Below are 57,671 nucleotides of genomic sequence, written 5' to 3'. Positions count from 1 at the left end.
CGAGCAGCGCGGCGAGCTGGCGATCGCTGAAGTTGCCCTCCTGCGTCGGGGCGACGATCGGCGTCGCCTGCGCCCAGAGCAGCTCGAAGAGCTGAACCAGCGCGTCGAGGAGGGTGGAAGGTCGGATGCAGACCGCAGCGTCGGCGCTCTGCGCACCGAGCGGCAGGATCGCCAGCCGGCGGTCGCCGATCGCCAGCTTCATCGGAAGGTCGCTGTGCACCCGGGACTGCTCACCCGCACCGGCTGCGTCCTGGACCTCCTCGAGCGCCCCCGGCAGCTCCAGCGCCTCCGGGGCGTAGATGCCGCGCACCCGCACCTTCGCCCGCAGGAGCCGGCGGACCGAGTTGTCCGACCGCCGGGGATCGGCGACGTACGGCGGGCGATCGAGCACCATGAGCTCGTGCCGGGTGGTGCTGAGCAGGTGCTCGAACCGGGCAGCGATCGCTGCGCCACCGACCAGCACCTCGACGATCTCCTCCGGGCGGAACCGCTCCTCGGCGGGCATCTCGGCGAGCAGGTTGCGCGCGGCGAGCTGCGTGCGTGCCAGCTCCTCGCGGCGTCGGTCGACCAGCGCGTCGACGGCGACGTCGGGTCGGGCCGCCCGCATCCTGGCGGGCTGGCCGGGCAGCCGGTGCACCAGGCCCAGCTCCTCGAGTCTGCTCAACGAGCTGCCCACCTCGGCCGCGTCACGGTCGAGTGCCACGGCGAGGTCGCGCTGGGACGCCTCGGGGCGGGACAGGAGTTCGCGGTAGACCGTCTCGTCCTCGGGGCGGACACCGAGCGGCTCGAGCATCCGCCCATTCTGCCCCCGTCGGCCGGGCGGCCACCCCGGCACCCGTCCGCCGGCAGTCACCGGTGTCGCCCCCCGCGACGGACGTTGCACATGCCAGCGGTGACCGGCCCGTGTCCCGACACCGGATGCGTCAGCCCCGTGCGGCGGCGATGCCGTGCGGGGCGATGAACACCTTGTCGGCCGTGCCGGTCCGCTGCGCTTCGAGGGCCTCCGGCAGCTGGTCCAGACCGTAGAAGGCCGGACGCAGCCGGTCCAGGCCCAGGGTCGGCAGCATCTGCACCGCGCGGTGGTGCGTGTACGGGTTGATCACCGCGCCGACCAGCGTCAGCTCCCGCGCGAAGATCTCGTTGGGGCGTACCCGGGCCTCGTCGTCGGGCCGGGCCACTCCGAAGACGAGGATCCGGCCGCCGCGTGAGGACACGGTGATCGCCGACTCCAGGATCCGACCGGAGCCGACCGCGTCGATCACGTGCGGGAAGCCCAGCCCCTCGGTCAGCGCGACGGCCTCGTCGAGCGACGCCGGGTCGAGGGCCGCGTCCGCGCCCATCCGCAGGGCGGCCTCGCGCCGGTCGGCGCGCGGGTCCAGCACCACGATCGGCGCGAGCCCCCGGGCCTTGGCGAGGGCGACCATCATCGCCCCGGCCGGTCCGGCGCCGAAGATGAGGATCGGCAGCCCCGAGCGCGGGTTCAGCTGGTCCATCCCGTGCAGGCAGCAGGCGAGCGGCTCGGTCAGCGCGCCGATCCACGGCGGCGTCGCGTCGGGTAGCCGGTACGCGATCCGCGCCGGCACCACCATCCGCTCGGTCATGCCGCCGTCGAGCTTCACGCCGTACCCCCGCTTGCCGTCGCAGAGGTGTTCCTGCCCGAGCCGGCAGTACGTGCACCGGGTGCAGTAGTCGTGCGGTTCGACGGTGACCAGGTCACCGACGGTGAGGCCGTCGACCGCCGCGCCCACCTCGGTGATCCGGCCGCACACCTCGTGGCCGAGCACGACCTGCGGCGCGGCGGCGAAGCTGCCGGCGACGATGTGGCTGTCGGTGCCGCAGACGCCGACCGCGAGGGGCGCGATCGCCACCTCCGCCGGGCCGAGCGGCGCCGGCTCGGACTTGAGCAGCCGTACGTCGCCAGCGCCGAAGAAACGGGCCTCAGTCAGCAGCACGGAGCAACTCCTTCAGTCGGCGGATGTGCGCGCGGGCGGCTTCCTCGGCGGCGTACGCGTCACCGGAGCCGATGGCCTCGAAGATGGCCTGGTGGTCGTGCACGGCCTGGACCATGCCGCCGGTCAGGCTGGTGGAGCGCATCGCCACCAGGACGCGGCTCTGGACGCCGTCGAGCATCCGGGCCAGCACGGGACTCTTCGCCGCCTGCCGGATCTCCCGGTGGAACGCCGCGTCCAGTTCGATGTGGCGGGCGAAGTCGCCCTGCTCGGCAACCACGCGGTGCTCGGTGAGCAGCGCGAGCAGGCTGCGTCGCAGCGCCGCGTCGTACTTCTCCGTGGCGAGCCGCGCCACGGCTCCTTCCAGGACCTCGCGGGCCTCGTAGAGGCTGACCAGCTCGGCGCGGGAGATGCGGGCGACCTCCGCGCCGCGGTTCATCGTCTCGGCGGCGAGGTTTTCCTGGACGAGGCGGATCACCGCGTCCCGGACCGGGCTGCGGCTGACCCGGAACTCCTCGGCGAGGGCCGGAACGCTCAGCCGCGTGCCCGGCCGCAGCTCACCGGAGATGATCCGGTCGCGCAGGGTCTTGTAGAGCACTTCGCCGACGCGCTGCGGGTCGGTCTGGAGAGAGCTGGTCACTGAAGGAACGTCCCTGCGAAGTGGCGGTAGTTGGCAGCGACCGCCGCGATCGCCTCGGGCCGGGTCAGATCGCCGGCCAGCAGCCCGCGCAGCGAGTCCCACCAGATGCTACGGCCGATGGCGAAGCCGGTGAACCCGTTCGCGGCGGCGTCGGTGAGCCAACCGTCGACTGTGGCTGCGGGCGCGTTCGCGCCCAGCAGGATGCATTCGCCGCCGGTCTGCGCGGCGAGCTCGGCGGCGGTCCGGTAGTGCTCCGGCGCGCCCAGGTGCTCCAGCTTCCAGACGTCGACGGGTACCTCCTCGACGATCTCCGCCATCGCCCGGTGGATGAGCCCGGGACGCACCTCGGTGTCGAACACCTCGCTCGGGATGTTCCGCTGCTCGGGCGTCGGCGGCACGAGCAGCTCGAAGAGGAACCGGCCGCCGGAGTCGCGAACGGCCTGCGAGACCTTGGCCAGCCGGGACCGCTGCTCGCGGTTGTCCGACGCCGACCCCTCGACGTTGTAACGGACCAGCACCTTGGGCAGCTCGGGGCGGTAGTGGGCGAGGAAGCCCGGCAGGTCGGCCGGTTCGGTCTCGTACACGTCACAGCCACCACGCTCGACCGGCATACTCAACGTGACGTGATGAGCCCGGGCCCGCTCGGGTACGCCCGCCCCGAGTTGCTCGTCGACCAGGATGCCGGCGTGCGCGGCCAGCCGCGGCTCGGCTTCGAGCGCGGCGAGCAGCCCTTCGAGGACCATGTGCTTGCCGTCGGTGATCGCCGCGCGCTCCGCGGGCAGGGCGGTGGCGGTGTGGCCGTACAGGGCCTGGATGAGCCAGGGGCGCTGGTCGACGGCGAGGATCAACAGACTCATCGGGTTGCCTCCGACACGAGATGGGCGTCCGCCGACACGATGCAGGGCTTGACGTAGTCGCCGGCCACGAAGCGGGCGAACGCCTCGGGCAGTTCGGGCAGGGTGAGGGGCTTGACGATGAGGTCGCGCAGCGACGCGCCCATGACGCGCAGCAGGTCCCAGTTCGCCTCGACCTCGTTGACGGGGAAGTAGAAGGACCGGACGGTGTAGCAGTCGCTCCGCCGCCAGCGCGGCGTCGCGGGCATCGTGTACGGCTCGTTCGACTCGCCGAGCGCGACGACCGTGCCGCCGGGCCGGACCACCCGCTGTGCCGTCTCCCGGGCCGCGTTCGCGCCGCTGACCTCGACGACCATGTCGTACTGGTTCTCGCCGGACAGGTCGCCGGCGGGCGTGGCGCCGAGTGCCGCCGCGGCCTCCAGGCGGGTGGGGTTGGGGTCGAAGGCGTCCACGGCGATCCCCATGGCCTGGGCGACCGCGACGACACCGAGGCCGAGTGGCCCGGCGCCGACGACCAGCGCGCGGTCCACCGAGTCCTGGGTCCGCAGCGCCAGCCGCAGGGCGTGCGCGGCAGTGCCGACCGTGTCGAGCCCGAGGACCGCGACCGACAGCGGGATGTCGTCCGGTACCGGCAGGACGCACCGCGCCGGCACGTCCACGTGCTCGGCGAAACCGCCGTCCCGCTGCCAGCCGATCAACTGGGACAGGTTCAGGCACTGGTTCGTCCGACCGGCGGCGCAGCGTACGCAGGTGCCGCAGAAGACCGGGATGTAGACGATGCCCCGCGTACCCTCGGGCAACGCTCCGCCGACGACCGTGCCCCCGATCTCGTGGCCGGGCACGACGGCCGCGCCGCTGTGCAGCAGCCGCTTGTCCGATCCGCAGAGCGCGCAGACGTCGACCCGCAGCCGCACGTCGCCCTCGGCGACGTCGCCGAGGGCGACCTTCTCGAACGTGATCTCGCCGTTGCCCTGGAAGCGGGCCCGCATGGACGTCACTTGACGGCTCCTCCGGTGATGCCGCGGACCAGCCAGCGCTGCGCGAAGACCGTCAGCAGCAGGGCGGGCGCGGAGATGAGCGTGCTCGCGGCCATCAGGCCGCCGAAGTCGTTGGATCCCTGGCCGATGAAGTTGAACGCGATGACGGTCAACGGCAGCGTCCGCTCGTTCGCCAGGGCCAGCGCGAAGAGGAAGTAGTTCCAGCTGAAGATGAAGCTCAGGGTCAGCGCGACCGACAGCCCGGGCAGGGCCAGCGGGAGCGCGATGCGACGGAACCGCTGCCAGGCGTTCGCCCCGTCGATCAGCGTCGACTCCTCGATGCTGATCGGGATCTCCTCGAAGAACGGCACCAGCAGCCAGATGCACAGCGGCAGCGTGATGATCAGGTGCGCGGCGATCAGCAGCGCGTAGTTGAGTGCCACGCTGTCCGGGCCCCCGAGGCGGATCGAGAGCACGAACAGCGGCAGCACGAACAGCACGCCGGGCGCCATGCGGGCCAGCAGCGTGACGAAGCCCAGCGCGGCCACCTTGCGGCGCACGATCACGTACGCGGCCGGCGCGCCCAGGACGAGGCCGAGGATCGTCGACCCGCCGGCCACGATGAAGCTGTTGGCGATGTAGCGGCCGAACTCGAAGCGCTCGAACAGGTTGGTGAAGTTCTCCAGCGTCAGCGGCGACCCGATGTTGAACAGCGAGCCGGTGATGTCAACGTTGTTGCGCAGCGACGACCAGAGCATGAAGAGCACCGGGCCGAAGAAGATGACCGCGAAGACGAGGTATGCGGCGTACACGCCGCCGAGCCGCTTGGTCATCGCGCGGCCCGCTGCCGGAACCAGGTGAACCCGCCCGCGATCACGATCACCAGGACGAGCAGGGCGATCTGCAGGGCGGCCGCGTAGCTCGGCTCGTGGTCGACGAAGCCGGCGTTGTAGCCGTACACGTTGAGGGTGTTCGTGGAGTTCACCGGACCCCCCTGGGTCATGATGTAGATCGTGTCGAAGAAGCGCACGAGGTCCACGGTGCGCAGCAGCATCGCCACGGTGAGCACCGGGCGCAGCAGCGGAAGGCCGACGTTCCACGCCGTACGCCAGCCGCTCGCCCCGTCCAACGCGGCGGCCTCGAACGGCTCCTCGGGCAACGACCGGATCCCGGCCGAGATGATCAGCGCCATGAACGGCGTCCACTGCCAGATGTCGACCAGGGCGATGGACCAGGGCGCGATGTCCGGGTCGCCGAGCCACACCACCGGGTCGACGCCGACCTTGGCGAGGATCTGGTTGGCCGCGCCGAGCGATGGGTCCATGATCAGCAGCCAGACCAGGCCGACCGCGACCGACGCGGTGATCGCCGGGACCAGCATCATGCCCTGGAAGATCCGGCGGCCCGGCACGTCGAGGCTCATCACGTAGCCCAGGGCCAGCCCGAGGACGGTCTCCACCAGCAGGCAGACCACGAAGAGGAACAGCGTGACCTTCAGCGAGTTCCAGAACTGTGGGTTGTCGAACATCTCGGCGTAGTTGGCGAACCCGAGGAACCCCGAGTTCGTCCCGTCGGACTGCCGGTCACTGACGGAGAGCCAGATCGTGTACGCGACCGGCACCAGCACGAGCACGGCCGTGACCAGCACGGCCGGCAGCGCGAACGGCCACACGCCGCGGGCCGTCGGGTCGACCCGGCGGCGGCGTGGGGGCGGCGCCCCCGCCCCCGGCCCCGCGCTGGCGGAACCGGAGGCGGCGGGCGACTTCGTCATCAGGTCGCTCATCGGACTTATCCAGCGTTCTTCGCCAGCAGCGGGGTCAGGCCGTCCTGGATCTCCTTGGCCGCGGCGTTGGCGTCCGCCTGGCCGAGGATCACCTTGCCGACCGCGTCCCCGACGACCTTGCGCATCTCGGGGGCGGCGACGCCGACCGGGCCGACCTCGGTGGAGCCGTTCGTCTGCACGTTGGCGAGCGCCTTGCTCCACTGCGTGAGCGTCTCGGTGTCCAGCGTGTCGGTGTACGCCTTGTCCTGGGCGACGGAGGTCCGCGGCGGCGCGATGCCGCCCTCGGTCAGCTTGAGCTGGGTCGCCTTGCCGGTCGCCCACTCGATGAACTTCCAGGCCGCGTCCTTGTGCTTCGAGTACGAGGACATCGCGATGCCCCAGTTCAGGACGGTCGACTTCGAGCCCGCCGAGCCGGCCGGGAAGTCCAGCACGCCGATCTTGCCGACCACCTTGGAGGTCTTCGGGTCGTTGATGCTGCTGATCTCGTTGCTGGACTCCAGTTCCATCGCCGCGTTCCCCGCCGCGAACAGGGCCGAGGACTGGGTGAAGGTGTTGTTGACGACGCCGGGCGGACCGTATTCCTTGGCGAGCGTCGCGTACCGGTTGATCGCGTCAGCGGCGCCGGGCGTGTCGAAGTTCGGGGTGCCGTCGGGCTTGGTCCACTCCAGGCCCTGGGAGTGCAGGAACGGGCCGAAGGTGAACGGCAGCGCGGCGGACTGGCCGCGCAGCGCGATCGGGATGACCTTGCCACCGGACTTCTGCTTGATCGCGGCGGCGACCGTGGGCAGCTCGTCGAGGGTCTTCGGCGGCGTGATGCCGTACTGCTTGAACAGGTCCGTCCGGTAGTAGAGGACGACACCCTCGACGTTCACCGGCGCGGCGATCATCTTGTCCTGGATCGTCATGCCGGTCTTGACCGCGGCCGGGAAATCGGCGGCGTCGTACGTGGCGGACTTGCTCATGTAGTCGTCGAGCGGAGCGTAGTAGCCGGCCTTGGCGAACTGCAGGCCCTCGCGCGACGGCAGCGTCATGAACACGTCCATGGAGGAGCTGCGCGACTGCAGGTTCAGCGAGATCTTGTCGCGCGCCTGCTGCTCGGCGAAGGTCTGCACCTTCACCTTGACACCCGAGGCCTTCTCGAACTCCGGGATCAGCGGCTCGATGGCCTTCTGCCACGGGTGGTTGGACATGACGACCGAGATCTCGTTGGCGCTGCCGCCCGAGTCGCCGCCGCCGCAGCCGGCGGCGAGCCCGCCGACGAGGGCCAGGGCGAATCCGGCGCTCAAGAACTTGTTTCGCATCTCGTATGCCTTTCAGTTCTGACCGAGGAGTGGGGAGAGCCAGTCGTGGAAGTCGCCGAGGTCGGCGGGGTTGGTACTGCGCCACTGCGGCGGTACGGGCCGGGTCCGGCCGGCCACCTCCACGAGCGGCACCGGGTCGTACACGGTCTCGCCGGCGCTGCGGTGCAGGCCGACCATCAGTCCGGTGGCGCGGTCGGCCAGCAGCTTCGCCGCGTGCCGCCCCGCCTCCGCCGCCTCCGCCCGGTCGACGTCGCTGGCGAGCGCGCCGCTGCTGCGCTGCACCATGCCGAGCACCTCGCCGCGGGCGGCGACGCCCAGCTCGGTGCTCACCAGCCCGGCCAGCGCCCGGGAGACGCCGCCGAGGATGATCCGGGTGTGGTTGACCGCCTCGAACGGATCGTCGGTCAACTCGCTCGCGGCGCCTTCGCTGACGACCACGAACGCCCGCCCGTGGGCGCCGAGGGCATCCTGCACGGCGGTGAGGAACGCCGTCCGGTCGAAGGTGAGCTCCGGGATCAGGACCAGGTGCGGCGCGTACGCCGGATCGTCGCGGTGCCAGGTCGCGGCGAGGGCCAGCCAGCCCACCGAGCGGCCGAGGGTCTCCACGATGCGGACCGGTTCGATGCCGGACATCGCCGCGTGGTCGCGGGCCAGGTCCGGGACGACGTTGGTGAGGTAGCGCGCGGCGGAGCCGTACCCGGGGCAGTGGTCGATGCCGACCAGGTCGTTGTCCACGGTCTTCGGGATACCGACGACGCTCAGCTCGCGCCCGGTCGCGGCGGCCCGCCCGGCGAGGGCGTGCAGCAGCGCCATCGTTCCGTTGCCGCCGATCAGCGCCACACCGTCCACACGGTGGGCGGCCAGGACGTCGAGCGCGGTGTCGAGGTCGGCTTCCGTGACCGCCCGCCGCCCGGCGCCGAGCCAGGATCCGCCGTGCCGGGTCGCGGCGGCGGGCACGTCGGCGATGGTGACCGGGGTGAGCCGGCCCTCGACGAGGCCGTCCGGGCCGCCCCGCAGCGCCAGCACGTCGTGATCCGCCGCTGCCTCGAGGAAACCGCGGAGGCTGGCGTTGACGACGCTGGTCGGCGCGCCGGTCTGTCCGATGAGCAGGCGCATGCTCACACCTGCGCCTTCGCGCCGACGGACAGGAAGGTCTGGAAGGCATCCAGGCCGGGGCGGCCGCCCTCGTACCCGAGGCCCGAGTCCCGCACGCCGCCGAACGGGATCCACGGCGTGTTCGGGGTGCCGGTGTTGATGCCGACGATCCCGGCGGAGAGCCGGTCGGCGACGGCGTGGGCGCGGTCGAGGTCCGCGCTGCAGACGTAGCCGGCCAGGCCGTAACCGGTGGCATGGTGCAGGGCCAGCGCGTCGTCGAGGTCGTCGTAGACGTGGATCGGCGCGATCGGCCCGAAGATCTCCTCGGTCATCACCCGGCTGTCGACGGGCGCGTCCAGCAGCACGGTCGCCGGGGCGAAGTGGCCCTTCTCCGGGACGGCGCCACTGGTGACCTTCCTCGCGCCCTTGCTGACCGCCTCCTCGACGAGCGAGGCCATCCGGGCCGGGTCCGAGGCCGGAGCGAGGGGACCGAGGTCGGTGGCCGGATCCGTGGGGCGGCCGACGACCATCTTCTGAGTCGCCGCGACGAACGCGTCGGTGAACTCGGCCGCCACCTCGCGGGCCACGAGGACCTGGTTCGCCGCGATACAGGACTGGCCGTTGTTGCGGTACTTCGCCACCAGCAGCGTCTGCGCGGCCGCCTCCGGATCCGCGTCCGGCAGCACGAGGAACGGTGCGCAGCCACCGAGCTCCATCACGGTACGCACGAAGCGCGGCGCCGTGGCGGCCGCGACCAGCCGCCCGACCCGGGTCGATCCGGTGAAGGACACGACGCCGACGCTCCGGTCGGCGAGCCACGGGTCGACGACGTCGGCGGGGGTGCCGAGCACGGTCGACAGGACCCCTGCGGGCACGTGCCGTTCGACGACCGCGGCCAGCACCATCGACGACAGCGGCGTCAGCTCGGAGGGCTTGAACAGCACCGGGCAGCCCGCCGCCAGCGCCGGCGCGATCTTGCGAGCCGGGATGGAGACCGGGAAGTTCCAGGGAGTCAGGACGGCGGCGACACCGGCGGGCCGCGTGGTCACCCGGTGCCGGATCCCGGGTACGACGGACAGCCGCTCGGCCTCCTGCCGGTCCAGCAGGTCGGCCATGATCCGGAAGTAGGCGACCGTCAGCCCTAGCTCGGCCACCGACTCGGCGAGCCGCTTGCCGCTCTCCCGGGTGATCAGGGCGGGCCACTCGGGCTGCCCGGCGAGCGCCTCGACGTCGGCGGCGATCGCCCGCAGCGCCGCCGACCGCGCGGCCGGCGACGTACCGGCCCAGACCGGCAGGGCCTGCCGGGCGAGACCGAGCGCCGCCGCCGCGTCCGCACCGTTACCCGTGCTGACCTCGGTGAACGGCTCGCCGCTGGCTGGGTCGAGCACCGCGAGCCGCGGTCCGCCCGCCGTCCGGCCGGTCACGCGTACGGCAGTGGCGGCCGAGAGAATGTCGTTGACGATGGGGTCGGTCACGGTAGCTGCTCCTCGTACGCGTCGAGCTGGTGCTGGTCGAGTTCGATGCCGAATCCGGGCCCGTCCGGTACGCGGACGGTGCCGTGGGCGGTGAGCAGGCCGTCGGCGGCCTGCCGCAGCGGGTTGGAGCGGATGTCCCACTCGATGAGCCGGGTAGCCGCCGAGACCGCGCCGGCCTGAACGGTCGTGGCGGTGGCGACCGCGCCGTTGTAGAGGTGCGGGTTGACCGTGCGCCCGGCTGCCGTCGCGGCGGCCAGCACCTCGAGGTATTCGGTGACGCCGCCGACCTTGCCGAGGTCCGGTTGCAGGATCTCGACCACGTCCAGGTACGGCGTGAACGCCGCGGCGCCGTAGAGGTTCTCGCCGGTCGCCAGCGGCATCCCGGTGCGCCGGCTCAGCTCGGCCAGCTCGGCGGGACGGTCGCCGGCCAGCGGCTCCTCGACCCACGCCACGCCGAGATCGGCCAGCGCGCGGACCATCTCCAGCGCGTCGGTCAGTCGCCACGCCTGGTTGGCGTCGGCGAAGATCTGCACCTGGTCGCCGAGGATCCGCCGGGCGGTCCCGACGTTGGCGAGGTCGGTGTCCGCGCCGAACCCGACCTTGACCTTCACGGCGTTGAGTCCGAGCGCGGCGCAGCGGTGGGCGACCTCGGCGACCCCGGTGGGTCCGAGGCTGGAGCCGTACACCGGCAGTTCGGTGCGGGGGTTCGCGCTGAGCAGCCGGGCCAGGCTGGTCCCGGCATGGCGGGCGGCGAGGTCCCACAGCGCCATGTCGACGCCGCTGATCGCCTGGTGGACCGGGCCGGGTGCACCCCACTGGCGGCCCAGCGGCGCCAGCCGCGCGAGCAGCGCGCGCTGGGCGGTTGCCGGGTCGGGGAAGCTGCGCCCCTTCATCAGCGGCGCGACGCCGTCGTGGATCGTGGCGATCCGCTCGCGCCACGCCCAGGACGGGTAGTTCGCCCAGCTCTCGCCGACGCCGACCGAACCGTCGGCCAGCTCGACCTCGATCAGGACCATCACGCGGTGGCTCAGCGGCGCGAAGGACATGGCGATCGGCTCGGTGGGGCGCGCCCGGAAGACCCGGCACCGCACGTCCACCACTGCGGCATCCGGCAACGTGACCACACGGGTCTCCGTGGCTGAGGGTGCGGCCTTGAGGTCCATGTGCCTTCTCTTACGTCGACGCTATCTGCATGCAGTGTTGAACGCATGTCATCGAGACGTCAAGAGCACGAAACAAAGAAAAGGCGGCGAGTTGGCATCGCGCGAAAGGTGCTTATGCCTCATCACGGGCGCGACGGAGCCTTGGCATCCCCCTTCTCGTGACGTCTCGGGGGAATTCGCCGCTACTGCGGACGATCTACACCGCGTTCAGGTGCTCAGCGGGGCGAGGCGGTCAGCACGCGGGTGCCGGTGCGGCGCGCGGCCGCGGCCACCGGTGCGGGCAGCGGACCGTCCACGACCAGGGTGTCGATGCGGTCGAAGCCGCACACCTGAACCGGAGCGGTGGCCGTCAGCTTGCTCGCGTCGGCGATCAGCACGACCTCGTCGGCGATGTCCATGAGGGCGTGCTTAGCGCTCAGCTCGACCTCCGAGCGCACGTACGCGCCCCGCTCGTCGACCGCGCTGGCGCCGAGGAACAGCAGGCGCACCCGCATGCGCCGGACGAGATCCAACGCGGCGAAACCCACCATCGCCTGGTTGTCGTGCAGCAGCTCGCCGCCGATCCCGATGACCCTTGACCTGGGCCGGGACAGCATGTGGGCAAGCACGGGGACGGAGTGGGTGATCACGCAGCCGTCGAAGTCCTCAGGCAGCGCGTGGGCCACCTCGGCCGCGGTCGTGCCGCTGTCGATGCCGATCGTGTCGCCGGGCTGGACCAGGCGGACCGCCGCGGCGCCGATCGCTCGCTTGGCGCCGGCATGGCTGAGGGCGCGGGACGCGTACCCGGGGGCCCCGACGCCGCCCGGTGGAAGACTGACCCCGCCGTGGACCAGCTGGACCTCGCCACTTTCGGCAAGACGCCGCAGGTCACGGCGGATCGTCATCTGAGAGACGCCGAGCTGGGCGCTGATGTCGGCGACCGAGAGGAAGCCGGCCCGGCGCAGCGCGGCCATGATGTGCGTCCGTCGCTGCGGGGCGCCGTCGTAGCGCATGGCTTCCACTGACACGTCGGTAGTCTAGCCTCTGTTCTTCCCACACCAACGGATGTTATTTTTCGAACATCCTTTGATCTCGGCGCTTGGACGTCGCCGACCTCGGCGGCGGACCAGCCGCTCCCGCGCTGGAGGAAACAGTGACCGTCGACCCCTCGATCCTCGCCCGCCCCTCGGGCGGCTACGCCATGCTCGCTGTCGACCAGCGCGAGGCGCTGCGCGCCATGTTCGCCGCCCGCCAGCCGGAGCCGGTGACCGACGCGCAGCTGACCGCCTTCAAGGTCGACGCGGCACGGGCGCTGAGCCCGTACGCGTCCGCGATCCTCATCGACAAGCAGTTCGGCTGGGACGCGGTGATCGCCGACAACGCCGTCGACCCGTCCTGCGCGCTGATCGCGGCGGCCGACGCGTTCACCCCGAGCGCCACCGAGTTCGTCGCGGACGTGGCGATCGACCCCGAGGTCGACCCCGCGACCGTACGGAAGGAGGGTGCGAAGGCCCTCAAGCTGCTCGTCCTCTACCGCCCGGATGAGGCGCCGGAGCCGCGAATCGCCATGGTCACCGACTTCGTCGCCCGCTGCCGCGAGGCCGGTCTGATCAGCATCATCGAACCGGTGTCCCGCGGCCCGCGCGACGGCAGCGCGTACGACCACGAAGCGGGAATCCACGCGGCGGCCCGCGAACTTGGCGCCCTCGGCGCCGACCTCTACAAGTCGGAGGTACCGACCCACGGCAAGGGCACCCCGGACGAGATCACCGCCGGGTGCGCTGCGCTGTCGTCAGTCATCAGCAGCCCGTGGGTGGTGCTGTCCTCCGGCGTACCCGCAGAGCTCTTCCCCGAAGCCGTGCGTCTCGCCTGCCGGGCCGGGGCTTCGGGTTTCCTCGCCGGCCGCGCGGTCTGGGCCTCGGTGGTCGGCAGCCCGACCATGGCCGACGACCTGCGCACGACTTCGGTCGACCGGCTGCGACGCCTCGCCGACGTGGTCGACGACGCCGTGTCGCGCTGAGATGGTGCCCCTCGGCGACGTGCTCGCGGTCGGCGCGGTCGCGCTCGGCGCCACCATGCAGAGGGCAACCGGCCTGGGTTTCGCCCTGGTGGCCGCCCCGTTCCTGGTCGTGATCCTCGGGCCCTTCTCGGGCGTGACCCTGGCCAACCTGCTCTCCGCGGTGATCAACCTGATCGTGCTGTCCGTGACCGCCCGGGCGCTGCGCCGCCGCGTGGCCGTCCAGATGATCGCCGGCGTGATCCTGGCCCTGCCACTGGGCGTCTGGGTGGTCCGGGAACTGCCGGGCCCGGTCCTGCTCGTCGGCATCGGCCTGATCACGGCGGGATCAGTGACCTGGGTGGCGGTGGGCCAGAGCATGTCCTTCCTCCGGCAGTGGGGTGGGGCGGTGGCGTCGGGGTTCGCATCGGGCTTCTTCAACACCACGGCGGGGACGGGTGGGCCGCCCCTCGCGGTCTACGCCGTGAGCACCGACTGGGAGCACCGAAGCTTCGTCCCGACCGTGCAACTGGTCGGCCTGGTGACGAACGTGCTGTCGCTCGCGGCGAAGGGTCCTCCGGTCCTGTCGTGGAGACTGCTACTGGCCTGCGGAGTGGCGATGCTGGTCGGGATCGGTGGCGGGCACTGGCTGGCGCGGTGGTTGCCGGAGACGGCTACCCGGCGCTGGGTGCTGGGACTCGCCCTCACGGGGAGCGTCATCGCGATCGCCAAGGGGCTTTCGGCGTGGTGAGACGACGTTCCTCAGCCTCGCACGCGGGCAGGCCGACGCCTCCGGACGCGTCGACCCGGTGGCCCCGCCACGTCTTCGGTCAGGGCAGCGACCCGGATCCACGGTTCAGCCTCGCCAACGAGCGCACGTTCCTGGCGTGGATCCGAACCTCTCTGGCGCTCTTCGCCGCAGGCGTGGCGTTGGAGGCGGTGAACCTGCCGATAGTGCCCGGGTTGCGCCGAGCGTCAGCGATCCTGCTGATCCTGCTGGGCGCCGCCGCCCCGGCCCAGGCCTGGTTCGGCTGGGTCCGCACCGAACTCGCCCTGAGGCGGGGAAGGGGCCTCCCGCCGCCGCTGATGGCCGTGCCGGTCGGCGCGGGCCTCCTGCTCGTCGGCATCCTGGTCCTGCTGGGGCTCATCCTGTGACCGACCCTGGTCACTCGCTGCCCTCACGCCCCTTCCCGGGATCGGCCGCGTCGGCTGATCAGGGGCTGCAGATTGAACGGACGGTGCTGGCGTGGCGCCGCACCGCAACCGCGTTTGTCGTCGCGGCGGCCGTGGCCGGCCGATTCCTCCTGCCGCACCTCGGCGGCTGGGCCTTCCTGGCCGCCATCGGCGGCGCGGCGACAGTGATCATCGTCGCGGCGGCGGCGCTGCGACGCCGTCTCCCGCCCTCTGCCGCTCCGGCCGTGCTGAGCTCGGCCCGCGCGCCCGGCCCCTGGCTGGCGGCGGTCGCCCTCGCCACCGCCGCCGGCGGTATCAGCGTGGCGCTCGCTGTACTGCACGCCTCGCACTGACCTCACCATCATGCCGAAGTAGTATCCGAAACCTTCGGAAGCGGGCGGTGCATCTGGCTGGAGCACAGCGGCGGCCTCACCATCGAGTGGGAGACCATCGGGCGTACGAAACTGGTGATGGGCTCGGCCGAGACGCTGCTCGACGAGGTTATTGTGTTGGAGCTGCCCAACGGCAGGAGCGGCAGCGCCCCGCCTTCCAGCGGGGTTCGCTCAAATTCGTAAATGTGTTCGGCACGCGATCTAGACCTGCGAGGACCCAGGATTGGAACATTACTGATTCTCGTTGGTTTGCTGGCCTTGGCATGGTTCTGGCCCGTGGCGGCGGTGTCGGCGCTGGCGAGGCCGATCATCCTTGGCGAGATGATCTCGGGCACCGCGCTGGGGAAGACCGGCCCGGGTATCGACGGCGTCAAGAAGGTGACGATCGAACGCGGCAGCATCGTGCCTTCTGATCCAGCTGCATCGACGCCGCCGGCATCTGGCGGATATTGATCGAGAGAATCGAGCGGTCCTTGCCCAGTAGATCTCGGCAAGAGTGAGGTCTTCCATTCGGGGCAGCGGATACACGCGTAGCGGCAGCCGGCCGAGACGTGATCAGCGACGTCGGGCCGGTCGAGGAAGGACATGCCGGAGGCGGTGGACGCGGCCTGCCGCGCACGACCGTGCAGACGTGTATGGCGCGCCTGCTGCGCAACCCGTTCTGGCACGCGGCCCAGCAGGATTGGGACAAGATCGCCAAAGCGCTCAATCCGGTCTACCCTGCGGCGACCGAGGACGCCGGGACCGACCGGTTCATGGAGTTGGCCGACGCCTGGGAGAGGAACCCTGATGTTGGTGCCAGGTCGCAGTGGGCGCACATCAATGTGATTTAGCGAGGAGTCGCCGTCCTTTAGGGCCGGGAGGAATCGCGTCACGAGCTGGGACGTTTTTGGTTTTCGATGTATTCGCGGATGGCGGTGAGGGGTGCCCCGCCGCAGGATTCGGCGAAGTATGAGGGTGACCACAGGTGGCCGTGCATGATGTGCGGGTTGATCCGGTCGGTGAATTCCTGCCGCAGGTAGTGCGCGGAGACGCCTTTGAGTCGGTTGACCAGGGTTGAGATCGGCAGTTTCGGTGGGTAGTGGACGAGCAGGTGGACGTGGTCGTCTTCGCCGTTGAACTCCCGCAGTTGCGCGCCGAGTTTGTCGCACACGTCGGCCATGATCTGTCCACACCGGGTGAGCATGGCGTCGTTGAGCACGTCCCGCCGGTACTTGGTGACGAAGACAAGATGAACGTGCAGGTCGTAAACAACGCTGCGGCCACGGCGAACGTCTGGGTCTGGGGCCCATCGGGGTGACATAGACGAGACGGTAGACTGTGGACGGTGAAGATCGTCGTGCAGGTACGCCTGTTCCCTGATGCTGGCCAGGAGGCGGCGTTGCGGGACACGCTGAGCCTGTGCAACGAGGCGGCGAACGTGGTCTCTGGCGAGGCTTATCGGGCGCGGGTGTTCGGCAAGCAGGCGTTGCAGCGGCGCACCTACGGGCGGTTGAAGGCGATGGGGTTGTCGGCTCAGCCGGCGATCCATGTCGCCCGTAAGGTCGCTGGTGGGTACGCCACCCTGAAGGCCAATATTCGCGCCGGTAACCTCGGCAAGCCCGGGTCGAAACGCCGCCGCAAGGCCGAGGCGAAGCCGATCGTGTTTCGCCGCGACGCCGCGCAGCCGTTCGATGACAGGTGCCTGTCCTGGCAGCTCGCCGACCGCACGGTGTCGATCTGGGCCGTCGGTGGCCGGTTGACCCGAGTTCGGTTCGGCTGCTCAGAGCAGCAGTACGCCACCCTGGCGGCGCACCGGCGGGGCGAGTCCGACCTGGTGTGCCGCGACGGCAAGTGGTTCCTGTACGCCACGTGCGACATCCCGGATGTCGAGGTGAAAGAGCCTGACGGGTTCCTCGGTGTTGACCTGGGCATCACGAACATCGCCACCACCAACGACGGCACCCGACACAGCGGCAAGGGCTTGAACCGGGTGCGCCACCGTAACCAGCGGCTGCGGGCCAAACTTCAGCGGATCGGCACCAAATCGGCCAAGCGGCTGCTGAAGGCCCGCCGGCGTAAGGAAGCCCGGTTCGCGGCCGACATCAACCATCGCATCGCCAAGCAGATCGTGACCGAGGCTGAACGCACCGGCTGCGGTATCGCCCTGGAGAACCTCACGGGCATCCGCGACCGGGTACGGCTCCGACGGCCCCAGCGGGTCACTCTGCATTCGTGGGCGTTCCACCAACTCGGCCAGTTCATCGCCTACAAAGCGGCCCGGGCCGGGATAGCTCTCGTTCACGTGGATCCGGCGTACACCTCGCAGGGCTGCTCCGCCTGCGGGCACATCGCCAAAGCCAACCGCCCCAACCAGTCCACCTTCCGATGCACGTCGTGTGGCTTCGCTGAGCACGCCGACGTGAACGCAGCCCGTAACATCGCGACACGCGGTGTGACGGACTGGGCAGCAGTCAGCCTGCCGCACGCGGCGTGACCGATGCAGCCAGCACCGACCACGATCCGCAAGCTCGACCCCTCCAGGGCCGAGAAGCTGACAAACCATTTTGTCATCTATTCACTGTCGAAATCAGGCTCACTAACCTGCCTCGCAAGCAGGGCAGACGCCCTGCATGACTAGGAGGACGTGACTGATGAGCAGTTCCGACAACGGGTTGCACGTCGACCGGCGGTCCTTGTTGGCCGGTGTCGCTGGCTTCCTCGGAGTGGCGGCACTGCCCGCCACCGCAGCGCAGGCGGCACCGGCGGAGGTCGCGTCGACGCGGCCGTACCCGTCGAACTGGCCCGACCCCGAGCCGTACGGGCTCGCGGACAACCGGCTGGACCTGTGGCCGCGTGAGGACAACTCCTTCATCCTCCCGCTCGAGCTACGGCCCCGGGACGAGGAGCGCGGCCAGGTCTGGATGCGGGACACCTACGTCAACTGCTTCGTCGTCGACGGTCGTCCGGTCTACGTCGCCACGGGCACCACCCGGGTGCCGGGGCTCGAGGCGGCCGGCCCGTGGAACGACGGCATCTTCGTGTGGGTGTCCCCGTCCCTGCAAGGACCGTGGAGGTTGGCCGACACCACCGGCATCCGGCCCGACGCCGAGCGGGGCAAGGTGTGGTCACCCGAGTTCGTCGGCGAGAACCGGCCGGGACGCACGGTCGTCGCTCCCTGGCAGGAGTACTGGTACGACGACCAGTTCGGCAAGCGCGGCCAGGCCTGGGCGCCGGAGGTGCACTACTTCCGCGGCACGTGGTACATCGTCGCCTGTATGGGTGACCACTCCCGGAAGGTCGGGTCCTTCCTGCTCGTCAGCGAGGGCGGGGTCGAGGGCCCGTACCGGCTCATCGAGGGCAACCTCGAGAAGCCCTTCGGTGACTCCTTCATCGGTGGACCCAGGTTCATCCAGCCCGGCGCCTACCATCACATCGACGGCAGCCTCTACACCGAGGGCGACGACGCGTGGCTCGTGCTGCACAACGACCTGTACGCGAAGTTCCGGGACGACATGGAGGACATCGTCCCGACGACAAACCTCCCGAAGTTCCAGCAGATGCCCTATTCGCCGGAGCCGTACCTCGAAGGTGCGTACGTGTTCAAGTACGAGGGCAGGTACTACCTCCTCCAAGCCGCGTGGGACCGCACGTCGATCAATCCCGACGGCAGCACGCGGTACGCCTACGACCCGCCCGGCCCGGGTCGCACGCAGTATCAGTACAACGCGATAGTCGCGGTCTCGGACAATTTCGAGGGACCGTATTCCAAGCGGTGGACCGCGGGTGTCGGAGCCGGCCACAACAACTTCTTCATGGATCGCAGCGGCCAACTGTGGGCGACGTTCTTCCGTAATCCCAACTTCGGCTACTGGTCCGACCCGTCGCGCATCGCCGACTCCGCCGTGCCCGGTGTCGTGCGGGTCGAATGGACCGGCCCGGAGGGCGGCCGCCTGTACGTCGAGCGCCGGAACCCGGGCCGGACGACAACCGCCTGACGCACCCGTGCGGCGGCCGTTTTTCCTGCTCGGAAACCGGCCGCCGCACCGTGTTCACCCCAGCCGCGGCGACGTTCACCCCTGCCGCGGCGACCGCGCGGTGAGAGCGCTGGGTGTCGAGGTGCCGGCCGGCCAGAGTCACGCCACATTGGATTGTGTCGGATCATTGCCGGAACAATGTGGCCTTCCTAACCTCGGCAGCGCAATGGAAATGCCTCTCGGAAGGAATGGAATGCTACCTCGACTGTTGTCGGTGATCGCTGTGGCGGCGGGACTCGTGTCGGGTGCGACGCCATGGGCCGTGGGCGCGCAGGCCGGTGTCTCACCCGATACGACGCCCGACGGTTCCATGACCCGCGCACACGCCGCAGACGGTGTTCTCGGTGCCAACTTCAACCAGAATCTCGGGAGCCTCAACTACCGGGAACTGCAGGCGGCCCGGGCCACCTGGATCCGGGGATTCTTCACCATGCCGGATGCGGACCACGGCGACCCCGCGGACACGGCCACGCTGCGTACCGTGCTCGACGCCTCGCGGCGCGGCTACGGCACCGCACTCAGCCTGAAGTTCCCCCTGGCCGAGACGGAGATGCCGGCGGCGGGCACCGGAGCGATGGCCGGTGAGCTGGCCCGCCTGGACAAGGTTCTGCCGGTCGTCATGGGGCGGGTGGACCTCCTGGTGATCGGGAACGAGCCGTTCATCGAGAGCCGCCCGCAGGACCGCACCGACGTCCTGAACGACTTCTACGAGGCCGTGGCCGAGCGGGTCATCGCCTATCGCCGGGCGCACTGCGCACCGGCCTGCAAGACCCGGCTCTACATGGGCGCGCTCAACCGCCTCGACCTGCCGGACCGCCGCACACCGGCCACTGAACGCTGGATGCGGTTCGTCCGGGAGACACCTGACATCCAGGGCGTCGACATCCATCCGCACGTGCCGAGCCGGGAAGCGGCCCAGCCGTTCATCGACTACGTACTTCCCCGGCTGCGACCCGACCAGACGTTCCTGGCCACGGAGTTCTCCCTTGTCTGGTACTGGAAGGAGCACATGGGCGACCCGGTCTCGGCCGGCTTCGCCGAGCGTTACGGATTCCCCGCCGACGCGAAGATCTGGCAGGTGATCCAGGCAGCCATCGCGCACCCGTTCCCGCAGCAGCAGTGGGACGACTTCCTGTCCAGCAGCCCCTGGTTGGAGAGCCAGAAGCACTACCTGCGCGACCAGATGGAGACGTTCCGGGCCACCGGGCGGTTGGCCATGGCCAGCTACGGCTTCCGACAGGACACCCTCATGGTGCAGAACTTCGGCCCGGACAAGGTGCCGTGGTTGCTCAACAGCGTGTTCGCGCCGTACACGGTGCAGTCGGCGCCCAACGGGCTGGCCGGGCGGGGCTACCCGTGGATCGACGACTTCCGCGACCTGCAGCTGGCTCCTGAACAGAGCCCGAGCTGAGGACGACGACGGCCGTGTCCGGCCAAGCCAGCCCATCGCACGCCGCGGCGGGCCGCTTCCGCCGATTCGTCGTGCCGTGGATTTCCGCAACGACGAAGGAGATGCGTAGATGACAGCTCTTTCCACCCCTCGGCCGCTCGTCGGCATGGTCCTCGCGGTGCCGTTGCTCGTCGCCGGCATCGCGTTTCCCCACGCGGGCTCCGCAGCGACCGCCTCGCCTCCGCCGGCGACCGCCGATCAGGTCGGTACGTACGCGAATCCGGTGAGCCGGAACGTTGTCGACACCTTCCCCGATCCGACCATGATTCGCGGCAAGGACGGCGCGTGGTACGCCTACGGCACCACCAACCCGATCTTCAACAGCAAGGGCGAGGCGGGCGAGCACATCCTGCCGATGCTGCGGTCGACCGACATGGTCTCGTGGCAGTACGCGGGAGACGCGATCGCCGCCGGCGCGACCCCCACCTGGTGGCCGGCCGGGACGCGACCCTGGGCGCCGGACATCAGATATGTCGACGGCACCTACCACCTGACCTACAGCCTCTCCGGCGGCGGAGTCGCACTGTTGACCAGCGACCATCCCACCGGGCCGTGGACCGACCACGGCCTGCTCGTCCCGGCGAGCAACAGTGGCTGCCCCACGGGCAGCATCGACCAGGCGATGTTCACCGACTCCGACGGCACGCACTACCTCTACTGGGGCAGCTACGACACCATCTGCGTCTCGGCGATGACCCCGGACGCGACCGCGCTGACCGGCCCGGTGACCCAGGTGGCGCAGGGACGGCGTGCCGAGGGCGGTTACGTCGTCAAGCGCGACGGCCATTACTACCTGTTTTTCTCCGACGCCGGCTGTTGCGACGGAGCGTTCAGCGGATACACCGTCAAGGTGGGCCGGGCCGACGACCCGCGCGGGCCGTTCGTCAACCAGGAGGGGCAGTCCCTCATGGACCGGCGGAGCAAGGGCGGCATCGTCGCCGCCGCCAACGGCAACGGGTTCGTCGGGCCGGGACACAACGCGATCCAGACCGACCTGTCCGGCCAGGATTGGCTCGTATACCACGCGATTCCGGCCGAGGATCCGGACTTTCCGCCGGTGAGCGGCGGTGGCGGGCGGTTGGCCGCGCTGTCGAAGCGACCACTGATGATCGACCGCCTCGACTGGATCGGGGGCTGGCCGGTGCTGCGCGCCGGGGCCGGGCCGTCGAGCGGTGCGCAGTCGGCACCGGTCACCCAGTCCGCCGCCGGCAGCAATTTCAACAACGGGCTCCCGCCCGAGTGGGTTACCGCGGGAGCCGGCGCCGGCGAGTGGACCGTCACGCAGGTGCCCGACGCGCAGGGTGTGCTGTCCCAGGCCGGCTCCCCGACGCAGCCGTCGCTGTTCGTCCAGGCTGCCCCCGTCTCCGACGACCGGCGGATCGAGGGTGACCTGCGCCTGCCAGAGGCGGGTGTCACCGGTTCGGTCGGGCTGGTGATCTCCGACCGTGGCCCGCAGAATCGCGTCGTCGCGTGGCTCGACCGCGGCCGGCGGGCACTGGTGGTGACGGTGACTGACCGCGGGAACGTCACCGAGACCAGCGCTCCGCTGCCCGCGTCCTTCGACCTGAGCAGCTGGCACACGGTTTCCGCCGAGCTCAGGGGCACCAGCCTGACCGTCGACGTCTCGGCGGACCGCCTGCGCGACCCCCAGGCGGTCGTGCGCACCTCGCTCCCGGACACCCCGGCACCCGGCCGTATCGGCGCGGCGTCGCTCAACGCGCCCGGGCAGGCGGACAACATCAGCGCGGCACCTCTCTACCAGCCGGTCACCGAACGGGTCGCCGACCCGGTGCTGGGCGGTCTCAAGCCGGCCTACTCGGACGAGTTCGACGCAACAGGCCGCCCCGAGTCGTCCGATCCGTCGTGGGGCTGGGTCCGCGGGACGTCGGCCGCCGCCAGCGAGAGTGGTGGCGCCCTCACGTGGTCCACCCAGAGCGCCGACCTGCACAACGCCAACAACACGGCATCGGTGCTGCTGCGCGACGCGCCCGAGGGCGACTTCGCGGTGGAGACGAAGCTGGACTTCACCGGCACGAACCCCGCCCAGCAGGCGGGCATCGTCCTGTACGAGAACGACGACCGCTACCTCAAGCTGGTCCACTCGGTGCTACCGATCAACCGCATTCCTGGTGCGGTGACCCACCAGACCGAGTTCGGCAAGGAGGGTGAGCGGCCCACCACCACGCCCCCGATGCCGGTGTTCAACGGGCCGATGTTCGGCGGTCCGCCGGCCGGGACGACCTGGCTACGTCTGGCCTACCACTACGACGCCGCCCACCAGGAGCATGACGTGCGGATGGCGTCCAGCACCGACGGGACGCACTGGGTGTGGGGCGGCACCTGGTCGCTTCCGATGCGGGGCAAGCTGCGGATCGGGCTCGTCTCGATGGGCGGCGCCGGGGCGGTCGCCAGCTTCGACTACGTGCGCACCTACGGGCTCGTCTCCCGCTGACCGGGCAGCAGCCGGAAAGGCCGGTACGCCAGGTGGCGTACCGGCCTTTCCGCGCCAGGGCTGCCAGTCAGGTGACCGGTCCGAGGGCGACCGTGCGGAAGCCGGCGTTGCCCATGGACGAATCCGGTGTGTTCGCCGAGCGGGCGGAGTTGCGGTACCGGTTGCAGTAGGAGTCGTGGCAGAGATAGGAACCCCCGCGCAGCACCCGGGCGCTCCCGGACGGCGGCCCCTGCGGGTCACGCTCCGGCGAGTGCGCGTAGTAGCCGGGGTCGTACCAGTCGGAACACCATTCCCAGACGTTGCCGACGGTCTGCCACAGTCCGAAGGCGTTCGGTGCGAACGTGCGGACCGGTGCGGTGGTCAGGTATCCGTCGTCAAGGTCGTTGCGGGTCGGGAAGCGGCCCTGCCAGATGTTGCAGCGCCACTTGCCGTCGTCGTCGAGGAGGCGATCTCCCCACGGGTACCGGGCGCCGTCAAGACCGCCGCGTGAGGCGTACTCCCACTCGGCCTCGGTGGGCAGTCGGCGGCCGGCCCACCGGCAGTAGGCCATCGCGTCGTTCCAGCTCACGTGGACGACCGGATGGTCGTCCATCCCCTCAAGGTCGGAGCGGGAGCCGTGCGGATGCCGCCAGTCGGCGCCGTGCACGCCGAGCCACCACGGGGTGCCGGCCGCCGGGCCCATCACCTCGTGGACGGCGGCCCGGACGGCCAGGTGGAACACGGCGGAGAAGCCGTACGTCTCGGCCTCGGTGCGGTAGCCCGTGGCGTCCACGAAGCGCGCGAAGTCGGCGTTGGTGACCGGCGTGGGGTCGATGGCGAACGGCGAGAGGACGACCGGGTGGACGGGGCCCTCACCGTCACCGGGGTTGCCGTCGCCGCTCGCGTCCCCCATCCGGAACCGGCCGCCCGGCACGTCCACCTCTGCGGCGGTGTGCCGGCTGGTGGCCAACCGTGCGGCCGCGGTTGCGGCGGGGGACAGGGCGGTGACGCCCGGCTCGGGCTCGGGGGCCGCGACCGGGGGGTCACCGGGGCCGAGCGCCGTCTGGACGGTTCGCATGCCGGGTGCGCAGCAGGCGGAGCGGTGCTCCCGCGGATCGTCGCGCCGTTGGTTCATCGGCATACCGATCAGCTCGGGACCGGGTGGTCGGGGCGGAGGCGCTCGGGCACCGGGTGGCTCGGGTGCGGTTCGTCGCCGACGGCCGCCTGGGCCAGCCACATCCGCGCCTTGAGGCCCTCACGTACCTCGGCGTAAGCGGGGTCGTCGTAGACGTTGCGCACCTCGTCCGGATCCTCAAGCAGGTCGTAGAGCTCCCACTCCGGTGGATAGGTGCGCGATGAGCTGCCGGGAACGCCGAGGCCGTCGTTGTAGAAGTAGATGAGCTTGTGGCGGGCGGTACGGTATCCGTAGTGGGCCGGTGTCCGGTGGTTGCTGTCGTCGTGTTCCCAGTACCGGTAGTACATCCCCTCCGCCGGGGGCTCGCCGCGGGCGCCGGTGAGGTCGGGCCAGAAACTGCGGCCCTGCATCCGCTCGTGGTGCGGCACGCCGGCGGCGTCCAGGATCGACTGCGCGAAGTCGACGTTCGTGACGATCCCGTCGTGCACTTGGCCGCCGGCGACCGCCCGTGGACAGCTCAGCAGCAGGGGCATGCGCAGCGACTGCTCATACATGAAGCGTTTGTCGAACCACCCGTGCTCGCCGAGGAAGAAGCCCTGATCGGAGGAGTAGATCAGAACGGTGTCGTCGAACCGGCCCCGCTCCCGGAGCCAGTCGATGACCCGGCCCACGTTGTCGTCGACGGAGGCGACGCAGGCCAGGTAGTCCTCCATGTACCGCTGGTACTTCCACCGGGCCTGTTCCTCGTACGACATCCCGTCGGGCACCGGCTGTTTGAGGTCCTCCACCGTCAGGTGGTCCGCGATCCGCATCGCCGCCCGTCGCGCCGAGGAGGTGCGCGTGGCGTAGTCGTCGGCGAAGGTGGCGGGCACCGGGATGCGGCCCGCGTACATTCCGGCGTGCGCCTCGTCGGGCTCCCACGAGCGGTGCGGCGCCTTGTGGCAGATCAGGACGCACCAGGGGTCGTCCCCGTCCAGCGAGTCGAGCCACCGCAGGGACAGGTCCGTGATGAGGTCCGTGGCGTAGCCGCGCTCGGTACGCACGCCCTCGGCGGACCGGAACCGCGGATCGAAGTACTCGCCCTGTTCGATGAGCACGTCCCAGTAGTCGAAGTTCTGTGGGTCGTGCCCTGCGCCGTCGCCCAGGTGCCACTTGCCGACGATCGCGGTACGGTAGCCGGCGTCGCGGAGCTGGGAGACGAAGGTCGGCTGGGCCGCGTCCATCGGCGTGACGAGGGTCTTCACCCCGTTCACGTGGCTGTACGTGCCGGTGAGTATCGTGGCGCGACTCGGCGAACACAGCGAGTTGGTGACGAAGCAGTTGTCGAAGCGGACCCCGTGCTCGCCTATCTCGTCGATCCGCGGTGTGCGGTTGACGGCCGACCCGTAGGCGCCGACCGCGTGCGCGGCGTGATCGTCGGTGAGGATCATGACGATGTCGGGCCGTCGGGGTCGACCGTTCAGCGCAGCCGAGGTCACGAGTTCGACCCCTGGTAGGTCGCCTCGTCCAGGCCGCTCAGCGTCGGGTCGTAGCGGGTCTCCCCGACGTCGTACATGGACGTCATCCAGTGGTAGAACTTGTCGCCCCGTTCCTGCAGGAGCTGGTACAGCCGGTGCATCATCCGCGTCCGGATCTCCGCCATCTCGGGGTGCTCGTAGATGTTGAGCAACTCGTCCGGGTCGAGGTGCAGGTCGTACAGTTCGTTCACCGAGTCGGGGTTGACCACGAGCTTGTAGCGGTCCGTCCGCAGCATCCGCTGCGCATACGGGAAGTGGTGGCCGTGGAACTCGCACACGAGGTCCTCCTCCCAGCGCGCCTCACCGCCGCCGACCAGCGGCAGCAGGCTGCGCGAGTCGACCGCCGACTTCGGGTCGAGACCGGCGAGTTCGAGGATCGTCGCCGTGCAGTCCAGCAGGCTGACGAACTCGGTGCGGACCACACCGCCCGGCTCGCCGGGCACCCGGAGCAGGCCCGGGGTGCGGTAGATGTCCTCGTACATCGCCGGCCCCTTGTCGTGCAGCCGGTGCGCGCCGGTGAACTCTCCGTGGTCGCAGGTGAAGAACACCGCGGTGTCGTCGACGAGACCGAGGCGTTGCAGGGCGTCCAGCACGCGCCCGATCTGCCGGTCGATGAGCGCCACGTAACCGTGATAGACGGCGATGAGTTTGCGGGTGGTCTCGATCGGCATGGTGTCGAAGGTCCAGTGCGCGCTGTAGTTCTTCTGCACCGGGGGCTTGCCGTGGAAGGTCTCGGCGACCGAGCGGGGCAGTTCGACGTCCGCGGGATCGACCAGGTCGAAGTACTCGTCCGGGAGGATGTACGGCAGGTGCGGGCCGAAGAAGTGCAGGGCGAGGAAGAACGGCTGGTCGCGGTCCCGGACGGCCTCGGCGTACCGTTCGAGCTGTTCGATGGTGCGGGTGGCCAGGTAGTGCTCGAAGGTCGCCTCCACCGGTTGGTGCAGGCGTGCGGCCAGCAGGTTGCCGGGGCCGCCGTTGGGCAGCGTGCCGCGGATCCGGTCGGAGATCTCGTAGGGCGGGAGGCCCCGCTCGGCGAGATAGGCCAGGTAGTCGGGGTGGTCCACGGGGTTGTGCCAGCCCGGCAGCGCCGGCCCGTCGAAGCCGAAGTCGCGCGCTGTCTTCTCCGTGCCCACGTGCCACTTGCCGATGAGGCCGCAGTTGTAACCCGCTTGCCGCAAGGCCGCCGAGAAGGTGAACTGCCCGTCCGGCAGGTCCTCGATGTAGCCCACGTTGCGTTCATTGTTGGCGAGCAGTTTGTGGCGGAAGGGCGCCTGACCGGTGAGCAGGCTGGCCCTGGCCGGAGTGCAGATCGCGGTAGGCGTGTACCACCGGTCGAACCGCGTTCCCGTCCGTGCCAACTCGTCCAGGACCGGCGTCGCCCGGGGGCTGCCGTACACCCCCAGCGTGTCCGCCCTGTGCTGGTCGGTCATCAGGAAGAGGATGTTCTTCGGTCGGGTCACTGGGCGGCCGCCATGAACAGGTCGCCGGTGTAGTAGCTCTTCGGGTCCGCCGGAGACTTCAGCTTGCCCGCCTGGACGAAGTAGTCGCTCATCCCGGTGAGCCACTTGTCGATGGTGCCGTCCTTGGTCATCGTGTCCAGTTCGTCGACGGAGAGGACCTTGACGTTGGCCGCGTCGGCCTTGACCTGGTCCACCGGGACATTGAGCATCTTCGCGGTCAACGCGATGCTCCGGTCCATGTTCTCGGAGCGGTAGCGCATCGCGTCGCGCAGCACGGCGAGCACCTTCTCGGTCTTCGCCTTCTCGTTGGCGACGACCTGGTTACCCGCGACGAACGCGGTGGGGAAGGAGACCTCGGCGGCGAAGTCGTCGTTCTTCGCCAGCTCGACCACGTCCGGGACCTGCTTCTTGATGGTCGCGATGGCGGGGTACCAGAAGCCGGCGGCGTCGATCTTCTTGGCCGAGAACGCCGACACGATCGTCGATGGGTCCATCGGCACGATCTTGACGTCCTGCTTCGTCATGCCCGCCTTCCGCAACGCCAGCGTGAGGATCATGTCGCCCGACGTGCCCTCCGGGACGCCGACGGTCTTGCCCTTGAGCTGCTGGATGGACGTCACGCCGGGCTGGGCGATGACCCGGTCGGCGTTGCCCAGGGTGTTGATCGCGACGACCTTGGCCTGACCGGAGGCGGGCAGCCACATGGCCCCGGGCCCGATGTAGCCGAAGTCGAGGTCGCCGGCGCCGAGGGCCTGGATCTGTAGCGGGCCGTTCGTGAACACCTTGGTGTCGGCCTCGAGCCCGTGCTTCGCCCAGAGCTTCTGGTCATTGGCGATGGCGAGCAGGCTGGTGCCGTTGAAATCGCCGATGTAACCGAACGTGACCTCCTCCGCCTGACCGCCGGAGCCGGAGTCACTTCCACAGCCGGAGAGCAGTGCGGCGACGATGGCACCGGCGGCGGCGCCGGCAAGGAGTTTGCGGGAGATTTTCATGATCAGAACGTCCTTCGGATCAGGCCGTCGCGAGTGACGGTGAGGGGGGTGACGAAGGGGTGGTGCCGTCCTGGTGGTAGACGGAGTGCCAGACCCGGTTGCGGAGCGCGGCGAACTCGGGACTCAGGCGGAACTCCTCCGACCGGGGATACGGAAGGTCGACGTCGATGACGTCGTAGATGCGTCCGGGCCGTGCCGCCATCACGACGACGCGATTGGCGAGGAACACGGCCTCGTCCACGTCGTGCGTGATGAACATGACCGTGCGTTGCTCCTTGCTCCACGTGTCGAGCAGTTGTTCCTGGAGCTTGACCCGGGTGAGGGCGTCGAGGGCGCCGAAGGGCTCATCCATCAACAGGATCGACGGGTTCACCGCGTAGGCGCGGGCGATGGCACAGCGCTGCCGCATGCCGCCGGAGAGCATCTTCGGCAGGGCGTCGGCGAAATCCTCCAGGCCGACCATCCGGATGAAGTACTCGGCCCGCTCACGGCGCTGCGCCTTCGGCACGCGGGCGGTCTTCAGGCCGAACTCCACGTTCTTGCGTACGGTCAGCCAGGGGAAGAGCGCGTACTGCTGGAAGATGACGCCGCGCTCGGGACCTGGTCCGGAGACGGGTTTCCCGTCGACGATCGCTCGGCCCTCGGTCGGCTCCTCCAGTCCGGCGAGGATGTTGAGCAGGGTGCTCTTGCCGCAACCGGACGGCCCGACCACGGTGACGAACTCGTTGTCGGCGATGTCGAGGGACACCTGGTCGAGTGCGGTGAACGTCTGCCGGCCCAGCGAGAACGTCTTGGTGACCGCCTGTACCGAGATCTTGGCGGCCGGCGTGCCGGGACGTGGCGAATTCGAGGTCATCGGCGCTCCTGCCATCCGGTGAGCCTGCGTTCGGCCGCGAGCAGCACGCGGTCCATCAGCAGGCCGAGGATCCCGATCGAGATCAGTCCGACGAAGATCGTCGGGAGGTCGTAGTAGAGCTGGGCGTTCTGCATGCGGTAGCCCAGGCCCTGTTGGGCGGCGATCAGCTCGGCGGCGACCAGGGTGGCCCACGCCGACCCGAGGCCGACCCGCATGCCGACGAGGATGAACGGAGTGGAGGCGGGCACCACCACCCGGGCGAAGATTCCGGCGTCCCGCGTGCCGAGCACCCGCGCCGCGTTGATGAGCGTCCGGTCGACGCTCACCACGCCCTGGAACGTGGAGATGACGCAGGCCAGGAAGGCCGCCAGGAAGATGACGAAGATCTTCGGTGCCTCGTCGATGCCCATCAGCACGATCGCGAGCGGAATGATGGCCAGCGGCGGGATGGTGCGGAAGAACTGGATCCACGGCTCGACCAGGCCCCGCACGACGCCGTACCACCCCATGAGGAATCCGATCGGGATGGCCGCCGCCGTACCGAGGACGAACCCGGCCAGCACCCGACCGAGACTGACCAGGATGTCGTTCTCCAGCGTGCCGTCGGCGAGCAGGTCCCTGGCCCGCGAGACGACCTCGGTCGGCTGTGGCACCTTCACGCCGAGGGCCGCGAGGGCCCACCAGACGCCGATGCCGAGCGCTATGGACACGGCGTTCAACGCCAGCGGCAGTCCGCGTGGACGGCCCCGGCGCGTCTGCGGTGACGCGAGCCGGTTGTCACGTCCGGTGTGCGCGGCCGGTTCAGTGATGACGGCCATGGGACATCCTTTCGATCGTGGTCTGCGGGACGCGGATGCCGCCCCCACTGCCGGCGGCGCCTGCCTTGGGGGGCTCGGGGTAGGCCGCCAGCAGCGGCGAACTGTGGAACAGCGCGGCCAGGGCGCCCAGTGCGCCGTCGTCGTCCGAGAGTTCCGCCGCACGGACGAGCGGGATGCTGGCCGCGTCCGGCAGGAGCTCGTAGGCGATGGTGGCGCGGACCTGCTGGACGATGACGGGAGCGACGCGCACGATCTCGCCGCCGATGACGATCTCGGCGGGGTTCAGCGCCATCGCCGCCGTGCCGACGACCCGGCCGATGGCGGCGGCCGCCGCCCGCAACACCTGCTCGACGATCGGGTGTGACCGTTCGACCGCCGCGCGCAGCTCGTCGAGGTCGTCGACCGGGACGCCGCGGGTCCGGCAGTTCGCCAGGATCGCCGGTACCGACGCGACGGTCTCCAGGCAGCCGTTCTTGCCGCACCGGCACGACCCGCCGTGCACGTTGACCCGGACGTGGCCGAACTCGCCGGCGAGTCCGGTCGATCCCGTGACGAGGCGGCCGCCGACGACCAGGCCCCCGCCCACTCCGTCGGAGACCCGTACGTAGATCAGGTCGTCGACGGTGCCGCTACCGCTGATCGCCTCGGCGAGGGCGGCGAAACGGGTGTTGTTGTCCACCAGCACCGAGGCGTCGAACCGGCTCGCGAACGCGGCGCCGACGTCCTCCACGGTGTCGAGCAGGCCCGGTGCCGGGACCTGCCGTGGTGCGGGGCGCGCGGCCGGCGGTACCGGATGCGGTCCGGGCACGCCGATCCCGACGCCCTGAAGCGCGCCGTAGTGCACGTCCGTCTCGTCGGTGAGCCGGTCGATCAGCCGGAAGGCGGCGTCCAGCCGTTCCGGCCACGGCGCGTCGTCCTCGTAGCGTTCGGAGCCGGACGCGATGATCTCGTGCGAGGCGTCGGCAACCGCAACGCAGACCCGCCGGTGGCCGAAGTCGACCCCCATGAACTGACCGGAGGAGGGGTCCAGGGCGAGCCGTTCGGCCGGGCGTCCGCTGCCCTCGCGCTTCGCCGCGTCGGTGTCCACCACCACGATGGCGCCGCGCTGCAGGAGGCTCGCGGTGATCTCGGAGAGCGTGGAGCGCGAGAGCCCGACGGCGCGGGCGATCTGGCTCCGGCTCAGCGCTCCCTGCTCTCGCAGGGTGCGTAACACGCGCTCCTCGTGCGTGAGCCGCACGAGGGCGTGCACTCCGTTTGATGTCGGCACGGTGACGACCGTTACAGCGGCGAATTATTCCGTCAACCTTCCGACAAAATTCGGCTGGAATTTGTCAGGAGTCCCGACCTGATCACGAGATCACAACGCCGGCTGCGGCGCGGGTCGTGTCGTGACCGGAGAGGCCGACGCCGCATGCGGCGGCGGTCACGTCGCCGCGAGCAGCGCCATGATGTTCTTTTCGGTGACGTTCGGGCCGGTCAGCTGACCGGCGACGGCGCCGTCGCGCAGCACCAGAACGCGATCGCAGGAACCGACGAGTTCCTCCAGGTCGGAGGAGATCAGCATGACCGCCAGCCCGTCCACCGCGAGATCGTCGATGAGGGCCTGCACCTCGGACTTGGTGCCGATGTCGATGCCGCGGGTGGGCTCGTCGAGCATCAGCACCCGCGGGTGGGTGGCGAGCCAGCGTGCCAGCAGCACCTTCTGCTGGTTGCCGCCGGAGAGTTCCCCGACCGGCTGGTGCGGGCTGGTCGCCTTGATCCGTAGCCGCCGCATGAAGGTCTCGACGATCCGGTCGAGCCGGACCTCGGAGACGATGCCGGCGCGGGAGAGCCGGGGGAGTGCGGCGAGCGCGATGTTGTCGCGGACCGACAGCGTGGCGATGATGCCCTCGGTCGTACGGTTCTGCGGCAGCAGTCCCACTCCGGCGCGCACGGCGCCGGCGATCGAGCGCCGGCGCAGGCGGGCGCCGGAGACGGTCACCTGCCCGGCGTCCAGCGGCATGGCGCCGGCGATCGCCTTCGCCGTCTCGCTCCGGCCGGCGCCCAGCAGGCCGCTGAGCCCGACGACCTCGCCCGGTCGGAGGTTGATCGACACGCCGCCGAGCACGTGGCGGCGGGTGAGGCCGGTGGCCTGCAGGATCGGCGGGTCGGCGGGCTCGACGGCTGACGCGCCGCCGGGGGCGGTCGTCCCGAGCGTCACCCGGCGACCGAGCATCAGCGACACGAGTCGCATCCGGTCGAGGCCGGCGAGCGGGCCGGTGTGCACCAGCCGGCCGTCGCGCAGCACGGTGGCCCGGTCGCAGATCCGCTCGATCTCAGTCAGACGGTGGCTGACGTAGACGATCGACCGGCCCTGGTCACGCAGCGTGTCGAGCATGGTGAGCAGACGTTCGACCTGGTCGTCGTCCAGGCCGGCGGTGGGCTCGTCGAGGACGATCACCGAGGTGCCGGTGGCGACGGCGCGGGTCACGGCGACCAACTGCTGGATTCCGGCGTCGAACGACTCGAGAGGCTGTCGTACGTCGATCCGCAGGCCGCAGTCGGCCATGATGTCGCGCGCCCAGGTGTTCATCCGCGCGACGTTGATGAGGCCGAGCCGGTGGCGCGGTTCGCGGCCCAGGAACAGGTTGCGGGCGACGCTCATCTGGGGGACGAGATTGGCCTCCTGGTGGACCGCGCCTATCCCGGCGCGCTCGGCGTCGCGGGGGGAGAAGAACCGTACCGGCGTACCGTGCAGCCGCAGCACCCCGGCGTCCGGTCGGTCGATGCCGCAGAGCACCTTGACCAGCGTCGACTTGCCGGCGCCGTTCTCGCCGAGAATGGCGTGCACCTCGCCCCGCCGGAGCGTGAACGAGACGTGGTCGAGGGCGCGTGTGCCGGGGAAGTCGCGGACCACGCCCGCGGCTTCGATCACGGTGCTGCTGCCTGCCACGGCGCCTCCTCGTAGCGGCCGGCGAGTCGGCTGAGGCGAATGATTGCGCACGGCGGGTGCAAAGGTAAAGACGTCAGGGGCGGGCGACGTGCAGCCGGACGGCCCGGTTGGCCAGTTCGTCGAGCACGTCGCGGGGGGCCGCGTCGTCGGTCACGAGATGGTCGATCTCGTCGGTCGGGATGGTCTGCACCATGGTGTCGACTCCGATCTTGGTGTGGTCGGCGAGTACGACGATCTCCTCGGCGGCCGCGGCGAGCGCCCGGTCGACGCTGGCGACCTGCATGTTCGGCGTGGAGACGCCCCGTTCGGGGGTGAGACCGTTGCCCGAGATGAAGGCCCGGCGCACCCGTAGACCGGCGAGCGAGCGCTCGGCCGCGCTGCCCACCAGCGCGAGGATCGCGCCGCGTAGCGTGCCGCCGGTGAGGACGACCTCGACCCGCGGCGCGTTGGCGAGCGCCTGGGCCACCAGCAGCGAGTTGGTCACGACCGCGAGCTCGGCGTACCGGGTGAGCTGTTGGGCGAAGAGCTGGGTGGTGGTGCCGGCGCCGATGACGATGGCGTCGCCGTCCTCGACGAGCGAGGCGGCGAGCTCGGCGATGGCGGCCTTCTCGGCGGCGGCGACCTGGGCCTTCTGGGCGTAGGTGGGTTCCCGGGACAGTGCGCCGGGCGGGGTGGCCAGCGCGCCGGGCAGGGTTGCGCCCCCGTGGTGGCGGTTGAGCAGCCCTTCGGCCTCCAGGACCCGCAGGTCACGCCGCACGGTGACCTCTGAGGACTGGACGGCCTGGGCGATGTCCCGCAGGGAGACCGCGCCGTTGGCGTGCATCAGTTCGAGGATGCGTTGCCGGCGCTCGGCGGCGAACATGGTTCGCCGGCCCTCGGTCGCCGTCCGGGAGTCGTCGCCAGGAGCCACGTTGTCCTCTCTTCGTGAACGGGTCGGTCTGGTTCTGATCGTACTCTGCACGCCTCTTGGGCCTGGTGAGAGCGCTCCCGGATCGTTTCTGATCGGATCTGATCGAATGGTATTGACTTGAGATCGTGACGGTGATTGATTGTTTCCCAACGATTTCAGGCAGGCCTCCACCCGGCCTGGCCGGCCCACCGCCGGCCCGCGCCCGGGCGCTGCGTCCTGCCCTCTCACGCGACGCTCGTGAGAAAGGGGCCCTGAACGATGAGAAGAGCAGCCAGCGCGCTGATCGCCGCGGCCTGCGTGATCGGCGGCGTGCCCGGGATCGCGCGTGCCGAGGCGACCTGGCATCCGGGCACACCACCGATCGCCACGCCGTGGACCGGCCAGGTGTCGCCCGACAACGCGCTTCCCGACTACCCCCGCCCGCAGCTGGTCCGCAAGAGGTGGGAGAGCCTGAACGGGGTCTGGCAGTTCGCCGGGGCACAGGAAGGCGAAGCCCCGCCGATCGGCGAGCAGCTCAGCGAGCGGGTGCTCGTGCCGTACCCGATCGAGTCGGCGCTGTCCGGCATTCAGCGGCACGAGGACCGCATGTGGTACCGGCGCTCCTTCCAGGTGCCGGCGGACTGGCGGATCGGCGGCGACGAGCGGCTGCGCCTCAACTTCGGCGCCGTCGACTACGACGCCACGGTGTGGGTCAACGGCGTCCAGGTCGCCACCCACCGTGGCGGCTACGACAGCTTCAGCGTCGACGTCACCGACGCCCTGCACGGTCGGGGCGCCCAGGAGCTGGTGGTCGGCGTCGAAGACCGCACCGACAAGACCTGGCAGCCCATCGGCAAGCAGCGCAACGTGCCCGACCGGGGAATCTTCTACACCTCGTCGTCCGGCATCTGGCAGAGCGTCTGGATGGAGCCGGTGCCGGCGAGCCACGTCGACCGGCTGCGGATGACGCCCGACGTGGACGACGCCAGCCTCCGCCTCACCCCACAGATCGCCGAGGGCGACGGCCGTACGGTCGAGGCCGTCGCGTACGCCGGCAACAAGGTCGTCGGCCGCGCGTCGGGGCCGGCCGGCGCCGAGCTGCGCGTCCCGGTGCCGAACCCGCAGCTCTGGTCGCCCGACTCGCCGTACCTCTATGACCTGACGGTGCGGGTGCTGGACGGCCCGAAGGAGGTCGACCGGGTCGAGTCCTACTTCGGCATGCGCGAGGTGGCCAAGGTCAAGGGCGCGGACGGCAAGCTCCACCTGGCCCTCAACGGCAAGATCCTGTTCAATTTGTCCACCCTCGACCAGGGCTACTGGCCGGACGGCATCTACACCGCACCGACGGATGAGGCGTTGCGCTTCGACATCGCCGAGACCAAGCGGCTCGGCTTCAACACGATCCGCAAGCACATCAAGGTGGAGCCGGACCGGTGGTACTACTGGGCCGACCGCCTGGGCCTCATGGTGTGGCAGGACATGCCCGCCATGCGTACCGGGGGTGTCCCGCCGGTCGACGCGCAGCGGGAGTTCGAGCGGCAGCTGAAGGAGATCGTCGACGAGCACCAGAGCTGGACCTCCATCACGGTCTGGGTGCCGTTCAACGAGGGCTGGGGCGAGTGGGACCGCACCGCTACCGGCCGGATCGCCGACGAGCTGCGTGCCCAGGACCCGAGCCGGATGGTCAACGCGCACAGCGGCGTGAACTGCTGTGCCTCCAAGGGCGACTCGGGGCGCGGCGACATCATCGACTTCCACCAGTACCTCGGCCCGGCCTCACCGATTCCCAGCGGCGACCGGGTCGCGGTGGACGGCGAGCACGGCGGCCTCGGGTTGGAGGTGCCCGGCCACATGTGGTTCGGCGACGGGCACGGCTACGAGATGACGCCGGACAGCGCCACCCTCACCCGGCGCTACGTGGAGAACCAGCGCGACCTGCTGACCGTGGCCAACCGGTGCGGGCTCTCCGGCGGTGTTTACACCCAGACCACCGACGTGGAGCACGAGGTCAACGGCTTCTACACCTACGACCGCCAGATCCAGAAGATGGACTTCGACCGGGTCCGGGACGTCAACCACGCCATCGTCCGCTCGGTCGACGGCACCGGCGCGAACGCGCCGCAGCTGCCGCCGGGCACGCCGGGGCTGAGCGGGGTGGGCTGGTGGCCGCTGGACGAGGGCACCGGCACGGTGACCGACGACAAGGCCGGCGACCACGACGGGACGCTGGTGAACGGCGCGACGTGGACCACCGGCCACTCCGGCAGCGCGGTGCAGCTCAACGGTGTGAACCAGTACGTCGACACCGGCGCCGCGATCCTCGACACCACCGGCAACTACACCGCGTCCGCCTGGGTGAAGCTGGACAGCCTCGGCGGGTTCGCCACCGCGGTGAGCCAGGACGGCAGCAGCCACAGCGCCTTCTTCCTGCAGTACTCGGGCGCGGACAACCGGTTCGCGTTCAGCTTCGCCGGGGTCCGGGCGCTCGCGCCGACCGCACCGGAGACCGGCCGCTGGTACCACCTGGTCGGCGTGCGGGACGCCGCCACCGGCACGCTGACCCTCTACATCGACGGGCAGCGGGCCGGCACGGCCAGCTCCTGCCTGGGCGAGGCGTCCAGCGGACCGACCGTCATCGGACGGGCCAGGTTCAACGGCGGCCCGGTCGACTACTGGCGCGGTGCGATCGACCAGGTGCAGGTCTACGACCGCGCCCTGTCCGCCGCCGAGGTCGCCCAGCTCTACGCAGCGGGAGCCAGCAAGTGAGGCAGGTCCGCCTCGTCGCCGTCGTCGCCGCGGTGTTGACCGCGGCGACGACGGCCGCCCCCGGCGCCGCCGCACCGCCGGAGAGCCCGCCGCCGGCTGCCGACTCGCCGTACCCCACCGTCGGCGCGGGTACCCACTTCCTCGACCACCGCCGCTACCTCAGCGGGTACGCCGAGCCGGCCTGGTACGAGGCGAACATCCCCTTCGTGGACCTGCCCGACCAGCAGATCCAGGACGTCTACTACTACCGCTGGCGGGTGTGGAAGGAGCACCTGCGCTACACCGGCCCGACCGACGGCTGGGTGCTGACCGAGTTCCTCGACTGCTGCGGGTACGCCGCGCCGTACCAGGCCATCAACGCCGCTGCCGGGCACCACGTCGCCGAGGGCCGTTGGGTACGCGACGAGACCTACCTGAACGACTATCTGACCTTCTGGCTCACCGGCCCTGGGCAGCGGTCGCAGACGGTCAATCCGGAGGCGCCCGACTGGGCGCACGAGTACAGCTTCTGGGCGGCGACGGCCGCCTACCAGCGCGCGCAGGTGACGGGCGACTTCGCCTTCCTCCAGCGCCTGCAGGACGCCCTGATCGCCCAGTACCGCGATTGGGACAACCACTTCGATCCGGAGCTGGGACTCTACTGGCAGCGCCCGGTCTGGGACGCCAAGGAGCTGTCCCCGGCGAGCTACGTCTCCACCGACCACTTCGGCGGCGTGCACACCTTCCGGCCGTCCATCAACGCCTACCAGTACGGCGACGCGCTGGCGATCAGCGCGATCGCCCGGCGCAACGGCGACGCGAAGGTCGCCGCCGAGTACGCCGGGCGTGCGGCGGCGCTCAAGGCCAACGCGCACCGGTGGCTGTGGGACCCGGAGGCGAAGTTCTGGCTGGACATCGTCGACGAGAACAACCCGACCCACGAGCGGCAGCAGGTCCGCACCGAGGTCGGCTTCATCCCGTGGCAGTTCGGCCTGGCCGAGCCGGCCGACTCGGTGGCCTGGCGGCAGCTGCTGGACCCGCAGGGCTTCGCCTCGGCGTACGGGCCGACGACGGTCGAACGGCGCAGCCCCTACTTCATGAGCGAGGCCGCCCAGGGGTGCTGCCACTGGGACGGACCGTCCTGGCCGTACAGCACCTCACAGGCGCTGACCGGCCTGGCGAACCTGCTCGACGACCAGCCGGCGCAGGACGACATCGGTCGCGACGACTACTACGCCCTGCTGCGGAGCTATGCGCTCACCCAGTACCGCGACGGCCGGCCGTACGTCGCCGAGGCACATCACCCGGACGAGGAACGCTGGATCTACGACGGGCGCTCGCACAGCGAGGACTACCTCCATTCGTCGTACACCGACCTGGTCATCTCGGGTCTGCTCGGCCTGCGCCCACAGGACGGCGCCACGCTGAAGCTGAAGCCGCTGGTGCCGGGCGCCTGGGACCACTACGCGATCGAGAACGTGCCCTACCACGGGCACAACGTGACGGTGCTGTGGGATCGGGACGGTTCCCACTACGGGCAGGGCGCCGGGCTGCGCGTGTACGTCGACGGCGGGCTGCGCACCGTGTCCGCCGAGCCCGGCCCGCTCACCGTGCCGGTCGGCGCGACCGAACCGGCCCCGCAGACCGTACGCCTGGTCAACGACGCAGCAAATCCCCTGCGCACCGGCTACCCCAAGCCCATCGCGTCCTACACCTCGCCGTACGACAATCCGTGGAACGCGCTGGACGGCAAGGTGTGGTTCAACGAGGTGCCGCAGAACACCCGGTGGACCAACTACCGGTCGCCCAACGCGCAGGACTGGTACGGCGTCGACTTCGGCGGCCCGACCCGGGTCGAGGACGTGCGCTGGTACGGCTACGACGACGGTGGCGGCGTACAGGCCGCGGCGGACTACCGGTTGCAGTACTGGACCGACGGCGCCTGGGTCGACGTCCCGCAGCAGCGCCGTGCCAGCCAGCAGCCGATCGGGAACGGCCTCAACCGGATCACCTTCCCGGCGCTGACGACCGACCGGCTCCGGCTGCTCTTCACCAACCCCGCCGGGGCGTTCGTCGGCGTCAACGAACTGCAGGTGTGGAGCGCCTCCAGCGCGGCCGCCGGATTCGTCGTCGGCGACGGCGGCCCGGTGTCGGTGCGGCCGGGCCAGCCCACCACCGTGACCACCACGTTCACCAACCGGTCCGACCGGCCCGCCGAGGACGTCTCGGTCAGCCTCGCGGCGCCGCGCGGCTGGACGGTGACGCCCCTGGACGCCGTGCCCACCCGGCGTGTGCCACCGGCCGGTACGGTCACCACCAGGTGGTCGGTCCGCCCGGCGGACGGTGTGGCGCCGTGCGACGACGCGACGCTGACCGGCGAGGCCGTCTACACCGTGGGCGGGGTGCGGCAGTCGACGCACGCCCGGGCGACCGTCGAGGTCGGCTACGACCCGGCGCAGCCGCGCGGCCTGCGCGGCGACTACCACGTGAGTACGGGACCGGGGGCCTTCGACTTCGGTGCGCTGAAATCGTCCGTGGTCGACCCCGACCTCGACTTCGACGATCTCGAACCGGTCCTGCGGCAGCGCACCGGCCAGTCCGACGACGTCACGGTCCGGTGGACCGGCTCGATCGTGCCCAGGTACTCGGAGACCTACACCTTCTCGATGATCGGCGACAACGGCTTCCGGCTGTGGGTCGACGGGCGACTGTTGATCGACAACTGGATGGACAACTGGGACGTCGAGCGGACCGCCGCCCCGATCACCCTGCGGGCGGGGACCAGCTACGACATCAAGGTCGAGTACTTCGAGCACTACGGCGGCTCGAATCTGCACCTGCGCTGGCAGAGCCCGAGCCAGCCGAAGGGCGCGGTCGAGACCTGCGCGCTGTATCCCCCCGCCGAATGAAGAAACCCTCACCGAAAGGACCTCTCATGTCCAGGACATCCGGATTGGCGGCGGTCGCGCTGGCCGCCCTGTTGACCACCGCGGCGTGCGCCAAGAGCGAGGACAGCGGTGACACGCCCGCCCCAGCCGGCAGCGCGGGCCAGCAGGTCGTGCAGAGCGCGGGCGCTACCGGCCCCACCTGCACCCTGCAGAGCTTTGGCGGGCAGAAGTTCGACCTCAAGAAGGACGTGGTCGGCTTCTCCCAGTCGGAGAAGGAAGCCAACCCGTTCCGCATCGCCGAGACCAAGTCCATCAAGGACGAGGCCGCCAAGCTCGGCATAGCCAACCTGCGGGTCACCAACGCCCAGTCCCAGTTCTCCAAGCAGATCTCGGACGTTCAGCAGCTCATCGCCCAGGGTGCCAAGCTGCTGGTTATCGCGCCGTTGAACTCCGACGGCTGGGAACCGGTGCTGAAGCAGGCGGCGGAGAAGAAGATCCCGATCATCACCATCGACCGCAAGATCAACGCTCAGCCGTGCACCGACTACCTCACCTTCATCGGCTCGGACTTCTACGAGCAGGGCAAGCGGGCGGCCGACCAGATGATCCAGGCCCTCGGCGGCCAGGGTGAGGTCGCCATCCTCCTCGGCGCGCCCGGCAACAACGTGACCACCGACCGGACCAAGGGCTTCAAGGACCGCATCCAGGAGAAGGCACCCGGCATCACCATCTCGTTCGAGCAGACCGGCGAATTCACCCGGGAGAAGGGCCAGCAGGTCACCGAGCAGCTGATCCAGTCCCGGCCCGGCACCAAGGGCATCTACGCCGAGAACGACGAGATGGCGCTCGGCGCGGTGACGGCGCTCAAGGGCGCCGGCAAGTCGCCCGGCCAGGTCAAGATCGTGTCGGTGGACGGCACCCGTGCCGCCGTGCAGGGCATCGTCGACGGCTGGCTGTCCGCGGTCGTCGAGTCGAACCCGCGCTTCGGCCCGCTCGCCTTCTCCACCACCCAGAAGTTCCTCGACGGGGAGGGGATCCCGGCCACCGTGATCATCAGCGACCAGGAGTACACCACGGCGAACGCCAAGGAGAGCCTGGGAAACGCGTACTGATGGCGACCGCGGTTCTGGAGGCCCGGGGAATCTCGAAGGGATTCCCCGGCGTCCTCGCCCTCGACGACGTGTCCTTCCGGCTGGACGCGGGGCAGGTCCACGCCCTCGTCGGCGAGAACGGCGCCGGCAAGTCCACCCTGATCAAGGTCCTCACCGGCGTGTACCGGCCGGAGCGTGGGACGCTGCTGCTGCGCGACGAGCCGGTCACCTTCGACAACCCCCTCGTCGCCCAGCGGGCCGGGATCTCGACCATCTACCAGGAGGTCAACCTGGTCCCGCAGATGAGTCTCGCGCACAACCTGCTGCTCGGGCGGGAACCGCGCAGCCGGCTCGGGGTGATCGACACGACGCGGCTGTACGCCGAGGCCGAGCGGGTGATGGCCCGGTACGGCATCCGCACCGACGTGCGCCGCCCGCTGCGCTCGCTCGGCATGGGCACCCAGCAGATGGTTGCGCTTGCCCGCGCCGTCTCGGTCGAGGCCCGCGTGGTGATCATGGACGAACCGACCTCGGCCCTGGAACCGCGGGAGGTGGACACCCTCTTCGGTGTCATCGCCGACCTGCGATCCGAGGGCATCTCGGTGATCTACGTGAGCCACCGCCTTGACGAGCTGTACCGGATCTGTGACCGGGTCACCGTGCTGCGCGACGGCCGGGTCGCGCACGGCGGTCCGCTCGACCAACTGGCCCGGGTGGAACTGGTCGCCCTGATGCTCGGCCGCGACCCCGCCGAGATCCGGCGGGAGGGCGCGACGAAGTTCACCGGCGAGCACCTCAGCACGGCCGGCGAGCCACTCGTCGAGGCCCGCTCGGTGTCCCGCCGGCCGGTCCTGCGCGACGTGTCCGTGCAGGTCCGTCCCGGCGAGGTGGTGGGCCTGGGCGGGCTGCTGGGCGCCGGGCGGAGCGAGACGGCCAAGGCGATCGCCGGTGCCCTACCGGTCGACGCCGGCACGGTGACGGTGGCCGGGCAACAGGTACGTCGTGGCTCTCCGGCGGCGGCGATCCGGGCCGGCGTCAGCCTCGTCCCCGAGGACCGCAAGGCCGAGGGGATCGTGCCGACCCTGTCGGTCCGGGACAACATCGCGCTGGCCGCCCTGCCCCAGCTGTCCCGGTCCGGAGTGGTGTCCGACGCCCGGGTCGACCGGATCGTCGACAGCTTCATGCGGCGGCTGCGCATCAAGGCCGCCTCGCCGCATCAGAAGGTCTCCGAGTTGTCCGGCGGCAACCAGCAGAAGGTCCTGCTGGCCCGGTCACTGGCCACCGGCGCCAAGGTCCTGCTGCTCGACGAACCGACCCGGGGCATCGACGTCGGCGCCAAGGCCGAGGTGCAGGCGCTCATCGACGAGCTCGCGGCCGAAGGGCTCGGCGTGCTGCTGATCTCATCCGATCTGGAGGAGCTCGTCGAAGGGGCGGACCGGGTCGTGGTCCTGCGGGACGGCGCGGTCGCGGGCGAGCTGAGCGGCGACCAGGTGACGGAAGAAGCGATCATGGCAACGATTGCCGCGACGGGAGAGACCGATGGCTGAGCTCGCGGCCGCGCCGCGCGTGTGGGGAGGGCGGGCACGCCTGCTCACGTGGCTGCAGGAGTACGGCGTCTACGCGTCGGTGCTCGCGCTCCTGCTCTTCAACGTGGTGTTCACGCCGCACTTCCTGGAGGTGGCGAACTTCCGGACGCAGCTCATCCAGGTCGCGCCGGTCGTGATCACCTCACTCGGCATGGCGCTGGTGATCGGCACCGAGGGCATCGACCTGTCCGTCGGTGCCGTCATGGCGCTCGCCTCGGCGATGGTGGTGCTCTACCTCGGCTACGGCGCTCCGGTCGCGATCGTCGCGGCCCTGATCGCCGGCGCGGCCGCCGGCGCCGCCGGCGGCGCACTGGTCGCGTACGTGGGGGTGCAGCCGATCGTGGCGACGCTGGCGCTGCTGGTCGGCGTGCGCGGCGTGGCGAACGTGCTGGTGCCGCAGCTGACCGAGTTTCGTAACCCCACGCTGATCACCCTCGGCAGCCGGTCGATGCTGGGGCTGCCGCTCGTGGTCATCGTCGCGGCGGTGCTCACCGTGCTGGTCGCGTTCCTGATCAAGCGCACCACCTTCGGCCGGCAACTGGTCGCCGTGGGCGGCAACCGGGCCGCGAGCCGGCTGTCCGGCCTGCCGGTACGACGCGTCCTGATCACGGTCTACATCATCTCCGGCCTGCTCGCCGCGGTGGCCGGCGTGCTGGCCACGTCCCGGCTGCAGGCCAGCGACCCCACCTCGCTGGGCCTGCTCATGGAACTGTCCGCGATCACCGCCGTGGTCGTCGGGGGCACCCCGCTCACCGGCGGCCGGGTCCGCGTGCTCGGCACCGTGATGGGCGCCCTGCTCATCCAGCTCCTCCAGGCCACGCTCATCAAGCACAACCTGCCGCAGTCCTGGACCCAGATGGTCCAGGCGGTCATCATCCTGGCCGCCGTCTACGCCGCCCGAGGGAGGCGCGCATGACCACCACCACGACCACCGCCGCGGACGCGGATACCGGCACCGACGCGCGGCGCGGGCCGGGCATGCTGCGCCGCGAACGGATCGGCCACCTGCTGCAGCACCACGGCGCGCTCATGGTGCTGGCGGTCACCGTCGTGGTCGGGGCCGTCGCCTTCGACTCGTTCGCCACCCCGCAGAACGCCGCGAACATCGTGGTGTCCTCGTCGTTCCTGGCCATCGTCGCGATCGGGATGACCTTCGTCATCATCAGCGGCGGCATCGACCTCTCCGTCGGTTCGTCCTTCGTGCTCGCCGGTGTGCTGGCCGCCTACGGCTCCCGGTACGGGCTGCTCGTCGCGCTGCTGCTGCCGCTCACCGTGTGCGGCGCGATCGGGCTGGTGCAGGGGCTGATCGTGGCACGCACCGGCATGGCGCCGTTCATCGTGACCCTGGCCGGGCTGCTCGGCATGCGGGGCCTCATGCTCGCCGTATCCGACGAGGGGGCGAACACCTACCTGGTGCGGAACGACGCGTTCAGCGCCCTGGGCCAGGCGTCCTTCCTGGGCCTCACCGTGCCCGTCTGGATCACGCTGGGTCTGGCCCTGCTGGGCGGCGTGCTGTTGCAACGCACCGGCTTCGGTCAGAACGTCTACGCCATCGGCGGCAGCGAGGAGGCCGCGATCCTCATGGGCGTGCCGGTCACCCGGGTCAAGGTCCTCGTCTATCTCATCTCCGGACTGCTCGCCGGATTGGCGGGCGCCCTCAACGCCGCCCGCCTGTCCTCCGGTGTCACCATCCTCGGCGCGGGCATGGAGCTCGACGTCATCGCCGCCGTGGTGATCGGCGGCACGCTGCTCACCGGTGGTTCCGGCGGTCTCACCGGAACGATGGCGGGTGTGCTCCTGCTCGGGGTCATCCAGAGCCTGATCAACCAGATCGGCGTGCTCACCTCGTCGTTCCAGCAGGTCGTCAGCGGCGCCTTCCTCGCTCTGGTGGTGGTCACCCAGCGGATCCTGCACCGGGCGCAGCGGCTGTCCTGAGGACGGCCCCCGGGCCGCACCGGAGCCCGGGGGCGCAGCAGGACGCTGCCGGACGTGCTGCGGCCGATCCGGCCGTTGGTGGTCCCGGACCATCACCGCCAGGTCCCCTTGGGCGACGAGCCGCCGCCCAAGGGAGCCGGGCGGTTTCCCAGATCGTGGGACGCTTCAGCGGTGGCGCCGAGCGGATCCGGTCCCGGTGGACGTCTTCCGCGCCTCGAACCGCTCCTGAGCGTCAAGGACCGCATCGGCGTACCGGGTGGCCCAGGCACCCATCGCCTGCATCGGCTCCAGCAACGCGCTGCCCGCTTCCGTGAGCGCGTAGTCCACGCGGGGCGGCACTTCCGGGTACGGCCGGCGCTCCACCAGGCCGTTGTACTCCAGCCGGCGCAACGCGTCGTTGAGTACCTTGGGGCTGATCCCGCCGATCCGGGTGAGGAGCACCGCCGGGCGCATCGGACCGTATGCGGCGATCGTGAAGACCACGACGCTGTCCCAGCGGTTGGCGAGCACCTCGAATGCCACGCGGGCCCGGCAGTCGGAGGTGTAGTCGTCGAGCTGGTCAGCGGGGTTACCCATGCGCCCATCCTGCCCGATGTATTACACACCGTACGGTATGCATCGACCTGCTTATCGTCCTGCACGGCGGTCTGTACCGAGCCGCCACAGAGCGAGAGCAGGAGCAGGCGGATGAACATCGGCATACTCGGCACGGGCGGTATGGCGGCGGCGCTTGGCGGCGCATGGACGGCGGCCGGGCACGACGTGGTGATCGGCGGCCGGAATCAGGAGCGGGCGGAGCAGACCGCCGGGCGCATCGGTGCCGCAGGGCATGGCAGCCTCGCGGACGCGGCGGGCCGCGGCGAAGTTGTCCTCGTCGCGGTCCCGGCGGCAGAGGCACCGCAACTGGTGGGCGGCCTCGCCGGGAGCCTCGCCGGTCGGACGGTCATCGACTGCACCAACTCCCTCGTACCGACCAGCGACGGGCTGATGCTCAACACTGGTGGCACCACCTCTGTGGCGCGGCAACTGGCAGCCGCCGCACCGGACGCGCACGTGGTCAAGGCGTTCAACCTCTGTCACGTAAGCATCTGGACCCTGCGTCCGCCAACCTTCGAGGGCGTACCGCTGGCCGTGCCCTACTGCGCCGACCACGCCGAGGCCGCCGCGGCGACGGAAACCCTGATCAGCTCGATCGGCTGCACGCCAGCGCCGTCCGGCGGGCTGGCGCGGGCGGCGTACCTGGAGGCCACAGCGGCGCTTGCGATCGGGCTGTGGTGGGCGGGCCATCAGCCGCGCACCGCATTCCCCTCCTTGGCAGAGGCGCCGCATCGCTGAGTTCGTCGAGCACGTGGATCCATGAGACGTGGGCGACCCGTCACAGATGGCGCCTATCGGCCGTCCTCCCACCGTGCGGCCGCCCACGCCCGCTCGAACTCGTCGCGATCGATCTCCTGGTCCGGCAGTTGTGGATCGAAGAGGTCGACCACCGGCGGATTGAACGGCCAGTCCTCCGCGTCCGTCTTGATCGCGGTCCCGTCGTCGGCTACCTCCACCTGCCGGATGCGGCGACCGTCAGGCCCGACCTCCATCAGGTACGTCGCCGGGTCGTCGCCGTTCCACGCCTGACGCAGGAACACCACCTGCCGGTCGGCGAGCGCACCGAAACCAGGTAGCGTGCGCTGCCTGTCGCGCTTGGCGCGCAGCTCGTCCAGGCCAGCGGGAAGCGTCGACGCATCGATGTCTACCTCGTCGAGCTCCCAGCCCTCGGTCCGTGCGACGGCGGCCGGGTCGTCGACGACCTCGACCTCGGCGAAGGTTTCCAGCACCTCGCGGGTCGACCGGGCGTGGATCCACCACCACAGGCCGCCCATCCCGTAGTCGTGGAGAACGAGGTACCGCTGCTTGGACATCACGTCAGCATGCCTGACGCGCTTGATCGCGGCGAGGTTTCGAGCGCACTGGATGCGATGGTCGGTGCCGTGCTGTACGGCGACGGGAACTGGAAGGAGCTGCAGGAACTCTATCTTTGGCTACTCGATCACGAGGATCGCCAGGTGAAGGCCCTCGCCGCCACCTGTCTGGGCCATCTGGCGAGGGTTTACGGCCAGTTGGACGAAGCTCGGGTAGTTGCCGCCCTTCGCCATTACCGGTCGGCCCCTTATGTCGGCGGTGCCGCCATGACCGCGCTGGAGGACATCGAGCTCTTCCTTCATCCTCGGCGTGCGCGGTGGCGGGGGCGCCTGTGGAGAGCCATCCGTCCTTGGACATGGATCTGAAATTCATCTACCAGGGCCTATGCGGTCCCGGTCGAGCAGCAGCATCGCCAACAGCGTGCGCGCCTTCCCGGTCGGACTGTACCGCGCTGCCGTACCCGTCCGTGCGGCCATGGACGACCGCCGCCGCCTTGCCCCATGTGCTCACGGAGGGGCTCGCGATTCGCGGTCGAGCGTCCTCGACCGGTCGACAGGCGGCCACGTTCATCGCCGGGTCACGGACCGGCCCGGCTGGCCGCGGGGCCCGTGTCGTGACCGATGCGGAGCGTGGTCGCATACCTACGATGTGAGACATCGTCAATCGGTGATGGGTGGTAATTCACTGGACCTACGGCCCTGGGAATGGTGTTGGACGCCGATCAATACTACCCGGTGCGTATGTCTTGATTACTCAGCGAATTGAGGCCCGATGCCGTCCTTCCCCCGCCGTGGACGCCTGCCGCGACGCCTCCGTCGCCTCACCCGTCCGACCGCGCTGCTGGTAGCCCTCCTGATCGTGGCCGCGATCCTGCCCGCCTGGCGCGCCACACTGCACCGCGAGGCCGGTCCCCGCCTCGCGCCCGCCGCCATGGGCCTGTGTGGCACCGACGGCGCCTCCGACGGCAGCACCGGCGTCTCCGACCCCGTACCAGCCACCTCCGCGGCGCCGACGCCGGCGGTGAGCAGCGTCATGTCCACCAAGGGCACGGTCCCCGAGTACCAGGAGATCGTCTCGCCGGGTGAGACCGCCCCGCACGTCGTCAGCTACGACGGTGCCAAGCTGGTGTTCAAGCCCGGCGCGGTACGCACACCCACCGGCATCGGCGTCACCCCGCTGCCGCCCGGCAAGCTGTCCAAACTCGACCCGGGCATGACGAACGTGACCGCCCGCCCGCGCGCCGGTTACCGGTTCACCCCGCACCCGCAGACGTTTGCCGAGCCGGTCGAGGTCAGCCTGCCGTACGATCCGGACCAGATCGCGCCGGAGTTCACGGCACAGGATGTCTACACCTACTTCTACGACGACGTCGCGTTGTGCTGGCAGCCGCTGCAGCGGGTCTCCGTGGACGAGACCAACCACATCGTCACCTCGCTGACCGATCACTTCACGGAAATGATCAACGCGACGGTGACGGTGCCGGAACATCCCGAGGGCACGTCGTTCAACCCGAACCAGATCAAGGGTATCCAGGCCGCCAACCCCGCCACCGGCATCAACCTGATCAACCCACCGCAGCCCAACAACCAGGGCGACAACCGGCTCAGCTACCCGATCGAGGTTCCGACCGGCCGCCTGGGCATGCAGCCCCAGCTCCTGGTCGGCTACAACTCCGCCGCCAGCAACGGCTGGCTCGGCGTCGGTTGGGACCTGCCCACCCCGGTCATCACCGTCGACACCCGCTGGGGCGTACCGCGCTACAGCGCCGGCCAGGAGACCGAGACCTACACGCTCAACGGTGAGGAGCTGACCCCGGTCGCGCACCGCGGGCCGCCGCCCGCGCGTACCAGCGAGAAGGTCTTCCACACCCGCACCGAGGGCGAGTTCGCCCGGATCGTGCGCCACGGCGACGGCCCGAAGACGTACACCTGGGAGGTTGTCGACAGGGGCGGCGTGCACTGGCACTACGGCGCCCTTCCCGCCGCGTCCGGCCCGGCCGCCGACTCGACCCTCGCCGACGGCGCCGGCAACGTGTTCCTCTGGGCGCTGCGCGAGGCCCGCGACCCGCACGGCAACTTCGTCCGCTACCACTACGCCCAGGTCAGCGACCCCGGCGTGGACAACGGCGCCGAACCCGGCCGCAACCTCTATGTCCAGCGCATCACCTGGACCGGCTCCGGCGACACCGAGGGCAGCTACTCCGCCACCTTCACCCGCGACCGCGACCTGAAGGAGCCGACCCGGCTCGACAAGGGCATCGACGCGCGTGGCGGCTTCAAGCGGGTCACCGCGGACCTGCTGCGCCGCGTCGACGTCAGGATCGGCACCGACCTGATCCGCCGCTACGAGTTCGCCTACACGACCGGTGCCTTCGACAAGAGCCTGCTGGCGAGCATCACCCAGTCCGACGACCAGGGTGCCGCCGTCGGCAAGCACGAATTCGGCTACTACGACGACGTACGCGACGACGCCGGCAACTACCAGGCGTTCAGCGGCGCCGAGTGGAGCATCCCGGGCGACAACCTCAGCAAGGGCGCGCTGAACCTGACCGGCGACCACGCCGGCGACGCCAGCGCGATCAACGCCAACAGCAGCACCGGCGCCGGTGGCCATCTGTACATCGGTGTCGGCACCTCGCCCAGCAAGTCCGGCTCGGTCGGCGTCAAGGTCGGGTTCAGCCACAGCGACGACGACGGCGTGCTCGCCCTGGTCGACGTCGACGGCGACAGCCTGCCCGACAAGGTGTTCCGCAGCGGCGGTGCGGTCCGCTACCGCAAGAACCTCTCCGGCCCGCACGGCCAGCTCCGCTTCGCCGAGCAGTCCCAGCCGCTCGACCTGCCCGGCATCCAGGCCGAGCGCAGCAACTCGCTCACCCTGGGCATCGAGGGGTACCTCGGCGCTGTGGCCGCGCAGCTCGACTACGTGGACACCACCGCCACCACCAGCCAGTACTTCACCGACGTCAACGGCGACGGGATCAGCGACCTGGTCACCGGCTCCACCGTCCTGTTCGGGCGGATCGGCGCCAACGGCAGCCCGGTCTACGGGGTCAGCTCCGACACGCCGGTACCGGTGCGGGCCGGCACGGTCGACGCCACCGGGCTGCTCCCGGACACCGCCACCGACCGTGACCGCATGATCGACTCGTACCCGCTGCTGGACACGCTGCGCCGCTGGACCGCGCCGTTCGACGGGACGGTCCGCATCGAGGGCACCGTCGCCCTGTCACCGGAGACCGCCGACACCCGCGCCGCCTCCACCACCGCCGACGGCGTACGCGTCGCCGTCCAGCGCGAGGACACCGAGCTGTGGGCGCAGCAGATCGGCGCCCACGACAACGGCGCCTACACCCCCGGCAACGTCGACACCGTCACCGTGTCCCGTGGCGACCGGCTGTACTTCCGGGTCCAGTCCCTGGCCGACGGAGCCCTGGACGAGGTCTCCTGGGACCCGCGGATCACGTACCTGGACGTGCCGGCCGACGCCACCGACGTCAACGGCCTGGCCATCCACCGCTACCAGGCTTCGCGCGACTTCACTCTGGGTGGCCGTGCCGCCGAGGTGAAGGTCCCGGTCACCGGCACCATGCACCTGTCCGGCGAGTTCACCAAGAAGGCCGCCACCACCGACGACGTCACTGTGCGGATCACCCGCGACGGCACCCCGGTCCTGGAGAAGACCCTCGCCGCCGCCACCGCCGGTAACGTCCCGGTCGACCTGGACATCCCGGTCACCAAGGATCAGGTACTGCGTTGGCAGGTCGGCATCGACTCGCCCGTCGACCTGGACGCGCTCAGCTGGACGCCGCGCGCCTACTACACCGCCGCCGAGGGCATGCCCAGGGTCACCGACGACGTCGGAAACCCACTCATCGACGTGTACCCGCCGTACAGCGTCGACATGTACCCGGTGGACCGGCTCACCGCGCCGCAGCAGCTGCACCACGTCGCCGGCGACGGCCAGCTCACCGTGACCCCGACGCTGGCGTTCGACTTCGGCGGCGCCACACCGACCAGCCAGCTGGTCTTCACCGTGAAGCGCCGCGGCGAACTGCTCGGCAAGCGCGTCATCGACGTCACCCAGGGACAGGTCGCGGCGGTGCCGCCGCTCACCGTGGCCGCGCAGGCCGGGGACGATCTCGCCTTCGACTTCAGTACCCGGGACACGACCCTGGCCGGCTACCTGACCAGCGCCGGCGCGGACGTCGACGGCGTCACGGAGCAGGCCGGCGTGCACAGCGCCGCCGTCGAGGGCGCCTTCCCGCAGCCGTACCGCGGCTGGGCCGCCATCGGCTACAACGGCAACCGCGACCGCGCCGGCCAACCGGTCCACCAGGCCGACCTGGTCATCGACGAGCACTTCGGCGACCAGCTGCCGGACAGTGTCGACCCGCAGGCGCAGAAGGACGCGTTCAGTGCAGACCCGCGCGTCGACCCGCCGAAGGTCGCCCCCTTCTCGCCGTCCCCGCGCGACCAGCGCTGGGGCTCCGGCGCCCACTCCTACGTCACCCGTACCAAGGCCAGCAGCTCCCGGCTCGGCGTGGCGTCGATCGACCTGCCGGAGCCGGCCGACTTCACCGGCGTGGCCGTGCCCCGGGTGTCCCGGTCGCGGCAGGTGTCGGTCACGGGCAGCGTCGGCGGCGGCATCGGCAGCGTGGGCGGCAGCGTCGCCACCGGCGACAGCAGCGGCGAACTCGACTTCATCGACATGAACGGCGACCACTTCCCGGACGTGGTCGGCTCCGGCGGCATCCAGTACACCGACCCGACCGGCGGCCTTGGTGCGACCCGGGGCAGCCTGCCCGACGGGGCGGTCCGCCGCAGCGGCACCACCTCCGGCAACGCCAGCGCCGGCAGCGCCGCCCGGACCATCACCACCGGTCGGGGCCAGGCCGCCCCGTCCGGCACCACCACCGCCAACGCCGCAGACGCCGGCAACGACATGCCGCCGCTGGGCGTCGGCGGCAGCATGGGCACCAGCAGCTCGGACACCCGCTTCGACCTGCTCGACGTCAACGGCGACGACCTGCCCGACCGGGTGTACTCCGACGGCCGTGTCGCGCTGAACCTCGGCTACCGGTTCGGTGCCGCGGAGGCGTGGCGCAACCCGGCCGCGCTCAACGACGGCCACGGCAGCGACAGCGGCCTCAACATCGGCTTCAACACGGACTTCTACGGCTTCGCCGGTGGCGCCTCGTTCAGCCAGGGCAGCACCGGCACCAACGCCACCATGGCCGACATGAACGGCGACGGCCTGCTCGACCGGGTCTACGCCGGCACACCGCTGCGGGTCGGCATCAACACCGGCAACGGTTTCCAACCGCCGGTACCGTTCAACGGCAGCCTGTCCGGCCTCACCAGCGACCGCAACGCGAAGCTCGGCGGCGGCGCCTACTTCACCTTCTCCATCTGCTTCATCGCCATCTGCATCATCATCAACCCGGGCGCGGACATCTCCACCGGCGCCAGCCGCTCGGAGCAGATGCTGCGCGACATCAACGGCGACGGGTACGTCGACCAGCTCGCCTCCACCAGCGACAACCAGCTCACCGTGGTGCAGAACCGGACCGGGCGGACCAACCTGCTGCGCAGCGTCAACCGGCCGCTCGGGGCGACGATGGAGTTCGACTACAGCCGCGACGGCAACACCTACGACCAGCCGCAGTCGCGGTGGGTCCTGTCCCGGGTCGCGGTGAACGACGGCCACGCCGGGGACGGGCAGGACGTCCAGGTGTCCACGTACGAGTACTCCGGCGGGGTGTTCAACCGCCTGGAGCGCGAGTTCTACGGGTACGCCACGGTGACCCGGAAGGTGCGCGACGCCGGCAACTCCGGCGCGGTGTACCGCAACGTCACCCGCGAGTACCGCACCGACAGCCACTACACCCGGGGCCTGCTGACCCGTGAGGTCACCAGCGACGCCACCGGGCACCGGTACCTGGAGACGGTCAACACGTACACCCCCCGCGACGTCGGCAACCCGGCCGGGGCCGCGGACCTGTCCAGCACCAGCGCGACGCTCTTCATGCAGCTCACCCGTACCGACCGGCGCTTCTTCGAGGGCCAGTCCGACGCCGGCAAGGCGACGTACACCACGATGGAGTACGACAGGTTCGGCAACCTGACCCGCAGCTTCGACGCGGGTGAGCCGGGCACCGGCGACGATCTCGACACCCGCATCGGCTACAGCGGCGACGACCCGGCCTGCCAGGCCAGCCACATCACCGGTACCCCGAACCGGATCGACGTCTCCGGTGGGGGCGCCGCGATGCGGCACCGGGAGAGCACGGTGGACTGCGGCACCGGCGAGGTGACGCAGGTGCGGGCCCGACTCGACGCCGGCAACGAGGCCGTCACCGACCTGGCGTACTTCGGCAACGGCAACCTGAAGTCCGTCACCGACCCGCCGAACCTGGCCGGCCAGCGCTTCCGGCTGGAGTACGCCTACGACACCACGGTCGGACAGTACGTCACCTCGGTCATCGACAGCTTCGGCTACCGCTCCACCAGCACGTACAACCTGAAGTTCGGGCAGGTGGAGACCAGTACCGACGTCAACAACCAGGCAATCCGCACCAGCTATGACAGCGTCGGGCGGCCGGACACGGTCGTCGGCCCGTACGAGGCGGTCGACAACAAGGTGACCATCGACTTCGACTACCACCCCGAGGCGGCGACCCCGTACGCGCTGACCCGCCACCTCGACCGCGAAGCCGACGGCAGCGTCCGCGCCGACACCATCGACACGATCATCTTCGTCGACGGGCTCGGCCGGGTGATCCAGACCAAGAAGGACGCCGCCGTCGCCGCCGGGCCGGACACCCCGGCCGCCAACGTCATGATCGTCTCCGGGCACACCGACTACGACTTCGCCGGGCGGGCGGTACGCGAGTACTTCCCGGTCACCGAGCCGAAGGGCGCGGCCAACACCACCTTCGACAGCACCGTCGACACCGTCGCACCGACCGTGCGCAGCTATGACGTGCTGGACCGGGTGACCGGCACGGTACTGCCGGACACCACCCGGACCAGCAGCAGCTACGGCTTCGGGCCGGACCGCGCCGGCACCACCCAGTTCGAGACGGCCGCCACCGACGCCAACGGGCACACCACCCGCACCTACCGGGACGTGCGCGAGCAGATCACCGCGGTCAAGCAGGCCAACCCGACCGCCGGGCAGCCGCAGATCTGGACCAGCTACGCCTACGACCCGCTGGGCCAACTGCTCACCGTCACCGACGACCACGGGAACGTGACGACATCCGGCTACGACAACCTGGGCCGGCGTACCACTGTCACCAGCCCGGACAGCGGCCGGACGGAGACCGTCTACGACCTCGCCGGCAATTCGGTCAAGAAGATCACCGCCAAGCTCGCCGCGCAGAGCCAGGCGGTGGAGTACGACTACGACTACAACCGGCTGGCCCGGATCCGGTACCCGATCTTCCCGGCCAACAACGTCACCTACACCTACGGCGCGCCGGGCGCAGCCAACAACGGCGCCGACCGGGTGATCGGCGTGGTGGACGGCGCCGGTACGGTCAGCCGCGAGTACGGGCCGCTCGGCGAGATCACCAAGGAGACGCGGACCTCGTCGGCGCAGGGCAGCCACGTGTACACGTTCGTCACGCAGTACCGGTACGACAGTTGGAACCGGGTGCGGTCGCTGACCTTCCCCGACGGTGAGGTGCTGACCTACCACTACGACAGCGGCGGCCAGGCCGACGCGGCGACCGGCAGCAAGGGGGAGTACACGTACCCGTACCTCAAGCAGCTCACCTATGACAAGTTCGAGCAGCGCATCCTGCTGGTGACCGGCAATGGCACCCGCACCACGTACGCCTACGGCGACGCCGACCGGCGGGTGGCCACCATCAAGGCCAGCCTCGCCCAGGGCTACGTCTTCGAGAACCTGAACTACACCTACGACAACGTCGGCAACGTGACCAGCCTGCGCAACGACACGGTCGCGCCGAGCAGTCCCGACGTCGGCATGCAGGTCGGCGGGCCGAGCAGTCAGACGTTCCGGTACGACGACCTGAACCAGCTGGTCCACGCCGAGGGCAGCTACCAGCCGCGTACCCCGCAGACCGACACGTACCGCGTCGACACCACGTACGACACCATCGGCAACATCATCAACAAGGCGCAGGTGCACCAGTCGGTGAGCAACGGCAACACCATCACCGACGGCAAGCTCAGCTACACGTACGCCTATGCCTACACGAGTGCGAAGCCGCACGCGCCGACCAGCGTCGGCATCTACACCAACCAGTACGACGCCAACGGCAACAAGGTCAGCCAGGACCAGCAGCCCAAGCCCCGCCAGCAACTGATCTGGGACGAGGAGAACCGGCTGGCCTGCAGCCACGCCAACGTGCAGAGCCAGACCCTGCCGCAGACCCCGGCCTCCTGCGACAACGCCGGCGGCACCGCCAACGACGCCCGGTACTACTACGACGACCAGGGCAACCGGGTCATCAAGGACTCCGCCCAGTTCCACATCTACCCGAACCAGAACTACTCCACCCGGGGCAACGCCTCCTTCAAGCACATCTACGTCGGCGACACCCGGCTGCTGACCAAGACCGTCGAGCCGCCCAACCGCATCGAGGACCGGCAGTACTACGCGCACGGCGACCACCTGGGCTCCACCGGCTTCGTCACCGACAGCCACGGTCAGCTCGCCGAGCATCTGCAGTACCTGCCGGGCGGGGAGACCTGGGTCAGCGAGCACCCGTCCCAGCCGTTGCCGCAGCAGTACACCGGAAAGGAACTCGACCCGGAGACCAACCTCTACTACTACGGCGCCCGCTACTACGACCCGCGTACCCAGATCTGGCAGTCACCGGACCCGGCACTCGACTCCTATCTGGACGGCAAGCCCAACGGCGGCGTCCACCACCCGTCCAATCTCGCGCTGTACACCTACGCCGCCAACAACCCCGTGGCATACACCGATCCCAACGGGCTGTGGGGGATCGTCGGCCACCAGTTGACCCCGCAGGCCGCCGCACTGGCCGTCGGGTTCTCGCCACAGGCGGCGGCCGCCATCGGACGTGCCGCCTGGGCGCCGGACACCGACGCCCGCAGCGCGACCGCCGGCGGCTCGATCATCGGCGCGATGTTCCTGTCCAACTCGGACCAGCGGGTCATCCACCTGCTGACTGGTGGGAACGCCGCCGCGACCCAGGCGACCGCCCGCCAGCGGTTCCAGCGGGTCGTCAACACCATGTCGCTGAGCAATCCGACGTTCACGGAGGAACAGGAGAACATCCTGCACGGCTTCGGTGACTCGTTCGCGCACGTGGACCTCAGCACGGCAGGCAGGCAGGGCTGCCCGTGCATGTACGAGGCGCCGACGGGCCACGCGGGGGACGGCCACAGGCCGGACAATCCAGACACGAACCGGGGCCAGTACCGGCAGTACCTCGAGGGCCTCTACGACGTCCTCGCCAGCAGAGCTCAGCGAGAAAGACTGACGCCGCGAATGTCGCGTACCGATTTCGTCAACACGATGATGCACGACGTCGCGGGGGTGACCGGCGAACCGCAGCAGCGGGCCGCGGCCCAGAACATCATCCGGCGGATGGAGGCTCAAGCCCCGTGACATCGCGTTGATGCTCCGTCCGGCACGACCCGCCGAATGGCGTCTCGCGGGTCGTGCCGGACGAGTTACCTGGCGGACCGGCGGGTCACCCGGCCTGCCGGTCAGCCGCCGGTGAACAACGTGCCAACTCGCTCGACGCCGTGACCTGGCATTTCGAAGGTCATCACTCGCCGGAGACCGACGGTGGTAGCCCGTAAATGCCGGTCGTGGTCACAGCGGCATCGTTGATCGTGGTGGGATCGACGCTCCAGCGACCGGCCATCGCCATCACGTCGGACTCGGACGGCGTCGTGTCGAACCAGGCCGTCCACTCCTCGTCCGACCAGTGTTCCCACCCGGGCTCGCTACCGCGGATGCCGATCCCCAACTCGACCTCGTCGGCTGTCGGATCACCGAGAAACAGCGGCACCTCGCCTCGCTCTCCGACGAAGCAGTACGCGCGCACCAGCTCACCGTCCAAGGCCCGGGCCCAGGCGTGATAGTCCGGAACTCGCTCGTTGGCGAAGAACTGCACCTCGCCCAGAGACCGGCTCAGCTCCCTGAGCCAGTCGGGGAAGGGCGGCTCGGTCGCGTCGAACCCCGGCGGGACATGTAGGCGGCTGTGGGCGAGGGTCCAACCTGGTACCGGCGCGGCCACGTACACGCCGTACCGGTATGCCCGGTCGGTGCCGGCGACCCAGTCGAGGGCCTCCCGGTCGTGCAGCTCAAGCGCATCCGCGACCTCGTCCGGGGTTCGGTCTCGAACCGCCAGCCACGACGTCTTGTAACTGAACCCGGCCACGCTGGGCATGATTCCAGAAGCTTGTTCACTGCTGCACCGATTCACGGGGGGCTGCTCAGTCCGGAGCTCTGCGCGGGGAGGCCGACGCTCGTCAGTTCGTTGGAGCGAACCAGCTCCCGGATCGCGTTGGTCATGGCTGTTACGCCGGGTTCCGGCACGATCAGCTGGTCCGAGACCCAGAAGTAGCTGCCGTTGGCGACCTCACCGGTCTCGTTCCACCTGGCGAGCAGGCGGCGGACCTCGTCGATGGTGACGATGGTCAGTGCCCAGCTGGAACCGTCAGGAAGGTCGACGATGGCGTCGACGTTGGCCACCGACTCCTCGGCGTCGCTGCCGGCATCGAGAAGGAACCGTGCGACGAACGTCGGTTCCGCGACGGTCACGGCGGTGTGCATGAGCGCCATGATCCCGTAGATGTGCGCCGCTGGTCGCGCGGGTAGGGCGGGCATGAGCGGAGGCTTCCGACGGCGATCGCCGGCCGTTCGATCGCGGTTCCCGATGTCGAATTCATCGTCGCGGCAGGCCAGGAGTTCTACAACGCGGTCCACGCTGACCCCGCGATGGCGGTGGTGGACGCGGAGTGCGAGGCGATGTGCTACTTCTTCGCCCACCTGCACAACGGGCGGTTCGGCGGCTACCCGGACACCGGCTCGGGCATCTCCCGCGAGTCGGGCCGCAATCCCGGCGGATGGTGAGGGGTACCCGCCCGACAAGGCGGGTGATCGAACAGAAGGTCCCAGCGCCGGCCGAACGCCTGCACCCCGTAGATCACGATGCGCCCGATTTCCTCGGGCACGGGTCGGTGGACCGCCAGCTTGCCACCGACTGCGTCGAGGCCGAGCATGGCCCGCTCGAAGTTGACGGGCGCCCCGGCCGCCCACCTGCGGGCTGCGCGCGGTGGGGTACTGGACCGGCCAGGCGGAGCGGGGACGGTGGTAGCCGGTCTGCCTAGGCGAAGAGCTCCTCCAGGACTTGGGCAACGCCGTCCTCGTCATTGCTGGCTGTGTGGTTGCCCGTCGCCGCGAGTACCGAGCGGTGTGCGTTCGCGACGGCGTACGCGGCGCCGGCCCAGGCGAGCATGGGCAGATCGTTGGGTGCGTCCCCGAAGGCGATCACTTCGGCTGGATCGATCTGCCAGTCCTGGCAGAGCGTGCCGAGGGCTGCGGCTTTGGAGACGCCCGGCGCGGCGATCTCCAGTGGCGCGTGTTCGGCGGACCAGGTGCATTCGACGAGCTGACCGAGGCCGGGACGCAGTCGTGCCCATGCCGCGTCCGGGTTCCGTTCCGGCAACCAGACCATGAGCTTGACCAGCGGGTCGGCAAGGAGTTCCGCGTGCGTGGCTACGGGCACCCGGCCGTTGTCCAGCGTCGGCCGGTAGCGGTAACCCGGCTCGAAGAGCGCCCGGTGACCGGTCTCGACGGCGAAGCCTGCCCCCGGCAGCAGACGCGAGATCTCGGCTATCACGTGCCGTGTCACCTCTTGCGGCAGCGGGTGGGTGATCAGGACCTGGTGGCTGCCGACCTCGTAGCGGACCGCGCCGTTGCCACAGATCGCGATGTCGATGAGGTCCTCGGAGCCGAAGAGTTCCTCGATGACGCGGGCCGGACGGGCGGTCGCCGCGACCACCCGCGCGCCGGCCACCCGCGCGATTCGCAGCGCCTTGCGGGTACGGTCAGACAGCGTCGAATCGCTGCGCAGCAGGGTGCCGTCGAGGTCCGTGGCGATGACGCGAGGAGTAACCACCGAGCCATCCCACCACAGCCGCTCTGCCCCGTGACCACAGCAGGCTGCAGGTGTTACGCCGAGAACCCACAGATGGCTGGGGGTTCTCGGCGAAGCTCACCATCAATTC

At 70.0% G+C, this 57,671-nt stretch carries 47 protein-coding genes (1 of these 47 cut by a window edge); 20 read left to right on the top strand and 27 right to left on the bottom strand.

Annotated elements, in window-relative coordinates:
- The 12 genes from ACGFI9_RS05010 to ACGFI9_RS04955 form a co-directional block, all read right to left on the bottom strand.
- Positions 1 to 793, bottom strand: partial view of a helix-turn-helix domain-containing protein gene (locus ACGFI9_RS05010; protein ID WP_393175034.1) — the 5' portion only. The gene continues 200 nt to the left of window position 1, outside the view; 793 of the gene's 993 nt are visible here — the first part of the coding sequence; the start codon lies at positions 791 to 793; the stop codon falls past the left edge of the window.
- 130 nt (positions 794 to 923) lie between these two features.
- Positions 924 to 1,952 (bottom strand): alcohol dehydrogenase catalytic domain-containing protein, encoded by a 1,029-nt coding sequence (locus ACGFI9_RS05005; RefSeq protein WP_393175031.1) that lies wholly within the window; start codon positions 1,950 to 1,952, stop codon positions 924 to 926.
- Entirely contained in the window at positions 1,939 to 2,589 is a 651-nt protein-coding gene (locus tag ACGFI9_RS05000) for a GntR family transcriptional regulator (RefSeq protein WP_393175028.1), read from the bottom strand. Before ACGFI9_RS05000 ends, ACGFI9_RS05005 begins: the two co-directional genes overlap by 14 nt.
- Positions 2,586 to 3,446 carry a 2-deoxy-5-keto-D-gluconate 6-phosphate aldolase domain-containing protein gene (locus tag ACGFI9_RS04995; protein WP_393175026.1) on the bottom strand — a complete coding sequence of 287 codons (861 nt, stop codon included), beginning with the start codon at positions 3,444 to 3,446 and terminating at the stop codon, positions 2,586 to 2,588. Before ACGFI9_RS04995 ends, ACGFI9_RS05000 begins: the two co-directional genes overlap by 4 nt.
- Entirely contained in the window at positions 3,443 to 4,432 is a 990-nt protein-coding gene (locus ACGFI9_RS04990; RefSeq protein ID WP_393175237.1) for an alcohol dehydrogenase catalytic domain-containing protein, read from the bottom strand. Before ACGFI9_RS04990 ends, ACGFI9_RS04995 begins: the two co-directional genes overlap by 4 nt.
- Positions 4,433 to 4,437: 5 nt before the next feature.
- Positions 4,438 to 5,253 carry a carbohydrate ABC transporter permease gene (locus ACGFI9_RS04985; RefSeq protein ID WP_393175024.1) on the bottom strand — a complete coding sequence of 272 codons (816 nt, stop codon included), beginning with the start codon at positions 5,251 to 5,253 and terminating at the stop codon, positions 4,438 to 4,440.
- Positions 5,250 to 6,203 (bottom strand): carbohydrate ABC transporter permease, encoded by a 954-nt coding sequence (locus tag ACGFI9_RS04980; RefSeq protein WP_393175021.1) that lies wholly within the window; start codon positions 6,201 to 6,203, stop codon positions 5,250 to 5,252. Before ACGFI9_RS04980 ends, ACGFI9_RS04985 begins: the two co-directional genes overlap by 4 nt.
- Before the next feature lie 5 nt (positions 6,204 to 6,208).
- Positions 6,209 to 7,504 carry an ABC transporter substrate-binding protein gene (locus ACGFI9_RS04975; protein WP_393175019.1) on the bottom strand — a complete coding sequence of 432 codons (1,296 nt, stop codon included), beginning with the start codon at positions 7,502 to 7,504 and terminating at the stop codon, positions 6,209 to 6,211.
- 12 nt (positions 7,505 to 7,516) lie between these two features.
- Positions 7,517 to 8,620 (bottom strand): 6-phosphofructokinase, encoded by a 1,104-nt coding sequence (locus ACGFI9_RS04970; protein ID WP_393175016.1) that lies wholly within the window; start codon positions 8,618 to 8,620, stop codon positions 7,517 to 7,519.
- Between the two features lie 2 nt (positions 8,621 to 8,622).
- The gene (locus tag ACGFI9_RS04965) at positions 8,623 to 10,074 is read right to left on the bottom strand and encodes an aldehyde dehydrogenase family protein (RefSeq protein WP_393175013.1); all 1,452 of its coding nucleotides are present in this window, start codon (positions 10,072 to 10,074) and stop codon (positions 8,623 to 8,625) included.
- The gene (locus ACGFI9_RS04960; RefSeq protein ID WP_393175011.1) at positions 10,071 to 11,198 is read right to left on the bottom strand and encodes a mandelate racemase/muconate lactonizing enzyme family protein; all 1,128 of its coding nucleotides are present in this window, start codon (positions 11,196 to 11,198) and stop codon (positions 10,071 to 10,073) included. Before ACGFI9_RS04960 ends, ACGFI9_RS04965 begins: the two co-directional genes overlap by 4 nt.
- Positions 11,199 to 11,452: 254 nt before the next feature.
- Positions 11,453 to 12,244, bottom strand: a complete 792-nt coding sequence (locus ACGFI9_RS04955) for a DeoR/GlpR family DNA-binding transcription regulator (protein WP_393175008.1) — start codon at positions 12,242 to 12,244, stop codon at positions 11,453 to 11,455.
- Positions 12,245 to 12,369: 125 nt separating this feature from the next.
- Between ACGFI9_RS04955 and ACGFI9_RS04950 the strand changes: the two genes are divergently transcribed.
- The 6 genes from ACGFI9_RS04950 (at position 12,370) to ACGFI9_RS04925 (ending at position 15,610) form a co-directional block, all read left to right on the top strand.
- Positions 12,370 to 13,236, top strand: coding sequence for a hypothetical protein (locus tag ACGFI9_RS04950; protein WP_393175005.1), 867 nt, complete (start codon positions 12,370 to 12,372; stop codon positions 13,234 to 13,236).
- A gap of 1 nt (position 13,237) precedes the next feature.
- Positions 13,238 to 13,963 carry a TSUP family transporter gene (locus ACGFI9_RS04945; protein ID WP_393175003.1) on the top strand — a complete coding sequence of 242 codons (726 nt, stop codon included), beginning with the start codon at positions 13,238 to 13,240 and terminating at the stop codon, positions 13,961 to 13,963.
- The gene (locus ACGFI9_RS04940) at positions 13,957 to 14,367 is read left to right on the top strand and encodes a YidH family protein (RefSeq protein WP_393175001.1); all 411 of its coding nucleotides are present in this window, start codon (positions 13,957 to 13,959) and stop codon (positions 14,365 to 14,367) included. The genes ACGFI9_RS04945 and ACGFI9_RS04940 overlap by 7 nt, the downstream gene beginning before the upstream one ends.
- Positions 14,364 to 14,738: a DUF202 domain-containing protein gene (locus ACGFI9_RS04935; RefSeq protein WP_393174999.1), complete on the top strand. Its 375-nt coding sequence runs from the start codon at positions 14,364 to 14,366 to the stop codon at positions 14,736 to 14,738. The genes ACGFI9_RS04940 and ACGFI9_RS04935 overlap by 4 nt, the downstream gene beginning before the upstream one ends.
- A 315-nt stretch (positions 14,739 to 15,053) precedes the next feature.
- Positions 15,054 to 15,230 carry a hypothetical protein gene (locus ACGFI9_RS04930; RefSeq protein WP_393174997.1) on the top strand — a complete coding sequence of 59 codons (177 nt, stop codon included), beginning with the start codon at positions 15,054 to 15,056 and terminating at the stop codon, positions 15,228 to 15,230.
- A 98-nt stretch (positions 15,231 to 15,328) separates the two neighbouring features.
- Complete coding sequence (locus tag ACGFI9_RS04925) at positions 15,329 to 15,610, top strand: transposase (protein ID WP_393174995.1); 282 nt, start codon at positions 15,329 to 15,331, stop codon at positions 15,608 to 15,610.
- Between the two features lie 38 nt (positions 15,611 to 15,648).
- Here the strand turns inward: ACGFI9_RS04925 and tnpA are convergent, their stop codons facing one another.
- The gene (gene tnpA, locus ACGFI9_RS04920) at positions 15,649 to 16,080 is read right to left on the bottom strand and encodes an IS200/IS605 family transposase (RefSeq protein WP_393174993.1); all 432 of its coding nucleotides are present in this window, start codon (positions 16,078 to 16,080) and stop codon (positions 15,649 to 15,651) included.
- A 24-nt stretch (positions 16,081 to 16,104) separates the two neighbouring features.
- Between tnpA and ACGFI9_RS04915 the strand changes: the two genes are divergently transcribed.
- The 4 genes from ACGFI9_RS04915 to ACGFI9_RS04900 all read left to right on the top strand — a co-directional run bounded on the left by ACGFI9_RS04915 (position 16,105) and on the right by ACGFI9_RS04900 (position 22,695).
- The gene (locus ACGFI9_RS04915; RefSeq protein ID WP_393174990.1) at positions 16,105 to 17,253 is read left to right on the top strand and encodes an RNA-guided endonuclease InsQ/TnpB family protein; all 1,149 of its coding nucleotides are present in this window, start codon (positions 16,105 to 16,107) and stop codon (positions 17,251 to 17,253) included.
- A gap of 157 nt (positions 17,254 to 17,410) precedes the next feature.
- The gene (locus ACGFI9_RS04910) at positions 17,411 to 18,754 is read left to right on the top strand and encodes a family 43 glycosylhydrolase (protein ID WP_393174987.1); all 1,344 of its coding nucleotides are present in this window, start codon (positions 17,411 to 17,413) and stop codon (positions 18,752 to 18,754) included.
- 349 nt (positions 18,755 to 19,103) lie between these two features.
- Positions 19,104 to 20,204 carry a hypothetical protein gene (locus ACGFI9_RS04905; RefSeq protein WP_393174985.1) on the top strand — a complete coding sequence of 367 codons (1,101 nt, stop codon included), beginning with the start codon at positions 19,104 to 19,106 and terminating at the stop codon, positions 20,202 to 20,204.
- Positions 20,205 to 20,313: 109 nt separating this feature from the next.
- Positions 20,314 to 22,695, top strand: coding sequence for a family 43 glycosylhydrolase (locus tag ACGFI9_RS04900; protein WP_393174983.1), 2,382 nt, complete (start codon positions 20,314 to 20,316; stop codon positions 22,693 to 22,695).
- 67 nt (positions 22,696 to 22,762) lie between these two features.
- Here the strand turns inward: ACGFI9_RS04900 and ACGFI9_RS04895 are convergent, their stop codons facing one another.
- The 9 genes from ACGFI9_RS04895 to ACGFI9_RS04855 form a co-directional block, all read right to left on the bottom strand.
- Complete coding sequence (locus tag ACGFI9_RS04895; protein WP_393174981.1) at positions 22,763 to 23,752, bottom strand: formylglycine-generating enzyme family protein; 990 nt, start codon at positions 23,750 to 23,752, stop codon at positions 22,763 to 22,765.
- A 68-nt stretch (positions 23,753 to 23,820) separates the two neighbouring features.
- On the bottom strand, positions 23,821 to 25,287 hold the full coding sequence (locus tag ACGFI9_RS04890; protein WP_393174979.1) for a sulfatase: 1,467 nt from the start codon (positions 25,285 to 25,287) through the stop codon (positions 23,821 to 23,823).
- On the bottom strand, positions 25,284 to 26,786 hold the full coding sequence (locus ACGFI9_RS04885; RefSeq protein ID WP_393174977.1) for a sulfatase-like hydrolase/transferase: 1,503 nt from the start codon (positions 26,784 to 26,786) through the stop codon (positions 25,284 to 25,286). The genes ACGFI9_RS04890 and ACGFI9_RS04885 overlap by 4 nt, the downstream gene beginning before the upstream one ends.
- Positions 26,783 to 27,778, bottom strand: coding sequence for an aliphatic sulfonate ABC transporter substrate-binding protein (locus ACGFI9_RS04880; RefSeq protein WP_393174975.1), 996 nt, complete (start codon positions 27,776 to 27,778; stop codon positions 26,783 to 26,785). The genes ACGFI9_RS04885 and ACGFI9_RS04880 overlap by 4 nt, the downstream gene beginning before the upstream one ends.
- A gap of 19 nt (positions 27,779 to 27,797) precedes the next feature.
- The gene (locus ACGFI9_RS04875; RefSeq protein ID WP_393174973.1) at positions 27,798 to 28,634 is read right to left on the bottom strand and encodes an ABC transporter ATP-binding protein; all 837 of its coding nucleotides are present in this window, start codon (positions 28,632 to 28,634) and stop codon (positions 27,798 to 27,800) included.
- Entirely contained in the window at positions 28,631 to 29,452 is an 822-nt protein-coding gene (locus ACGFI9_RS04870; protein WP_393174970.1) for an ABC transporter permease, read from the bottom strand. Before ACGFI9_RS04870 ends, ACGFI9_RS04875 begins: the two co-directional genes overlap by 4 nt.
- Positions 29,436 to 30,689, bottom strand: a complete 1,254-nt coding sequence (locus ACGFI9_RS04865; protein WP_393174968.1) for an ROK family protein — start codon at positions 30,687 to 30,689, stop codon at positions 29,436 to 29,438. Before ACGFI9_RS04865 ends, ACGFI9_RS04870 begins: the two co-directional genes overlap by 17 nt.
- Before the next feature lie 186 nt (positions 30,690 to 30,875).
- Positions 30,876 to 32,384, bottom strand: coding sequence for a sugar ABC transporter ATP-binding protein (locus ACGFI9_RS04860; protein WP_393174965.1), 1,509 nt, complete (start codon positions 32,382 to 32,384; stop codon positions 30,876 to 30,878).
- 73 nt (positions 32,385 to 32,457) lie between these two features.
- Entirely contained in the window at positions 32,458 to 33,294 is an 837-nt protein-coding gene (locus ACGFI9_RS04855; RefSeq protein WP_393174963.1) for a DeoR/GlpR family DNA-binding transcription regulator, read from the bottom strand.
- Positions 33,295 to 33,552: 258 nt separating this feature from the next.
- On the opposite strand from ACGFI9_RS04855, the gene ACGFI9_RS04850 reads away from it, so the two are divergent.
- Genes ACGFI9_RS04850 through ACGFI9_RS04825 form a run of 6 tightly spaced genes read left to right on the top strand, consistent with a single transcriptional unit; the run spans position 33,553 to position 43,518 of the window.
- A complete protein-coding gene (locus tag ACGFI9_RS04850) occupies positions 33,553 to 36,039 on the top strand; it encodes a LamG-like jellyroll fold domain-containing protein (RefSeq protein ID WP_393174960.1) in 2,487 nt (828 codons plus the stop codon).
- Complete coding sequence (locus ACGFI9_RS04845; RefSeq protein ID WP_393174958.1) at positions 36,036 to 38,927, top strand: PA14 domain-containing protein; 2,892 nt, start codon at positions 36,036 to 36,038, stop codon at positions 38,925 to 38,927. The genes ACGFI9_RS04850 and ACGFI9_RS04845 overlap by 4 nt, the downstream gene beginning before the upstream one ends.
- 26 nt (positions 38,928 to 38,953) lie before the next feature.
- On the top strand, positions 38,954 to 40,018 hold the full coding sequence (locus ACGFI9_RS04840; protein WP_393174955.1) for an ABC transporter substrate-binding protein: 1,065 nt from the start codon (positions 38,954 to 38,956) through the stop codon (positions 40,016 to 40,018).
- A complete protein-coding gene (locus ACGFI9_RS04835) occupies positions 40,018 to 41,544 on the top strand; it encodes a sugar ABC transporter ATP-binding protein (protein WP_393174953.1) in 1,527 nt (508 codons plus the stop codon). The genes ACGFI9_RS04840 and ACGFI9_RS04835 overlap by 1 nt, the downstream gene beginning before the upstream one ends.
- A complete protein-coding gene (locus ACGFI9_RS04830; protein WP_393174950.1) occupies positions 41,537 to 42,499 on the top strand; it encodes an ABC transporter permease in 963 nt (320 codons plus the stop codon). Before ACGFI9_RS04835 ends, ACGFI9_RS04830 begins: the two co-directional genes overlap by 8 nt.
- Positions 42,496 to 43,518: an ABC transporter permease gene (locus ACGFI9_RS04825; RefSeq protein ID WP_393174948.1), complete on the top strand. Its 1,023-nt coding sequence runs from the start codon at positions 42,496 to 42,498 to the stop codon at positions 43,516 to 43,518. Before ACGFI9_RS04830 ends, ACGFI9_RS04825 begins: the two co-directional genes overlap by 4 nt.
- Positions 43,519 to 43,683: 165 nt before the next feature.
- Here ACGFI9_RS04825 and ACGFI9_RS04820 read toward each other — a convergent pair whose 3' ends face one another.
- On the bottom strand, positions 43,684 to 44,094 hold the full coding sequence (locus ACGFI9_RS04820) for a winged helix-turn-helix transcriptional regulator (protein ID WP_393174946.1): 411 nt from the start codon (positions 44,092 to 44,094) through the stop codon (positions 43,684 to 43,686).
- Between ACGFI9_RS04820 and ACGFI9_RS04815 the strand changes: the two genes are divergently transcribed.
- Positions 44,074 to 44,853 (top strand): NADPH-dependent F420 reductase, encoded by a 780-nt coding sequence (locus ACGFI9_RS04815; protein WP_393175235.1) that lies wholly within the window; start codon positions 44,074 to 44,076, stop codon positions 44,851 to 44,853. The two genes, ACGFI9_RS04820 and ACGFI9_RS04815, sit on opposite strands and share 21 nt — an antisense overlap.
- 53 nt (positions 44,854 to 44,906) lie before the next feature.
- On the opposite strand, the gene ACGFI9_RS04810 is transcribed toward ACGFI9_RS04815, so the two are convergent.
- Positions 44,907 to 45,428: a hypothetical protein gene (locus ACGFI9_RS04810; protein ID WP_393174943.1), complete on the bottom strand. Its 522-nt coding sequence runs from the start codon at positions 45,426 to 45,428 to the stop codon at positions 44,907 to 44,909.
- 9 nt (positions 45,429 to 45,437) lie between these two features.
- Here ACGFI9_RS04810 and ACGFI9_RS04805 point away from each other — a divergent pair, with 9 nt between their 5' ends.
- The gene (locus tag ACGFI9_RS04805) at positions 45,438 to 45,794 is read left to right on the top strand and encodes a hypothetical protein (RefSeq protein ID WP_393174941.1); all 357 of its coding nucleotides are present in this window, start codon (positions 45,438 to 45,440) and stop codon (positions 45,792 to 45,794) included.
- A 406-nt stretch (positions 45,795 to 46,200) separates the two neighbouring features.
- Entirely contained in the window at positions 46,201 to 55,038 is an 8,838-nt protein-coding gene (locus tag ACGFI9_RS04800; RefSeq protein ID WP_393174939.1) for a SpvB/TcaC N-terminal domain-containing protein, read from the top strand.
- A 163-nt stretch (positions 55,039 to 55,201) separates the two neighbouring features.
- Here the strand turns inward: ACGFI9_RS04800 and ACGFI9_RS04795 are convergent, their stop codons facing one another.
- Together ACGFI9_RS04795 and ACGFI9_RS04790 are read right to left on the bottom strand one after the other, a co-directional pair.
- Complete coding sequence (locus tag ACGFI9_RS04795; protein WP_393174937.1) at positions 55,202 to 55,819, bottom strand: hypothetical protein; 618 nt, start codon at positions 55,817 to 55,819, stop codon at positions 55,202 to 55,204.
- Positions 55,820 to 55,860: 41 nt separating this feature from the next.
- Positions 55,861 to 56,268: a hypothetical protein gene (locus tag ACGFI9_RS04790; RefSeq protein ID WP_393174935.1), complete on the bottom strand. Its 408-nt coding sequence runs from the start codon at positions 56,266 to 56,268 to the stop codon at positions 55,861 to 55,863.
- A 111-nt stretch (positions 56,269 to 56,379) separates the two neighbouring features.
- Here ACGFI9_RS04790 and ACGFI9_RS04785 point away from each other — a divergent pair, with 111 nt between their 5' ends.
- A complete protein-coding gene (locus ACGFI9_RS04785) occupies positions 56,380 to 56,514 on the top strand; it encodes a hypothetical protein (protein ID WP_393174933.1) in 135 nt (44 codons plus the stop codon).
- A gap of 253 nt (positions 56,515 to 56,767) precedes the next feature.
- Here the strand turns inward: ACGFI9_RS04785 and ACGFI9_RS04780 are convergent, their stop codons facing one another.
- Entirely contained in the window at positions 56,768 to 57,562 is a 795-nt protein-coding gene (locus tag ACGFI9_RS04780; protein ID WP_393174931.1) for a Cof-type HAD-IIB family hydrolase, read from the bottom strand.
- Between the last annotated feature and the right edge of the window lie 109 nt (positions 57,563 to 57,671).

Source organism: Micromonospora sp. NPDC048930, from assembly GCF_043197935.1.
Taxonomy (GTDB): domain Bacteria; phylum Actinomycetota; class Actinomycetes; order Mycobacteriales; family Micromonosporaceae; genus Micromonospora.
This window is presented reverse-complemented; position numbering and strand designations above follow the sequence as displayed.

Excerpts from the sequence above, each read along its gene's own strand:
- ACGFI9_RS04995 (WP_393175026.1), bottom strand. The coding sequence starts at position 3,446 with ATGAGTCTGTTGATCCTCGCCGTCGACCAGCGCCCCTGGCTCATCCAG.
- ACGFI9_RS04990 (WP_393175237.1), bottom strand. The coding sequence starts at position 4,432 with ATGCGGGCCCGCTTCCAGGGCAACGGCGAGATCACGTTCGAGAAGGTC.
- ACGFI9_RS04985 (WP_393175024.1), bottom strand. The coding sequence starts at position 5,253 with ATGACCAAGCGGCTCGGCGGCGTGTACGCCGCATACCTCGTCTTCGCG.
- ACGFI9_RS04980 (WP_393175021.1), bottom strand. The coding sequence starts at position 6,203 with ATGAGCGACCTGATGACGAAGTCGCCCGCCGCCTCCGGTTCCGCCAGC.
- ACGFI9_RS04975 (WP_393175019.1), bottom strand. The coding sequence starts at position 7,504 with ATGCGAAACAAGTTCTTGAGCGCCGGATTCGCCCTGGCCCTCGTCGGC.
- ACGFI9_RS04970 (WP_393175016.1), bottom strand. The coding sequence starts at position 8,620 with ATGCGCCTGCTCATCGGACAGACCGGCGCGCCGACCAGCGTCGTCAAC.
- ACGFI9_RS04945 (WP_393175003.1), top strand. The coding sequence starts at position 13,238 with ATGGTGCCCCTCGGCGACGTGCTCGCGGTCGGCGCGGTCGCGCTCGGC.
- tnpA (WP_393174993.1), bottom strand. The coding sequence starts at position 16,080 with ATGTCACCCCGATGGGCCCCAGACCCAGACGTTCGCCGTGGCCGCAGC.
- ACGFI9_RS04910 (WP_393174987.1), top strand. The coding sequence starts at position 17,411 with ATGAGCAGTTCCGACAACGGGTTGCACGTCGACCGGCGGTCCTTGTTG.
- ACGFI9_RS04905 (WP_393174985.1), top strand. The coding sequence starts at position 19,104 with ATGACCCGCGCACACGCCGCAGACGGTGTTCTCGGTGCCAACTTCAAC.
- ACGFI9_RS04900 (WP_393174983.1), top strand. The coding sequence starts at position 20,314 with ATGACAGCTCTTTCCACCCCTCGGCCGCTCGTCGGCATGGTCCTCGCG.
- ACGFI9_RS04895 (WP_393174981.1), bottom strand. The coding sequence starts at position 23,752 with ATGCGAACCGTCCAGACGGCGCTCGGCCCCGGTGACCCCCCGGTCGCG.
- ACGFI9_RS04880 (WP_393174975.1), bottom strand. The coding sequence starts at position 27,778 with ATGAAAATCTCCCGCAAACTCCTTGCCGGCGCCGCCGCCGGTGCCATC.
- ACGFI9_RS04875 (WP_393174973.1), bottom strand. The coding sequence starts at position 28,634 with ATGACCTCGAATTCGCCACGTCCCGGCACGCCGGCCGCCAAGATCTCG.
- ACGFI9_RS04870 (WP_393174970.1), bottom strand. The coding sequence starts at position 29,452 with ATGGCCGTCATCACTGAACCGGCCGCGCACACCGGACGTGACAACCGG.
- ACGFI9_RS04850 (WP_393174960.1), top strand. The coding sequence starts at position 33,553 with ATGAGAAGAGCAGCCAGCGCGCTGATCGCCGCGGCCTGCGTGATCGGC.
- ACGFI9_RS04840 (WP_393174955.1), top strand. The coding sequence starts at position 38,954 with ATGTCCAGGACATCCGGATTGGCGGCGGTCGCGCTGGCCGCCCTGTTG.
- ACGFI9_RS04835 (WP_393174953.1), top strand. The coding sequence starts at position 40,018 with ATGGCGACCGCGGTTCTGGAGGCCCGGGGAATCTCGAAGGGATTCCCC.
- ACGFI9_RS04830 (WP_393174950.1), top strand. The coding sequence starts at position 41,537 with ATGGCTGAGCTCGCGGCCGCGCCGCGCGTGTGGGGAGGGCGGGCACGC.
- ACGFI9_RS04825 (WP_393174948.1), top strand. The coding sequence starts at position 42,496 with ATGACCACCACCACGACCACCGCCGCGGACGCGGATACCGGCACCGAC.
- ACGFI9_RS04820 (WP_393174946.1), bottom strand. The coding sequence starts at position 44,094 with ATGGGTAACCCCGCTGACCAGCTCGACGACTACACCTCCGACTGCCGG.
- ACGFI9_RS04810 (WP_393174943.1), bottom strand. The coding sequence starts at position 45,428 with ATGTCCAAGCAGCGGTACCTCGTTCTCCACGACTACGGGATGGGCGGC.
- ACGFI9_RS04805 (WP_393174941.1), top strand. The coding sequence starts at position 45,438 with ATGCCTGACGCGCTTGATCGCGGCGAGGTTTCGAGCGCACTGGATGCG.
- ACGFI9_RS04800 (WP_393174939.1), top strand. The coding sequence starts at position 46,201 with ATGCCGTCCTTCCCCCGCCGTGGACGCCTGCCGCGACGCCTCCGTCGC.
- ACGFI9_RS04790 (WP_393174935.1), bottom strand. The coding sequence starts at position 56,268 with ATGCCCGCCCTACCCGCGCGACCAGCGGCGCACATCTACGGGATCATG.
- ACGFI9_RS04785 (WP_393174933.1), top strand. The coding sequence starts at position 56,380 with ATGGCGGTGGTGGACGCGGAGTGCGAGGCGATGTGCTACTTCTTCGCC.